The organism is Blautia sp. MSK17_66 (assembly GCF_020538025.1).
GTDB lineage: Bacteria > Bacillota > Clostridia > Lachnospirales > Lachnospiraceae > Blautia_A.
In genome coordinates this window covers 1-57,671 of the sequence record NZ_JAJBNQ010000023.1, presented here as the reverse complement: position 1 = coordinate 57,671, position 57,671 = coordinate 1, and the positions used below count along the sequence as shown (strand labels likewise).

53 protein-coding genes and 1 other annotated feature (1 of these 54 running past the window's edge) are annotated in these 57,671 nt (G+C 42.7%); all 53 genes read right to left on the bottom strand.

What is annotated here, in order from left to right; genetic code table 11:
• On the bottom strand, positions 1 to 1,206 hold the 5' portion of the coding sequence (gene tilS, locus LIR34_RS12860; protein WP_173901786.1) for a tRNA lysidine(34) synthetase TilS. Its footprint begins 210 nt before the window's first position; the window shows 1,206 of its 1,416 coding nt (coding positions 1–1,206); it begins with the start codon at positions 1,204 to 1,206; the stop codon falls past the left edge of the window.
• Positions 1,207 to 1,248: 42 nt separating this feature from the next.
• Positions 1,249 to 2,742, bottom strand: a complete 1,494-nt coding sequence (locus tag LIR34_RS12855) for a SpoIIE family protein phosphatase (protein ID WP_161284018.1) — start codon at positions 2,740 to 2,742, stop codon at positions 1,249 to 1,251.
• A 110-nt stretch (positions 2,743 to 2,852) separates the two neighbouring features.
• Positions 2,853 to 3,110, bottom strand: coding sequence for an FtsB family cell division protein (locus tag LIR34_RS12850; protein ID WP_173901785.1), 258 nt, complete (start codon positions 3,108 to 3,110; stop codon positions 2,853 to 2,855).
• A gap of 216 nt (positions 3,111 to 3,326) precedes the next feature.
• On the bottom strand, positions 3,327 to 3,608 hold the full coding sequence (gene yabP / locus LIR34_RS12845; protein ID WP_161284017.1) for a sporulation protein YabP: 282 nt from the start codon (positions 3,606 to 3,608) through the stop codon (positions 3,327 to 3,329).
• Positions 3,609 to 3,715: 107 nt separating this feature from the next.
• A complete protein-coding gene (locus tag LIR34_RS12840; RefSeq protein ID WP_161284016.1) occupies positions 3,716 to 3,958 on the bottom strand; it encodes an RNA-binding S4 domain-containing protein in 243 nt (80 codons plus the stop codon).
• Between the two features lie 59 nt (positions 3,959 to 4,017).
• Positions 4,018 to 4,293: an HU family DNA-binding protein gene (locus LIR34_RS12835; protein WP_161284015.1), complete on the bottom strand. Its 276-nt coding sequence runs from the start codon at positions 4,291 to 4,293 to the stop codon at positions 4,018 to 4,020.
• A gap of 114 nt (positions 4,294 to 4,407) precedes the next feature.
• Positions 4,408 to 4,827: a MazG nucleotide pyrophosphohydrolase domain-containing protein gene (locus LIR34_RS12830; protein WP_173901784.1), complete on the bottom strand. Its 420-nt coding sequence runs from the start codon at positions 4,825 to 4,827 to the stop codon at positions 4,408 to 4,410.
• Between the two features lie 15 nt (positions 4,828 to 4,842).
• Positions 4,843 to 6,576 (bottom strand): phospho-sugar mutase, encoded by a 1,734-nt coding sequence (locus LIR34_RS12825; protein ID WP_173901783.1) that lies wholly within the window; start codon positions 6,574 to 6,576, stop codon positions 4,843 to 4,845.
• Positions 6,577 to 6,728: 152 nt separating this feature from the next.
• Entirely contained in the window at positions 6,729 to 7,712 is a 984-nt protein-coding gene (locus tag LIR34_RS12820; RefSeq protein WP_173901782.1) for a CotS family spore coat protein, read from the bottom strand.
• Between the two features lie 296 nt (positions 7,713 to 8,008).
• Positions 8,009 to 9,325 (bottom strand): CCA tRNA nucleotidyltransferase, encoded by a 1,317-nt coding sequence (locus LIR34_RS12815; RefSeq protein WP_173901781.1) that lies wholly within the window; start codon positions 9,323 to 9,325, stop codon positions 8,009 to 8,011.
• A 2-nt stretch (positions 9,326 to 9,327) separates the two neighbouring features.
• Positions 9,328 to 10,761 (bottom strand): proline--tRNA ligase, encoded by a 1,434-nt coding sequence (proS, locus tag LIR34_RS12810; RefSeq protein WP_161284010.1) that lies wholly within the window; start codon positions 10,759 to 10,761, stop codon positions 9,328 to 9,330.
• A gap of 87 nt (positions 10,762 to 10,848) precedes the next feature.
• Positions 10,849 to 11,057: a binding site (T-box leader), on the bottom strand.
• 69 nt (positions 11,058 to 11,126) lie between these two features.
• Positions 11,127 to 13,058, bottom strand: coding sequence for an LTA synthase family protein (locus LIR34_RS12805; RefSeq protein ID WP_173901780.1), 1,932 nt, complete (start codon positions 13,056 to 13,058; stop codon positions 11,127 to 11,129).
• Positions 13,051 to 13,545, bottom strand: coding sequence for a deoxycytidylate deaminase (locus LIR34_RS12800; RefSeq protein WP_173901779.1), 495 nt, complete (start codon positions 13,543 to 13,545; stop codon positions 13,051 to 13,053). The genes LIR34_RS12805 and LIR34_RS12800 overlap by 8 nt, the downstream gene beginning before the upstream one ends.
• Before the next feature lie 88 nt (positions 13,546 to 13,633).
• Positions 13,634 to 14,095 carry a ribose 5-phosphate isomerase B gene (rpiB, locus tag LIR34_RS12795; RefSeq protein WP_173901778.1) on the bottom strand — a complete coding sequence of 154 codons (462 nt, stop codon included), beginning with the start codon at positions 14,093 to 14,095 and terminating at the stop codon, positions 13,634 to 13,636.
• On the bottom strand, positions 14,095 to 15,156 hold the full coding sequence (locus LIR34_RS12790; RefSeq protein WP_173901777.1) for an L-threonylcarbamoyladenylate synthase: 1,062 nt from the start codon (positions 15,154 to 15,156) through the stop codon (positions 14,095 to 14,097). The genes rpiB and LIR34_RS12790 overlap by 1 nt, the downstream gene beginning before the upstream one ends.
• 125 nt (positions 15,157 to 15,281) lie before the next feature.
• Positions 15,282 to 16,076 carry a hypothetical protein gene (locus LIR34_RS12785; protein ID WP_244092148.1) on the bottom strand — a complete coding sequence of 265 codons (795 nt, stop codon included), beginning with the start codon at positions 16,074 to 16,076 and terminating at the stop codon, positions 15,282 to 15,284.
• Positions 16,077 to 16,078: 2 nt separating this feature from the next.
• On the bottom strand, positions 16,079 to 16,462 hold the full coding sequence (gene gloA2 / locus LIR34_RS12780; RefSeq protein WP_173901776.1) for an SMU1112c/YaeR family gloxylase I-like metalloprotein: 384 nt from the start codon (positions 16,460 to 16,462) through the stop codon (positions 16,079 to 16,081).
• Positions 16,463 to 16,581: 119 nt separating this feature from the next.
• On the bottom strand, positions 16,582 to 16,974 hold the full coding sequence (locus LIR34_RS12775) for a pyridoxamine 5'-phosphate oxidase family protein (RefSeq protein WP_173901775.1): 393 nt from the start codon (positions 16,972 to 16,974) through the stop codon (positions 16,582 to 16,584).
• Positions 16,975 to 17,025: 51 nt separating this feature from the next.
• A complete protein-coding gene (locus LIR34_RS12770) occupies positions 17,026 to 17,220 on the bottom strand; it encodes a hypothetical protein (protein ID WP_244092147.1) in 195 nt (64 codons plus the stop codon).
• 249 nt (positions 17,221 to 17,469) lie between these two features.
• A complete protein-coding gene (locus LIR34_RS12765) occupies positions 17,470 to 18,081 on the bottom strand; it encodes a VanZ family protein (RefSeq protein WP_173901774.1) in 612 nt (203 codons plus the stop codon).
• 6 nt (positions 18,082 to 18,087) lie between these two features.
• Complete coding sequence (locus tag LIR34_RS12760; RefSeq protein WP_173901773.1) at positions 18,088 to 18,990, bottom strand: sugar phosphate nucleotidyltransferase; 903 nt, start codon at positions 18,988 to 18,990, stop codon at positions 18,088 to 18,090.
• A 1-nt stretch (position 18,991) separates the two neighbouring features.
• A complete protein-coding gene (locus LIR34_RS12755) occupies positions 18,992 to 20,020 on the bottom strand; it encodes an alpha/beta hydrolase (protein WP_173901772.1) in 1,029 nt (342 codons plus the stop codon).
• 355 nt (positions 20,021 to 20,375) lie between these two features.
• Positions 20,376 to 21,923 (bottom strand): oligosaccharide flippase family protein, encoded by a 1,548-nt coding sequence (locus LIR34_RS12750; RefSeq protein ID WP_173901771.1) that lies wholly within the window; start codon positions 21,921 to 21,923, stop codon positions 20,376 to 20,378.
• Between the two features lie 31 nt (positions 21,924 to 21,954).
• Positions 21,955 to 22,497: a serine acetyltransferase gene (locus tag LIR34_RS12745; protein ID WP_173901770.1), complete on the bottom strand. Its 543-nt coding sequence runs from the start codon at positions 22,495 to 22,497 to the stop codon at positions 21,955 to 21,957.
• Positions 22,498 to 22,514: 17 nt separating this feature from the next.
• Positions 22,515 to 23,675 (bottom strand): O-antigen ligase family protein, encoded by a 1,161-nt coding sequence (locus tag LIR34_RS12740; protein WP_173901769.1) that lies wholly within the window; start codon positions 23,673 to 23,675, stop codon positions 22,515 to 22,517.
• A gap of 34 nt (positions 23,676 to 23,709) precedes the next feature.
• Positions 23,710 to 24,753 carry a glycosyltransferase gene (locus LIR34_RS12735; RefSeq protein WP_173901768.1) on the bottom strand — a complete coding sequence of 348 codons (1,044 nt, stop codon included), beginning with the start codon at positions 24,751 to 24,753 and terminating at the stop codon, positions 23,710 to 23,712.
• Between the two features lie 15 nt (positions 24,754 to 24,768).
• The gene (locus tag LIR34_RS12730; protein ID WP_173901767.1) at positions 24,769 to 25,959 is read right to left on the bottom strand and encodes a glycosyltransferase; all 1,191 of its coding nucleotides are present in this window, start codon (positions 25,957 to 25,959) and stop codon (positions 24,769 to 24,771) included.
• 22 nt (positions 25,960 to 25,981) lie between these two features.
• Positions 25,982 to 27,187, bottom strand: coding sequence for a Coenzyme F420 hydrogenase/dehydrogenase, beta subunit C-terminal domain (locus LIR34_RS12725; RefSeq protein ID WP_173901766.1), 1,206 nt, complete (start codon positions 27,185 to 27,187; stop codon positions 25,982 to 25,984).
• A 15-nt stretch (positions 27,188 to 27,202) separates the two neighbouring features.
• Complete coding sequence (locus LIR34_RS12720; protein WP_173901765.1) at positions 27,203 to 28,342, bottom strand: glycosyltransferase; 1,140 nt, start codon at positions 28,340 to 28,342, stop codon at positions 27,203 to 27,205.
• 55 nt (positions 28,343 to 28,397) lie between these two features.
• A complete protein-coding gene (locus LIR34_RS12715) occupies positions 28,398 to 29,543 on the bottom strand; it encodes a polysaccharide pyruvyl transferase family protein (protein WP_173901764.1) in 1,146 nt (381 codons plus the stop codon).
• Complete coding sequence (locus tag LIR34_RS12710; protein WP_173901763.1) at positions 29,540 to 30,694, bottom strand: glycosyltransferase family 4 protein; 1,155 nt, start codon at positions 30,692 to 30,694, stop codon at positions 29,540 to 29,542. The genes LIR34_RS12715 and LIR34_RS12710 overlap by 4 nt, the downstream gene beginning before the upstream one ends.
• 12 nt (positions 30,695 to 30,706) lie before the next feature.
• A complete protein-coding gene (locus tag LIR34_RS12705; RefSeq protein WP_097778591.1) occupies positions 30,707 to 31,885 on the bottom strand; it encodes a radical SAM protein in 1,179 nt (392 codons plus the stop codon).
• Between the two features lie 303 nt (positions 31,886 to 32,188).
• Positions 32,189 to 33,265, bottom strand: coding sequence for a polysaccharide pyruvyl transferase family protein (locus LIR34_RS12700; protein WP_173901762.1), 1,077 nt, complete (start codon positions 33,263 to 33,265; stop codon positions 32,189 to 32,191).
• 5 nt (positions 33,266 to 33,270) lie between these two features.
• Entirely contained in the window at positions 33,271 to 34,530 is a 1,260-nt protein-coding gene (locus LIR34_RS12695; RefSeq protein WP_173901761.1) for a Coenzyme F420 hydrogenase/dehydrogenase, beta subunit C-terminal domain, read from the bottom strand.
• A 9-nt stretch (positions 34,531 to 34,539) separates the two neighbouring features.
• A complete protein-coding gene (locus LIR34_RS12690; protein ID WP_173901760.1) occupies positions 34,540 to 35,739 on the bottom strand; it encodes a glycosyltransferase in 1,200 nt (399 codons plus the stop codon).
• 27 nt (positions 35,740 to 35,766) lie between these two features.
• Entirely contained in the window at positions 35,767 to 36,909 is a 1,143-nt protein-coding gene (locus LIR34_RS12685) for a glycosyltransferase family 4 protein (RefSeq protein WP_243149009.1), read from the bottom strand.
• Positions 36,910 to 37,195: 286 nt separating this feature from the next.
• Positions 37,196 to 38,419, bottom strand: a complete 1,224-nt coding sequence (locus LIR34_RS12680; protein ID WP_173901759.1) for a zinc ribbon domain-containing protein — start codon at positions 38,417 to 38,419, stop codon at positions 37,196 to 37,198.
• 324 nt (positions 38,420 to 38,743) lie between these two features.
• On the bottom strand, positions 38,744 to 40,996 hold the full coding sequence (locus tag LIR34_RS12675) for a DUF2298 domain-containing protein (protein ID WP_173901758.1): 2,253 nt from the start codon (positions 40,994 to 40,996) through the stop codon (positions 38,744 to 38,746).
• On the bottom strand, positions 40,977 to 42,965 hold the full coding sequence (locus LIR34_RS12670) for a hypothetical protein (protein ID WP_173901757.1): 1,989 nt from the start codon (positions 42,963 to 42,965) through the stop codon (positions 40,977 to 40,979). Before LIR34_RS12670 ends, LIR34_RS12675 begins: the two co-directional genes overlap by 20 nt.
• 86 nt (positions 42,966 to 43,051) lie before the next feature.
• A complete protein-coding gene (locus LIR34_RS12665; RefSeq protein ID WP_320442968.1) occupies positions 43,052 to 43,759 on the bottom strand; it encodes an N-acetylmuramoyl-L-alanine amidase in 708 nt (235 codons plus the stop codon).
• 108 nt (positions 43,760 to 43,867) lie between these two features.
• Positions 43,868 to 44,599, bottom strand: a complete 732-nt coding sequence (sigE, locus tag LIR34_RS12660; RefSeq protein WP_161283956.1) for an RNA polymerase sporulation sigma factor SigE — start codon at positions 44,597 to 44,599, stop codon at positions 43,868 to 43,870.
• Between the two features lie 12 nt (positions 44,600 to 44,611).
• A complete protein-coding gene (locus tag LIR34_RS12655; RefSeq protein WP_161283955.1) occupies positions 44,612 to 45,460 on the bottom strand; it encodes a sigma-E processing peptidase SpoIIGA in 849 nt (282 codons plus the stop codon).
• A 203-nt stretch (positions 45,461 to 45,663) separates the two neighbouring features.
• Positions 45,664 to 47,625 (bottom strand): threonine--tRNA ligase, encoded by a 1,962-nt coding sequence (gene thrS, locus LIR34_RS12650; RefSeq protein ID WP_161283954.1) that lies wholly within the window; start codon positions 47,623 to 47,625, stop codon positions 45,664 to 45,666.
• Positions 47,626 to 48,020: 395 nt separating this feature from the next.
• Positions 48,021 to 49,406, bottom strand: a complete 1,386-nt coding sequence (locus tag LIR34_RS12645; RefSeq protein WP_227239490.1) for an aldehyde dehydrogenase family protein — start codon at positions 49,404 to 49,406, stop codon at positions 48,021 to 48,023.
• 122 nt (positions 49,407 to 49,528) lie between these two features.
• Positions 49,529 to 49,807 (bottom strand): BMC domain-containing protein, encoded by a 279-nt coding sequence (locus LIR34_RS12640; RefSeq protein WP_022214806.1) that lies wholly within the window; start codon positions 49,805 to 49,807, stop codon positions 49,529 to 49,531.
• A 22-nt stretch (positions 49,808 to 49,829) separates the two neighbouring features.
• The gene (locus tag LIR34_RS12635; protein WP_144369440.1) at positions 49,830 to 50,894 is read right to left on the bottom strand and encodes a galactitol-1-phosphate 5-dehydrogenase; all 1,065 of its coding nucleotides are present in this window, start codon (positions 50,892 to 50,894) and stop codon (positions 49,830 to 49,832) included.
• Positions 50,895 to 50,924: 30 nt separating this feature from the next.
• The gene (gene deoC, locus LIR34_RS12630) at positions 50,925 to 51,575 is read right to left on the bottom strand and encodes a deoxyribose-phosphate aldolase (protein ID WP_334297681.1); all 651 of its coding nucleotides are present in this window, start codon (positions 51,573 to 51,575) and stop codon (positions 50,925 to 50,927) included.
• 169 nt (positions 51,576 to 51,744) lie between these two features.
• Positions 51,745 to 52,533 (bottom strand): triose-phosphate isomerase, encoded by a 789-nt coding sequence (tpiA, locus tag LIR34_RS12625; RefSeq protein ID WP_173901754.1) that lies wholly within the window; start codon positions 52,531 to 52,533, stop codon positions 51,745 to 51,747.
• Positions 52,534 to 52,652: 119 nt separating this feature from the next.
• Positions 52,653 to 52,877, bottom strand: coding sequence for an HPr family phosphocarrier protein (locus LIR34_RS12620; RefSeq protein ID WP_144369442.1), 225 nt, complete (start codon positions 52,875 to 52,877; stop codon positions 52,653 to 52,655).
• 101 nt (positions 52,878 to 52,978) lie between these two features.
• Positions 52,979 to 53,965 (bottom strand): substrate-binding domain-containing protein, encoded by a 987-nt coding sequence (locus LIR34_RS12615; RefSeq protein WP_173901753.1) that lies wholly within the window; start codon positions 53,963 to 53,965, stop codon positions 52,979 to 52,981.
• Positions 53,966 to 54,032: 67 nt separating this feature from the next.
• Positions 54,033 to 54,980: an ABC transporter permease gene (locus LIR34_RS12610; RefSeq protein ID WP_173901752.1), complete on the bottom strand. Its 948-nt coding sequence runs from the start codon at positions 54,978 to 54,980 to the stop codon at positions 54,033 to 54,035.
• The gene (locus tag LIR34_RS12605) at positions 54,977 to 56,485 is read right to left on the bottom strand and encodes a sugar ABC transporter ATP-binding protein (protein WP_173901751.1); all 1,509 of its coding nucleotides are present in this window, start codon (positions 56,483 to 56,485) and stop codon (positions 54,977 to 54,979) included. The genes LIR34_RS12610 and LIR34_RS12605 overlap by 4 nt, the downstream gene beginning before the upstream one ends.
• Positions 56,486 to 56,509: 24 nt before the next feature.
• Positions 56,510 to 57,613, bottom strand: a complete 1,104-nt coding sequence (locus LIR34_RS12600; protein WP_173901750.1) for an FGGY-family carbohydrate kinase — start codon at positions 57,611 to 57,613, stop codon at positions 56,510 to 56,512.
• Between the last annotated feature and the right edge of the window lie 58 nt (positions 57,614 to 57,671).

The following is a 57,671-nucleotide window of genomic DNA, read 5'->3' as shown; positions in this document are numbered from 1 at the left end:
GAGATAGTCTCCACTCTTTCGTGTACGGACAGACAAACTGCACTTTATTTTATCACAATCAAACCATTTCGTATACTTTTTTTCTAAAATCTTCTCACCGGAACAGGGAAAAATTTTAATTTCAAACCTGCCATACGATGTTTCGACCATTCCCTGAGAGAGAGAAAGTGCAAATTCCTCTTTGGGGGAAGCCATCTCTGAGGACTTCCTACAGGACTTCTTATGGATACATACACCGTCATAACTTCTGACCGCTTCCAGTCCATAGGGAAGATCGATTCTTTTGCTCACCTGACAGAGATACAGTTCCAGCGTCTGACGGATATGAACCTGCGACAGATCTCTTCTCTGTCCGCTCAAAGTCTCCAGGATCACCCGGACGCCATAGCTTTTGAGGATTTCCTTTTTGTAAAAAAAATCCTCCTTCAGGCAATAGCTGCCATCCGTCTCTCTGTACCTCTGTACCAGTGCCTGTGCCTCTTCTGTCAGAAACTCCTCTGCCTCTGTCAGAATTCTGGAAGTTTCTGCCATATGCTCTATGGCTTTGGTATTGATCTCCTGCTCCATCATCGGAAGGATGTGCCTGCGGATCCGGTTTCTCGTATACTCATCCTCCAGGTTCGTACTGTCCAGAATACCCGGAATCCCGCATTCCTTAATATACTCGTCTATTTCTTTTCTTTCTAAACACAAAAGAGGACGAATCACTTCTCCGTTCACTGGTTTCAGCGAACAGAGACCTCTCAGGCCGGTACCTCTGGCAAGATGATGCAGCATGGTTTCCGCAAGATCATTCTTGTTATGTGCCAGCGCGATCCTGCAGACGCACTCCTGCTGCCCGCATTTCTTCTTCTCTGCCTCAAACGCCTTCCTCCGGACAATTCTTCCTGTCTCCTCCGTTCCAAGCTTCCATTTCTCAGACAATTGCGGCACATCATAACAATACGAGCTGCACGGAATCTCCCACTGACGGCAGATATCCTCAACCACCTTCTGATCCCTTTCGGCTTCCTCTCCACGGATCCCATGATTCACATGCACCACCCGCAGCCCGAAATTCCACCCTGCCTGTAAACTCTTCAAAAGATGCAGCATTGTCATGGAATCATTCCCGCCGGATACACCTGCTATGATCATGCTGTTCTCCGGGATCATCTTATTCTGTTCGGCAAATCTCTTTACTTTATCCAGGGTCATTTCCTGCATTCTTATTTATCCTCATTCAGTTTCTGCCGCTGTTCACAGCAGCTATTTTCTCACAACACTCGCAACCAACACGGTCATATCATCTCTTGCACGATAGTCACTGTATCCGAGCACCCTCTCCAGAATTCCCCGGCTGATCTCACGCGGGGCACTCTCCTGTACATCCAGGATGATCTCCTTCATGGTTTCTTCCTCGCACTCTGATGGAAGTGCATCCAGCACCCCGTCCGTCATCATCACCAGACAGTCCCCGTGATACAGCTTCCTGGATGCCGTGTCAAAATCAATCCGCTGCACCAGTCCCGCCGCAAGACTCTCAGACGAGATTGCTTCCACCCAGTGATCTCGCCGGATAAACGTAGCTGCCGCTCCGGCCTTGAGAAATTCGCAGATCCCTGTATAAAGATCCACCGCACAGATATCCACCGTCGAAAACATCCCTTCCCTGCCGTTTAATACCAGAGCGGAATTCACCATTCTAGCTGCGGTCTCCTGTGAAAAGCCGGATTCCAGGAACTGCTCCAGTAATTCTACCACAATTTCACTTTCCCTGCACGCATCCATACCGGATCCCATGCCGTCCGAAAGACACATCACAAACCTGCCTCCATCCTCCTGGCGGCAGATATAGTTATCTCCGGAAACCTTCTCTTTCTCCCGGGTGATCCTGGCCACGCCGTACAGCATCTGATAGCTCACATCTTCCACAAAATGTATGGTATGAAAATCCCGGTTCACGATACAACGGTTCCCTGGTGCCGATGTCATGCTGCATTCACAGATCCCGGACAAAATCTGCGCAATCTCTGCCACAGAGACACACTGACCATTCCTTGCACGCATAGTCAGAAAAATCTGCCGTCTTCCCTCAACCTTGTCCATCACCCACGCCCGCTTAAGAATCACATGACGCTTCCGAAGACTTCTGGTCAGTTCTTCCTGAAAGACCGGCTCCGCCTCACTGATATCATAGAGATCCTCTGCCACCTGCCGCATAATATGCGAAATCTCATTCAGCTGCTGTGCAACCGCAAGCCGACTCTCGATCATACGGTTTCCCCAGATCATCTCCTGTTTCTCACGCTGGAAACATTCCCTCAGACTTTCCAGATACTGTGGTGACTTCCCACAGACCTCTCCCCACTGCTTCCGAAGTTCTTCAATCCTTCCCTCATCTGCCTGCTCGATCGCCCGCACCAGTGCCTCTCCGCCCTGATACATACTCTCTGCCTGTTCGCCCCAGCACAGTTCTCTCCGGTAACAGTTCCTGCACAAATGCTCCCCTGCTTCTCTGAGAACATTCTCTACCTGTGCGCTGCTTAAGTATTCTTTTTTATAGGGCATCCCATAAAACGTATCCGCCAGTTTCTGAAAGGATGCTGCATAACGTTCCACCCTTTCCTTCTGGGGATGCTCTCCATTCATAGGAAAAGGTTCCTCTTTTTTGGATTTTCTTCCCTTCAAAACAGTTTTTGCCATGTCCCGCAGGATCAGTAAGATGCTGACCGCGAGCATGGCAATTATCCATTCCTGCATATTTTCCCCTCCCCCTGATGATTCATTCAGGGAAAATTATAAAGGGGTTTTTATAAAATATCTGTCAAACGCTGACACATATCTCAAAAAAGTTTTCTCCAAAATATGCGTTATTTCTCTTCTTCAAAAACTATCTCATTACCCTTGACAAGTCCCAGACGATCCCTTGCAAGTTCTGCAATATACTCATCCGTCTGCATATATTCCTTCTTTTCTTTGAGCTGCTTTGTACGATCCTCTTCTTCCTCTATAGATGTCCTTATCTCTGATGCCCTTGTATCATAGGATGCAATTCTGGTCTTAAGCTCCCTGCTCTGTACAGTAAGCGCTCCCAGAAGAATCAAAACAACTACCGAAATCAGTGCCATTCCAAGGTAATTATTTAATATTCTAGTGTTTTTCCTGTTTTTTTTTGACCTGCTCAATCTGCTTTCCTCTCTCTACATTACAAAAGCGATTCCTCATGATTACTAAAAGTTTACCTCTTTTGGCTGGAAATAGCAACCTCTTTAACAAAGAATTCGTCAAAAAACCGCAAAAATACCGGAATCAAAAGCATTCCTGCCGCGTATAACTGCCGGATTTCAGCGGAACATTCTTTTGATCAGTTTCTCTTTCTTTGGAGGAGTATTTCTGGAAAGATAGATCAGACTGTTTATTTTGCCCTCAATCCCGGCTTTCCCTTTCTCCAGATCCAGTCCTTTAATATGAAGCTGTTCTCCTTTTATCTGGAGTTTCCCCTCCTCGGTCAGAAGAAGGATTTCCTGCTCATTAAATGACTGGACATCCAAAACTCCTGAGATCGTGCTTTTTCTCCGATTCTCCAGAAGCAAGCTGTGCGGCTGCCGTACGGTACCTGGTTCCATCCTTCCGCCTCCTGACTGTTACCTGTGAACAGTTATGCCTGACTGACTACACTTCTACTTTATGTGAGGAGGAAGACAAATAGACCGCAAAACTTCATTTCTCTGTATCAGAGATATTTATAAAGATTTTCTGCATCTTCCTTGCGGACAGTATCCTTGACATCCAGAACTTCGACCCGTACCTTCTTGTCTCCGCCAAACTGGATCTCAATGGTATCACCCGCCTTGACCTGTGCGGACGCCTTGGCCGGACGGTCATTGACCAGAACTCTTCCCGCATCGCAGGCTTCGTTCGCTACTGTTCTTCTCTTGATCAGACGTGAAATCTTCAGATATTTATCAAGTCTCATAAATTCTCCTTTAACCTAAAAACGGGGGAACCATAAGTTCCCCCAGCCATACGCTATAATTATTCGTTTACCAGATCTTTCAGAGCTTTTCCTGCTTTGAATTTCGGTGCCTTGGAAGCTGCGATTGTCATTGTTTCGCCAGTACGAGGATTTCTTCCTTCTCTTGCTGCTCTTTCACTTACTTCAAATGTACCAAAACCTACTAACTGGATTTTTCCACCTTTTTTTAATTCGGATGCCACAACGTCGGTGAAAGATTTTAAAACTGCCTCAATATCCTTCTTGGAAAGGTTTGTTTCTTTCGCCATTGCTGCTACTAATTCTGTTTTATTCATGGTGTTTCCTCCTCTAAATAATCTCTTTCTTATTTATTGCGTAATGCTTCCTGGCATATGCACGCTATCTACTATATATATACCTTTTGTGTCAAATTGTCAAGGCTTTTCCTGCTATTGAGGGCTCTCCGCTGTTGTTTTTTCATCGGCAGAAATACGGGTATTGTTCTGTCTTTCCCGGGCTTTCAATTCTTCCCATGACAAAGACACTGCCTCTGTATCTTCCGGCGAAAAAATCCTCGGATGACGAAATTTCATCTTGGTCTCGATACCCGAAATCACATCCTCTATCGTAAAAAGTCCCTCTTCCTGTGCGATCACACTGTGAAGTGCAACCTGAAACAGTACATCGCCAAGTTCCTCACAGAGATTCCGGCTGTCGTCCTCTGCATTCAGACGGTCGATTCCTTCCAGAACCTCCTCTGCCTCCTCCATAAGATATGGTTTCAGGCTTTCATGTGTCTGCACACTGTCCCACGGACACTTCTTCCGGATTTCCCGGACAACTTCCATAAATTCGTCAAATTCCTGCATACGCCAGTTACCTGATTATTTCATGGAGTCAACCATGTCCAGAACTGCCTTGCCCATAGTTTCAGATTTCTTATCTGCATCCTCAAGGGAAGTTCCCTTCACACCATAGTAGAATTTAACCTTCGGCTCTGTTCCGGACGGACGAACGCATACCCATGCATCATCTGTCAGCTCATAATAAAGAACGTTGGAGTTCGGAAGACCTGTAGGTTTCACTGCTCCTGTTGCCACATCTGTGATAGTATCTGCCTTGTAATCTCTTACAGCAGTTACTTTATGTCCTGCAAATTCTGCCGGCGGATTCTGACGCAGAGAATTCATGATCTCCTGGATCTTCTGAAGTCCTTCGATTCCCTTCATGGTCACAGACTGGATCGCATCTTTATAATAACCAAACTGTTCGTACATCTCGATCATTGCATCCCAGAGAGTCTTGCCCTGAGTCTTGTAGTATGCAGCAGCTTCGCAGAGTGCCATTGTAGCAACGATCGCATCTTTGTCCCTTGCATATGTACCGATCAGGCAGCCGTAGCTCTCTTCAAATCCAAAGAGATAGCTTCCCTTGCCGCTCTGCTCGAATCCAAGGATCTGCTGTCCGATAAACTTAAATCCTGTCAGAACCTCGATCAGCTTCACTCCGTATCCCTTCGCGATCGCATCTGCCAGGTTTGTGGTAACGATTGTCTTGATCAGTGCGCCATCCTCCGGAAGACTTCCGTTGATTGCTTTCTTCTGGCTGATCTCATAGTTTGCCAGCAGACATCCTGACATATTACCGGTCAGATCATGATACTCTCCGTTCTTGTCTTTCACACGTACACCAAGACGGTCTGCATCCGGGTCTGTTGCCAGTACCAGGTCTGCATCTACTTCCTTCGCGAGCTTCAGTCCAAGTTCAAATGCCTCTGCTGCTTCCGGGTTCGGATAGCTTACTGTCGGGAAATCTCCGTCAGGCAGCTCCTGCTCTTTAACAACATAAACGTTCTCAAAGCCAAGTTCCTTAAGAATTCTTCTTGCCGGGATGTTTCCGGTTCCGTGAAGTGGTGTGTAAACGATTTTGAGGTTCTTGCCCTCTGCCTCGATGGCATCCATATGGAGAACCTGTTTCTTAAGCTCTACCATATAAGCATCGTCTACTTCTTTGCCGATCACCTGGAAAAGGCCTGCTTTTTCTGCTTCTGCCTTGTCCATAGTCTTAACTGTGTTCCAGTCGGAAATGGATTTAACCTCTCCCATGATTCCACTGTCGTGAGGCGGTGTAATCTGTGCACCATCTTCCCAGTATACCTTGTATCCGTTATATTCCGGCGGGTTATGGCTGGCTGTTACGTTGATACCTGCTGCACATCCGAGATGACGGACTGCAAAAGAAAGCTCCGGTGTCGGTCTCAGAGACTCAAAGATATATGCCTTGATTCCGTTTGCTGCAAGGCAAAGAGCTGCTTCCTCAGCAAATTCCGGAGACATATGGCGAGAATCATAAGCGATTGCCACACCCTGGGACTTCTTGTCTACTTTTGCGATGTAGTTTGCAAGACCCTGAGTTGCTCTTCTTACTACATAGATATTCATGCGGTTGGTACCTGCTCCGATGATTCCACGAAGGCCAGCTGTACCAAACTCCAGATCCATATAAAAACGCTCTTTGATCTCGTTGTCATCTTCTGCGATATTCTTTAATTCTTCCTTTGTTGCATCATCAAAGTATGGGTTGGACAGCCACTGCTCATATACCTCTTTGTAATCCATACTGTTATACCTCCTGTTAATCGTATTTTCCAGTCTTTCCCAAGACCATTGGTGCTTTATATTATACACCTCCCTGCGTGAAAAAGGAAGAGAAAACCCAACAATTACTGTCAAATTTACTAATTTTTAACCTTGTTCTCGATAAAAAACAATCAAAAAGGATAATTTCCGAAACATTTGCTCTCAAAATTTTCCCAGGCTGTTTTCTGCCCTGTCAGATTCCTGAGCTTCTGCGTGTTTTTTTCCGAAATCCAGGCCTTGTTGTGTGAATAATAATAGTTTGCCAGCTTCCAGTATTTTTCCGGATACAGAAAACGGATTCGAAGATTCTGCCATTCTCCCGGAGAAATCTCCTTTATTTTGTGATAAGTATGCAGCATCTCCATTCCCAGTCGGACATCCCAGTTATATTTTTCAAGTATTTTTCTCATGAAGCGATACAGATCTGCCATCTGTATGTCAAAGCCCCAGTGTTCAAAACTTGTCACGGCTGTTTTCTTTCTTACCATGAGGACATTATGCTGATTGTACTCCCCATGACAGACACAGCCTTCCTCCATTGCTTTCTGCCGAAGCAGCGGATACTCCGATTCCTTCAGAAGTGCAAGCGCACGGTCTCCCTTTTCCAGATATGCTTCCACCGTTGCAAGATACAGCTTCTCAAACGAACAGGAGGCTCCTTTTTTGCGGATAAACTTTCGGATCTTACGCAGTTCCTGATTATGTCTCTGATAAATATCTTCCAGAGAAGGCTCCATATAATCCTCCACCAGCGGAAGCTTCATAAAGGTATGCATCTGTGCCAGCGTGCAGACACTTCTTAAGATATCCTCCTCCGATCTCGTATCGCATTCCCTTCCCTCATACCAGTGCTGCAGCGTATACGGAATCCCATCCTTATCTCTGCTCACCAGATTTCCTTCTTTATTGGCAAAATATGCATCCACTCTGCATCCGGCCTCTTCCAGAGTTTCCAGCAGTTCTTGCTGCTTCCTGAGCTTCTTTTCCGTCCCTTTGAATTCCTTCAGGATAAAAAGCCCTTCTTCCGTCCTGCACAGCAGTGCTCCCCTTGTACGGACTGTCGAAAGCAGGGTCAGGCTGTACTGTTCCAGTGTACTGAGTCCATAATCATACAAATTAAAATCCCCCTCTTGTTTTTGTACCTTCTATCTTATGTCCTCCGTTTCACAGAAATACCGAACAAAGCGGATAAGTCCGCTTCAAACTCCCTGAATCCCTCAATCTTTGAGGGACTTATTACGCTTTGCGCGCCAGATGCTGTCTGCTTTAGCAGACATATTCCACATGCATCTGGTCGCATCCTCGCGGAGCGTTTTTTACTTTATTGGAACATTACGGAGTAATTTCCTATAAAGCAAAAAAAGACTGCTGCACCACTGCTCGAAACGCAGCTGCAACAGTCTTATATATGTCAGATCAGTGACATTAATTTTTCTTTTGTATTATCCTCCGGAACATCCAGAACGTGCTCCAGCAGACGGTTCAGAATCTCACCAAGCTCCGGTCCCGGCTTATAACCAGCCTGGATCAGATCCCTTCCTGTCACAGCCAGCGTCTTCATGGAAATACACTGCTGTGCCCTCAAGATTTCCTCATAACATTCCCTCACGTCCGCCTGACGCTTTATCTTCTCATCCCGGCAGTATTCGCTCTGGGCAAGCATATCCGCCTTCTGGACCTCAAGATACAGTGGAAACAGCTCCTCCCCGATCCGGTTCATCGCCCTTCTCACCGCACGCATCTGTCCCTCCGGTCTATCATCATGATAACGGATCAGCCTGGAAACCTTTTCGATCGTATCATTATCAAATTTCAGACGCCTTAAGATCTTCTTCGACATCTCTTCACCCACTGCGGCATGCCGTTTAAAGTGGTCTCTGCCATTCTCATCCGTTGTCTTCATGACCGGTTTGGCAATATCGTGAAGCAGCATCGTCAGACGCAGAACCTTGTCCGCCTCCACATAGAGAAGGCTGTGAAGGATATGCTCTCCGACCGTAAAGCAATGATACGGCGTATTCTGCTCCGTCTCCATACAGAGATCAAACTCCGGCAGAAATTCCTTCGTGATCCCTGTCTCATACGCAGCTCTCAGATAATCCGGATGCGGAGAAACCAAAAGCTTCACAAGCTCCGCCTGAATCCTCTCTGCACTGACATTCTTAAGGTTTGAGGTCAGCCTGCTGATCCCTGCTTTGGTCTGTTCTTCAATCTCGAAACCAAGCTGTGCGGAAAAACGGACCGCTCTCATGATCCTGAGTGCATCCTCATGAAAACGCTCCATCGGATCCCCTACACAACGAATGATCTTGTTTTCCATGTCATCCATCCCATGAAAAAGATCCACAAGACCCTCCTTCGGATGATATGCCATGGCATTGATCGTAAAATCTCTTCGCTTCAGATCCTCCTCAAGGCTGGAAGTAAAGGTTACTTCCTTCGGATGCCGGCCATCCTCATAATCGCCGTCCACCCGATAGGTGGTGATCTCATATCCCTCCTTGTCCATCATCACCGTAACTGTACCATGCTGAAGACCGGTATCTATCGTTCTTGGAAACAGTTCCTTCACCTGATACGGTGACGCAGACGTGGTAATATCCCAGTCATTCGGATTCCTGTCCAGAATAGAATCCCGGACACAGCCTCCGACCACGTAAGCTTCATAGCCATTTTCATTTAAAACCTGTAATATTTTTTCCGCATTTGATGGAATCGTTAATTTCATAATTAGTATGCTCTTCCCCAGTAAACCATCTTCTTAGCCGGTTTTCCACAGCATACGCAGACATCACTTAAGTGCTCCTGCTCAAACGGCATACATCTGGATGTTGCCTGAACATCTTCTTTGATCTTGTCCTCACACTCGCGGTTTCCGCACCACATAGCTTTGACAAATCCCGGTTTGTTGTTGATGGTATCTTTGAATTCTTCATAATCTGTTGCAACATAAGTATGTGCATCACGATGTGCACGCGCACGCTCCAGCATATCCTTCTGCATGGTATCCAGAACTTCCTGAACCTTATCAGCCAGTTCTTCAAAAGTAACCACATACTTCTCTCTTGTATCACGACGGCAGATAACAGCCTGTCCGTTCTCGATATCCTTCGGTCCACATTCGATACGAACCGGAATTCCTCTCATTTCCTGCTCTGCGAATTTGAATCCCGGGCTTCTGTCTGTATCATCCACTTTGACACGGATTCCGGCAGCCTTCAGTGCTGCAAACAGCTCATCCGCTTTCTCAAGAACCCCTTCTTTACGCTGCTGGATCGGAATGATAACAGCCTGCATCGGAGCGATTCTCGGCGGCAGAACAAGTCCGCTGTTGTCACCGTGAACCATGATCAGTGCACCGATCATACGTGTTGTCATACCCCAGGAGGTCTGGTGTACATATTTCAGTGTGTTATCCTTGTCTGTATACTGGATGCCGAAGGCTCTGGCAAAACCGTCACCGAAGTTATGGCTGGTTCCGGACTGGAGTGCCTTTCCGTCATGCATCAGAGATTCGATCGTGTAAGTTGCTACCGCACCTGCAAATTTCTCCTTGTCAGTCTTCTGTCCCTTGATAACCGGGATTGCAAGAACTTCCTCGCAGAAATCCGCATACAGGTTCAGCATCTGAATCGTTCTCTCTTCTGCTTCCTCAGCTGTTGCATGAGCAGTATGTCCCTCCTGCCACAAAAACTCTCTGGAACGAAGGAACGGACGGGTTGTCTTCTCCCAGCGCACTACAGAACACCACTGGTTGTATACCTTCGGAAGATCTCTGTGGGACTGGATGTCTTTCTGATAGAAATCACAGAACAGAGTCTCAGAAGTCGGACGTACACAGAGACGCTCCTGAAGCTCATTCAGACCGCCATGAGTAACCCATGCTACCTCCGGTGCAAATCCCTCTACATGATCCTTCTCCTTCTGAAGAAGAGATTCCGGAATGAACATCGGCATATATACGTTCTGTACACCTGTCTCTTTGAATCTGCGGTCAAGCTCATGCTGGATATTTTCCCAGATCGCATAACCTGCCGGTTTGATCGCCATACATCCTTTTACACTTGTGTAGCCGCACAGCTCTGCCTTCTTAACAACGTCAGTATACCACTGTGCAAAATCTTCCTCCATGGAAGTGATAGCTTCTACTAATTTCTTCGCCATAATTCTAACTCCTTTTCTGAATAATTTGTATCAGATCAGAGGCTCATCATCTATCCTGTTACATAGAAAAAAGTCCTCTGATCCCGGTAAAGGGACCGAAGGACTTCGGCGGTACCACCCTAATTAGCAATCCTTAAACAATTGCTCTCTCAAAACCCATTAACGCTGGATCCACGCTGCACTTCACTTATGCAGAGCTCCGAGGCCGGTTCCACGATTCGCGCACAGAATCCTCACACCATATGGATTCCTCTCTGAGATTGCTCCTCATGTACTATTCTCTTCATCGCCGTTATCATTATCCAGGATGCCTCATCCTGCATATTACCTATATCTTATGCGAAATCCAGATTCGTGTCAAGAGCCTATTTTAATCCTATCCTGAATAAATTTTCCCTCAGATCCACTTTCTCAAACTGATCATTGTACTGCATGATCTTGTATTCTGATACCAGATCCTGATACTCCTTCGGAAGCTCCTCCTCAGAATACCAGTTACCCTCTTCGTCGCAGTATGCTCCCATTCCAATGATCGGAAGCTTCTCCTTTATCTTGAGGATCGTCTGATTATAAGCAGGCAGTTCCACACCCGCCAGCTTCAGAACATAGCTTCCAAGATAATTGGAACTGAAATCTTCTGTCTCTGTCTCGGAATCATAGTTTGTCCAGATCACATATGGAGTCTGATACTCCTTCTGCTTCTCCGTCAGACTCAGAGCTGCCGTATTTTTTCCCAGTACTTTGGAATAAAATCCCTCTTCCAGTTTCGGCCAGTGATCTCCAAACATAACGATCATCGTAGGTTCGTCTACCTTTTCGAAATATCCGATCAGGTTCTTAAAAGCCTCATCCGACTGTCTTGCCAGAGATAAATACATCTCCGCCAGCGGATATTCCCCGTCATAATCCAGCTTTACATCCGGCTCATATCCGGCACTTCTCTCTTCCGTATATCCGCCATGATTCTGCATCGTTACACAGAATATAAAATTCTTCTGATCCTTTTCTTTGCTGTTATATAAATCAATGATCCTGTTATACAGCGACTGATCACTGCAGTAATTCCTCAGCCTGTCCATTTCTTCGCCCCAGTTCTCAATACTGAAAAACTGGTCAAAGCCCATACTCTTATAGACCTTTTCGCGGTTCCAGTTTGCAGCCTTGTGCGGGTGCATCGCAATCGTCTGATACCCCTGCGCTTTCAGGATATCTGCCATACCATATTCCGGATCTCTGACATAGAGCTGATACGGAACACTTCCCGACGGAAGAAACTGGATACTGTTTCCCGTCAGAGCTTCATACTCCGATCTTGCCGTTCCTCCGCCAAACGTTGGTACATGCATCTGTCCATGCTTTACGTTCTTGTTCATACTCCTGATATACGGAAGGATCTCCTTGTTCGCCTTAAGATCACCAACATCTTCAAAATCCACAAGACTCTCATTCATGATCATAATGATATTTGTCGCCTGCACGGTTTCTTTATCTGCCTGTACAGTCTCTGTATCTTCTGTGTCTTCCGTATATTTCTCCGCGATTGCATCCACTGCGTCCGCTGAATATCCTTCCGGTTTCTCAACGGTAAAATATCTCAGCTCCCTGAGCAGCGTATACATATAGCCCTTGTTTATATGATCACTGTTGACGGACCACAGAAGTACATTCTCCATCTTCTGTATTTTCGGATAAGACTGCCATAATGCAATCGCAACAAACCCCAGTACACCCCAGCGCATGATCCTGTTTCTGGCACTTTTGTCTCCCAGTTCAAATCTCTGAAATATCAGCTGGATCACAAGGAAACACAATACCGCGACCATCGTCAGCGCCAGAAGCTTCGGCATCCGGAACTGATATTCCCCAACGACCTCCGCCGCAGTTCCCATTCCCACTATATCCAGAAGCATAAAAGGCTGGCCTCTGAACATGATCACATAATAATTTACCAGCGCAGCCGTCACCAGTGCAACAGTATATACCACTGCCGCTACTTTAGCCTTTCTGAAAATCAGGATCATAACCGCAAAAAGTGCATAATATATAACAAGATTATACAGCTGATATTTCACTTCCATTGAAAACAGACGTGTTACGATCTGTCTGGCTGTTCTTAACTGGGACATCTTGTATCTCACACTCAGCACCGTTATCATCTGTACAATTTCAAACACAATGATCGGCGTCACAGCCAGAAGTATATTGCTTAAAATCCGAAATACACCCCTGCATTTTGCATTTTCAGATTTTCCCGTTTCTCTTTCTCTTTTCTCTTCCCCTTTATTAAAATTAAACATCTAAATTTATTTTTCTTCCTGTTCGATTGTATTTATAATATCTCACCCCTGCTGCATCCAGCATCCTCTTGGATGCGATCACAGACGGTGTGTGTTCGTATTTGTCGCAGTCATATATGACGGTTTTGATTCCAGCCTGGATGATCGCCTTGGCACATTCATTACACGGAAACAAAGAAACATAAAGCTTTGCGCCCTCCAGACTTCCTCCACGATAGTTCAAGATCGCGTTCAGCTCACTGTGCGTCACATACAGATACTTTGTATCCAGCGGTTCTCCCTCTCTCGCCCACGGAAATTCATCATCCGAGCATCCATTCGGAAACCCGTTGTATCCCATCGACAGGATCTTGTTGTCCTCACTGACAATGCAGGCACCCACCTGCGAATTCGGATCCTTTGATCTCATTCCTGAAAGAATCGCCACACCCATAAAATACTCATCCCACGAAATATACCCCTGTCGTTTCTGAATATGTACTGCCATTGTAAAAAGCCCCTTTCTCACAAATACCGGCTTCCTCATAAAATCCCAGGAAGCCGGCAGTAATTGTCTACGTAATTATTCAGTACCCTCAGATCTCCGGATTTACATCCGCGATATCTGTATCCTCTTCAATCATTTTGATTCTGCGGATATGACGCTCCTCCTCTGAAAATGGAGTATTCAGGAAGGTATCCACGATCTTGATCGCCAGTCCAGGTCCGACAACTCTTCCTCCCATTGCCAGAATGTTTGCATTGTTGTGAAGTCTTGTTGCCTCTGCACTGAAGCAGTCTGAACACAGTGCCGCACGGATTCCCTTGAATTTATTTGCAGTAATAGAGATTCCGATTCCTGTACCACAAACCAGGATTCCCTTTTCACAGTCTCCACTCTGCACTGCGATCGCTACACGCTTCGCATAGATCGGATAATCTGTAGAATCCATACTGTCACATCCGAAATCCTTGTATTCCAGATTGTGCTCCTTCAAATACTTAATAATCTCCTGCTTCAGTTCATAACCGCCATGGTCACATCCTAATGCTATCATCACAATTCCTCCTGTGTTTTAATTATTTTATGTCCAGCTGCCTTAAGAAGCCGGTTCATGATCGCCTGTCCCATTCTCGGCGTATAAAAAGCCTCCGAATAGATCACATTCACATCCGCCTCATCAAAATCCCTGAGGACCTCATACAGATGATGTGCGATCGTTTCCTCCTCTTCCCGGCTGCCGATACTCAAAACCAGCCCACTGGCATACTGTGCCCTCGTTTCATCCGTCGCAATAATACCTGCCTTCAGCCCCTTCGCTGCGGCCTCTCTGGTCAGCCGGTTAATACAATCGATCACTTCTTCCTGCGGTCCTTCCACGATCGACAGATCCGCCTTCGGCGCATAATGACGATATTTCATTCCCGGAGCCTTCGGCCGGACACTGCTGTCGGTGATCAGAAGCCCCTTGTCCATGCGGACCTCACCCAGAACCTCTCTCAACATCTCCAACGAAATATAACCCGGTCTCAAAACCACCGGGACATCCTCTGTAAAATCTACGATCGTAGATTCCAACCCGATTCCAACCTGTCCGCCATCAATGATCATCTCAATCGCATCTCCCAGGTCTTCCTCCACATGCTCCGCCATCGTCGGACTCGGTCTGCCGGATGTATTGGCACTCGGTGCCGCCACAAAACCACCCGCTGCCTTTATCAGTTCCTGTGCGATACGGTCACTCGGAAAACGCACCGCCACACTGTCCAGACCTCCCGTCGTCTCCCTCGGCACAACATCCGCCTTCGGAAGAATCATGGTCAGCGGTCCCGGCCAGTATTTCTTCGCAAGGATCTGTGCACCCTCCGGGATCTCCGTCGTGACCCTTGCCAGATCTTTAAGATCCGCGATATGCACGATCAGGGGATTGTCCGACGGTCTGCCCTTGGCCGCATAAATCTTCATTGATGCCGCCGGATCCAGGGCATTCCCCCCAAGTCCGTAGACAGTCTCTGTCGGAAAAGCGACAAGACCGCCCTCCTTCAGTATCTTTCCTGCTTTCTGTATGGCTTCCATATTAAGATGCTCTGCATCCATTGCCACAACTTCCGCTCTCATTTCTTAATTCCTCTCATTCTGTTTCGGATATTTCTGTCTCCTCACGTGGTTATTATAGTAGATTTTTGATAAATACACAACAGGGGATTTTGGAATGATTACCGTAGGCTTTTGTACATAGCAGCCTATTTTTTGCGATCTTTTGGATGGCCCATCTTCTCCTTCGTATCATCCGGCACATCAATCAGCCCAAACCGGTAGAACATTCCGTAGATGTAAGTCACGCCCCGGATATCCCCCAGAGCTTTCGGGCGATCTACCACTCCTCCCACCTTTTTAATATTCTGTAGTGCCAAAAGCACCGAACTCCATGCCAGGCTTTTACTATTCTCCCGGCGGTCGATCCACAGTTCCTTCGTGTACTCGCTATTCCTGCCTTTCCTCACCTCATAAGCAAATGGCAATCCAGAGTAGGTTTTAAACCCTACCCCGGCATAAGACACAACCACTCTCCAAAAGTTTTCTTCTGTCGGATCATCCCTCCACCGCTTCATCGCTCTGTACCTCCGCTGCCGCTCAGCTCCAACACTGATCTTCTCTTTATCAGCTGTGCTTGAGTAGTACACACCTTTTTTATACGGAAGATATGAGGTAACGGAAGCTTTGGAGAGTTGAAGAGCATTTGCGGTTGAGAGGATTGCTTCTTTATAACTCTGTGTTTCTCGGTACTCCTCAAAGGTATCCTGTACCTTCTCCGCCACATCTGATTCATACACACCGGCCGTGATGAGGATCTTCCGGACTTTAATTGGGTTAAGGTTCAGAGCATCGCCGATGGATTGGAGCGAACAATCCTCCCCATAAAGAGCCACAGTTGCATCCATCTGCTCTTTCAGATTCTTCCCGGCATCGTACTCCGGCTTCAGCTTCTTCCGACCACCGCCGGGCTTTCGGGGTTTATATGGTCTTTTCTCTCCCATTATTATTCGTGCAGCTCCAGCGGCAGTCCGTCCGGGTCATGAAAGAAAGTCATCTTCTTGCCGGTGTAATCATCCACACGGATCGGCTCACATTCAATCCCTACCTCCGCCAACTCTTTCACCGTCTGCTCCACGCTGTCTACGCAGAACGCAAGATGACGCAGACCACAGGCCTCTGGGCGGTTCACACGCTTCGGAGGGTTTTCCTCAGCGAAAATCTCCAGCTCTGTGTGTTCATTAACACGAAGATCCAGCTTCCAGTCCTTACGCTCTGGGCGATAGTTTTCTCTGATGACAGAGAGACCCAGCTTGTTCACATAGAAATCTTTTGCGGCTTCGTAGTCGGATACGATGATTGCAATGTGATGTATTTTAGATAAATTCATTTTTCTCACGCTCCATTTCTTTTAATTTTGTTCTTTTTTATTTCCATCTCAAACTATATAGAAACCTTCAAAAATACCGTGTGAACTCCTGGAGTTCAGTTTGTCCACACGGCATATCATCAAAACTTGATCACTTTCGGCTCATGGGTGAAAGAACTAATGGTAGCCACACCATTCTTGAAGTAGAACACTTCAGTGTTGCCATCATCTGCGGCATACATCTTCTTCAGTGCCGGATAAGCATCCAGCATAGATTCTCTCGCCTCAATGCGGTCATCCTCTACCAGTTCACCGGCAACGCGAATCCACTCGCCGCCTTTGAATGCACACAACTCTGCTTTCGGATTGGCATGCAGCTGCTTGGAAACATCCTTCTTCTTGCCAGTCTGAATGTACAGCTTGCCTTCAAAAATATGTGCTGTGCCAAACGGACGCACTCTCGGCTGGTCGCCCTCGACCGTTGCCAGATAATATGTTTCAGCCTCTTTTAAGAACTTTACGATTTCTTCCATTTAATTCTTTCCTTTCCCACACAGTCATGTGTGTTTTATATTTTTATGGTTTTATTTCAGTTTTTCGAGGATTTCATCCGCGCTCACACCGCTTGCCAGTAGCTTCTTCAGCACTGCTTCTACTTCAGCCTTCTTAGCTTCTTCAGCGGCCTTAGCATCTGCCTTTGCATTTTTCGCCTCCAGCGTTGCCACTTCTTTTTCGGCCTTCTTCTGAGCAGTCTTCTTCTCTTTCAGATCAGCCTTCAAAGTGTTAATGTTTGCGGCGATAGATACGATCTCAGTATTCAGAGACGCAATAGTCCCCTGCTTTTCTGCGATCTGAGATGCGTAGTCGGTATGGATAGTTTTGGGACGGTTTTTGCTGCCTTTCTATTCTCTTTCTCACATCTTCGCCGACCATAAGATCGTTGCCTGCTGCTCACCACGGAGATGTGTGTGATTATCAGAGCAGCATAGAGAGCTTCCACTCCCAGTGTATCACAGTTCCATATCTTTTTACAAACGTTTTTTTATCTTCTTTATTCCACAGTAACACACGCCGCCTAGCACTCCGCCGACTGTGTTATAGAAGATGTCTGATAGCTGGAACGTTCCCAAGCGAAGCAATAACTGCAGCATTTCAATGCTTATTGAAAAGATAAATGCTATCTTTCCGCTTTGCCACAGTATTTTCTTCCAGCCGTTTCCTATCTTCTCTCTGAATGTCCACACCACTACTGCTGAGAACGGCACCATCATAATCACATTCTCAATGCATTCGGTTGTCAGTTTCTGTTCGCCGTTCACTGTCTCCCAGATGCCCCAGCCACCCATGACATCGGATAAAGGATTCATCCACAGCTGACGGTTTAACAGGGTTCGGAACAGAATAAGTGAAGTCACAAAAGCTAAGAAAAACAACCTCCGGAAGAACACGCTCTCTTTAAATCTCTGATACCATGTCACTATGGCACTCTTCCATCCTTTGCCAGCATATATTGGTTCATACGCATACAGGTAGAAAAATATAGCCAAAAAGGAAAGAAGAATCGAGAATCCAAATGGCTCATAGAGAGCAGTCAGGATGTTTGTGATGATCTTTCCGAGTAAATCAATCGTTTCTTTCATCGCTGTTTACAGATCACTGAACAGATCAGCCTTATACACGCCATTCTCCAGCATCTTCTTAAAGCTGTCCTTTACTGCTGCGACATCTTCGTGATAGGTCATGCCATACCAGGTATCATTTGTTTTCAAAACCTTCACAGACATTTTACCCTGTTCCAGCAGTTCACCGATGAAGATCGGGATCAGATACTCTGCTTTCAGAGGATTGCCCGGGATTTCTTTCTCAAAGAACTCTTTGAAGCCTTCTTCCAGTACATCCAGAAAATCAGGTATCAGTCCCCACATATTCATGGATACCAGAGAATTCACATCGACAGCCACGCCGTCAGCCTCTGCTCCATTTGCAGTCTTCACGATGTTCTTGGTTTCCACAACCTCAGTCAGATTATTCTGCTCATCCATCTTGCAGATACCACGGGTCACACCGCCATTGTCAGACAGGGTATTCTTCAGCACAAAGCCTGCCATGCAGGACTTGCCACCATTCACCAGATACTCATGAACGGCCTTGAAGCCTTCCTTGCCATAGTAATCATCTGCATTGATCACGATAAACGGGGTATCAATCACATTTTTAGCAGCAAGCACAGCCTGACCGGTTCCCCACGGCTTTGTACGGCCTGTTGGGAGCTCTCCCGGAATATCATTGATATCCTGAAAAGCATAGTCCACAGTTACATTGTGAGAAGAGCAAATGGAGGCAATGCGATCACCGATGACCTCTTTGAACTCTTTCTCGATATCCTTGCGGATGATAAATACTACGTGGTTGAAACCAGCTTCAATCGCATCATGAATTGAATAGTCCATGATGATATGATTAAAAGCATCCACCGGCTCCAACTGCTTAATTCCCGTTCCGAAACGGCTGCCAATACCGGCTGCCATGATAAGTAATGTTGTTTTCATTTTAGTCATCCTTTCTTTCAATGCGTTCTTCAATAAACTTTGTTACAATTTTCTCATATCCTCCCGGGTCTTTTCTATAATTTTCTGAATGATCTGCCCCATGAACTATATATAACTGCTTTTCACCATTACAACTATCGTATAGTTTATAAGCCATAGATAAAGGTGCCTGCATATCTTCGTCACCGTGAATGATTAAAAGAGGAATATCGGTATGTGCTAAAGCCTTACACGCATCTGCGTCTGATAAATCAAAACTCCCCCAAATCTTTGTTCCTACATTAAGCATAGTAGGAAATAGATTTTTGGGTATGTATTTTGATATTTGCTTGTTATTATTCTGCTTTATCACGTCCAATGTAGATGTAAAACCACAGTCATCAATAATTCCATATACTGAATCAGGCAATTCCAAATCACTGCTCATCATCACAATTGATGCTCCCATTGAAACTCCCATAAGAAAAATAGGATTTTTATCTCCAAAGCGATTTTGTGCCCATTCTACCCAATCAAGACAATCATATTTTTCTAGCACTCCTAATGTTGAGAATTCCCCTTCACTATCTCCCTGTGCGCGTAAGTCACATAGTAGAAGATTCCAATTGTGTTTTTGTGTAATTCTATATATTGGCACGCCATCCAAATAACTGTGCCCCCACAATCCATGAAAAAACACAATTAAAGGCGCACCTTTTTCTCTTTCATAATAATGACCTATCAGTTTTGTATTATCAAATGCTTGTATCATAACAGTTTCATTTGATTGATTTTTTATTTTATATGCATCTATGAGAATTCTATATTCATCATCGTCTGCAGTACCTAAATCTGACCATGGAGTAGTTCTTCTTTCGCAGGTTCGCTGAAATACCAATCGGCTTCCAAATATAACTCCGACCATGCATATAGCAAATCCAATAACAACTGTTATAAAGTATACTTTTTTCTCTTCACTTTTGATTTCATTCCTTTTACATAACATTATTGCTTCATTTTTCGTGTTCAAATAGTTATTTTCGTAACTCAAGTTGGTATTTCTGGCAAATTTACAATTTATAAATACCTCCATCTATCACACAGCAATTTGAACTGTCCAAAATCTTTTTTACGTATGGATTTATCTAACAGTATATATTTATTCTGTTGTCGTGGCGGGTTTGCAAAGCTTGATAAATAACGTTTTCGCAGCACAACAAATCCAGATTGTACCGTTTCCTCATCCAAATCTTTTGTTCTTGAGTACCCTAAAACCATAGTATCCAGCATACTAATCTGAAGCCATTCATCTGACCTTAATATTTGTTTGTCTTTTATCCAATCTCATAAATAAAGCATAATCCAATAGTGATCAATTAACTTGACATTTCCTCTACTTTTACAAGTTATAAGTTCTTGATAATCGGCAATTTGTTATGAGTAATCCTATTAACCATACTAATACTTAATTTGAATTCCTCCGTTTTATGCATTAAAAGTAGAAAAACAATATTCGGAATCAACACACTTACTACAACGAAAAAGGCAAATGCACCCCATCCAGAAAAAGTCACCTTGTAGGTCAGTACAGCGATGATTATACCTGAAAACACTGTGGCTATAATCCACGATACAAACATTTTAAAATAATCCTTGAATAATGAGGTATCATACATAACTGTAAATATGTTTTGTAATAACCAAGGAATTTCTATAACTGCCAAGGCAACAATTGTAGAAAGTACAATTCCATATATTCCAATATAATTAACAGAAATTAAGTTCAAAGCCAAATTTACTATAGCGGAAATTAACGGTCGAAATCTATCCTCATGCCAAATTCCTCCGGCATTCTTAAAAACATTAAGCAGTCTTGTCGTTTCATATAAATAAAAATAGACACATAAACACACTACAACTGAAAACCCCATTAAAAACTTTTCACCAACCCAAAGTCTCATAAAAGGTTGAAATATTCCCAAAAAGCAGCTTGTGCACATTCCTGTTAACCAAAAAAACATAAATGTAATTTTCTTTAAATCTGTATAATTTTTTTCCTTGCTTTCAGTTATGTAACTGTTTCCCAATCCTGCTGTAATAGAAGTTAAAAGTATTTCCATTATTCCGCATACGGAAGACATTACAAAATAATAATTCTGATAAACTGCTAAAAGAGTCAATCCTAAAAACGCTGAAATAACTATTGTATCAGCCGAATTTAAAACAACCCCTCCGAACTTTGCGATAAACAAATCTTTTATACGTCCATTAATCGAGCCCACTGTATTTGCATCTAATTTCCCTTTTGGATAATAATCAGGATACATTTTAGATACAATTATAGAAGTTATGATGTTATTTGTGATTTGGCTAACAATTGCAACAATTAAATACAGATAATAATTTCTAAACACATATATCATAAGGAATTGTGTCAGGAACTGAACCGTATTAATTGCCAATGAAATTTTACTAGTCACATCGGTTCTCTGATGCGCCATTAGCAAACTATTTTTATATGCAAACAACCAATACGAGAAAACAGTTGCCGCCAAATTTAATAAATATAATATATGTAAGTCAAGATTTTCTGGAATACTTCCTTTTACAAAAAAAGGGATAAGAGGCGTCGCTAATAAACCCGCTACTGCAATGACACATCCTATAATTCTATAATATATTTTATAAAGTCTCATCAATGCACATATCGTAGCAGTATCTTCCTCTGCTATTGGCTTGTACATGCTGTACACCATTGCACTTCCAACACCCAATTCTGCCAAATTTAGCACTTGAAGAATTGATGTAAACAAGCTATTTAAACCAACATACTGAACGCCCATGAAATAGATCATTACAGTTCTCATTAAAAACGGAACTATCATTTGATAAATTTTTAGAAGCGTACCAAACATCATATTTCTTGTTGCGTTTCTAGTTCTACTGTTCGCCATATCTAAATGCTTTGCTCCTTATCTTCCCACTCTATGCTCTTCTTGCTGGAACTCCTACAAGTGTAGATCCTTCTTCCAAACAACTATGCACAACAACTGCACCAGCACCAATTTTACAGTTATCAGCAATTTGAATATCTCCGATTATTACTGCACCAAATCCAATATCAACATTTTTACCAATAACTGGCGCTCCTCCACTTTTTCCATCATTTCCAATACAATTATTACCATGCAGACAGCATCCTTGACCTATTGCAGCATTACCATTTATGATAATTGTTCCGTGATGATAAATCGTAATCCCTGGTTCAAAAACAGTTGCTCCAATATAAAAACCAATTCTGTTTCCAATCGTATTTTTTCTTCTTGCCCAATATAGTCTCAAAAGTCTACCAAGCTTATTATTTTTTGAGATATAATATTGTTCATGGCGTAAGCAATACATATACTTTTTTATTTGAACCAAATGATCATTGGTTCTTTTCATAAACAAATCATTTTGGGTATCGTAATACTTGCGATCCATGTCGATTGCGTCTTTCATTTCTTTTCTACTTTTGATAATATACAAGTTTGTCACCTCCTAATTTAATCATCCTCTGCATAATTTGTACTTTTCCCTATAAACATTAACAATGCTAAAACAATCAAGAAATAACTTCCAAGTGTTATTTCTACCATAGAAATGACAATAAATGTATACAACAGCGCCATATATGATTTGCTATATCTGTCCTTTTGCTTTACCATTGCAATGCACATTATCGTTAAAATTAGAAAGGCTCCTACAATTCCATATGAAACAATAATATCAGCCAGACCATTCTGAGTATTGCCTCCCCTAGCAACCGTATACGACATAATATGGTTATTCTCTGCTCCGAAGCCAAACCACGGATTCATCATCAAAAGTTTTAGAACATTTTGATATATCGTCATTCTACCAGTAAGTGTTGTATCTTCATGCAAAAAATCAACAATAAAACTATTTATGGGTCCCCACGTTAGAATAGCTGAATTAATAAACAAAAGTGAATCGCAAAACAGAATCAATACAATCGCTACAATGGGATTCAAAATTATTTTTTCAAACTTTTCCTGAAATAAATACAGCACTGCAAACAAAACACATGCAACCGCAGCAGTCGTGCATGTCGATGTTATTGCAATAAAAAATGCTATCCCCCATAAAACGATTAATGTTGTATTTACTTTCTTTGCTTTCTCTTCACGCATATTAGCATATAATGCAACTGAAAATATATGTAAATATGATAAGTTGAATTTGTTTCCTAACAGCAAATTGCCTTTATCCTGTCCAATACCCCCAGTAAAAAAGCCATGTACATCTGCAATAAAACAATAAATCAGCGTACAAGCAAGCAAAACTCGTATAGCAGTTTTTTCCTCTCTTACCTCACAGGCATATTCCAAAGCAATAAATGGTGCAACAGTTTTAACAACAGCAAATATAATATTAATCAAACCATATCCCGACAAATCCCTATTCATCCATGACGAATATCCCACGCTAACGCTCAAAAGAATTAAAATGATATTTATCAAACAGTTTTCTTTTTTTATAAACGCATTTATATTAATGAAAACAAGACCAATTAACGCAATCGCAGCGTAACGTTGGATTTTCAAAAATCCAACAAAATATTCCTCTTTGAATGCTATGAATGACAGATGAAACATCAACACTGTCATTATAAATGTGATAAGTTGTTTTTTTCTTACAACCATGCACATCCTCCTTACTCCACCTACTATTATATGTTCAACTGTTCTTTTTCTTTCCAACAAATATCCGGAAAAAAATCCATTCCTGCTTAAAAATAAATGCTAATAAATATAAAATCCTTTTTGGTTTCTTAGCAGTTTTCAACTGCTTTCTTGCAATGGTTTGAACTTCGTTCATACCACAAATTTCTTTTACCCTTACTCTTCCATCTGCTACCGAGTGATTTTCTGTCTTCCTGTATTCATTAGGAAAGCATGTACCAAAAATCAACTGCCATAAAAACATATTTTGAAACTCATCTATGTGTTTATTCCTTACATGACTGTTCTCAATAAATATCATAAATGATCTATATAAGCTCACATATTGCTTTGGAAGCGATTCACGATACTTTTGGGTAAGACTTCCAAATCGCAAATCATAATAATAGCAAGCGTCATTTACAGCATACACTTTCTTTGCAAAACAAAGTGCTTCCAGATTAAATAAAAAGTCTTCACTTCCCACTTTACGTTCAGAAACAAAAGTTAAATTATTCTCTATTAGAAAATCTCTTCTATAAATGTGTGACCAGGCTGAAAGCACATATGAATTTACCGATTTAAGTGCCTCTTTCATTAATGAATCAATATCCTCAACGGAATCGTAGGAACCCTCCTGAAGAATATTCTTACATAATGTTGTTTTTCCATCCACATGACGATAATAGTTAAACTTAACAATATCTGGTACTTGAGACGCTACCCCAATATCGCCAATTGCTTTCGTCGCTATTACTTCAAGAAACGTAGGTGTAACCCAGTCGTCAGCATCACACATATGAATAAACTGACCTTTTGCTTCTGCTATTCCTGCGTTTCTTGCACTGGATAATCCACCATTCTCTTTATGAATACACTTTATAAAATCGTATTTTCCAACATAAAAATCCGCTATTTCACTAGTACGATCTGTAGAGCCATCATCCACAATAATTATTTCGTAATCTGTGAAACTTTGTGCCAGAAAGGATTTAACACATCTATCGAGATATTTTTCAACATTATAAGAAGGCAAAATAACTGAGAAAAATGGTGTCATTATATCTTTCCCCCTTTAATTTAAATTTTCTTCAATCAGCTGAATATATTTATTAATTTCTTCTTCATTTCCTGTTCTTTCTTTTTTCAAATTCTCAACAAGCTGATTTCTTAATTGCTGATTTTCGCTAAGTTGCATTAGGCCCTCTGCAACACTTTCTCCATTCATCGATACAATTAGTCCGTTTTCTCCATTATTTATTGAAGCCCCAACCGTTGCATAATTTGTTACTAAAATAGGCTTATTGAGTATTTTTGCTTCATCCAATGCAATTGACTTTCCTTCGTATCGGGATGTCTGTGCGAAAATATCGCAACCAGCAATATATGGATAGGGATTTTCCTTTATACCGACAAGTTTTACCTCTTTTACAAGTTCATTTGTCTTGATTAGTCTTTCTAATTCCGCTCTTAGTTCTCCTTCCCCCAGTATATACCAAACAAACTCTATTCCTCGCTTCTTTACTTTTGCGGCTGCATCAATTGCAATTTCATATCCTTTTTGTGGAGCTAGTCTTCCAATAGATACAATCTTTAATCCCTCATACTGGAAAAAGTCATCCTCCGGGACCAACTTTGCAGCATTCCGAATTATTTCTGGTGAAGAGATATTTTCAAGCACAAGAGCCTTTTTTCTAAGATCCGGATAAACTCTGGCAAAACTATCAACGCAATCCTGAGATATGGTTACAACTCGATCCGCTTTTTCATAATAATTTCGCTCATAGTCATAGTCTACATCCAACTTTTCAAATTCATTATGAATCCAAAGAATCTTCTTTTTAGCCGTAACCTTATCAATCACATAATAGTTTGTCGGACCATTCATGTAAGAAATTGCCAAGTCATATCTTTTTTTGAGCTTTGGCAGATGCTTTCCCCATAATTCCCATCTTTTCTCGTTCCAACTTAGATTTTTGCATAAAAATCTTGATTTTATTTGCCAACTTGCTTGATTTATCAAGTCTCTGCCATTACACACTTTCTTTCTACGCAAACTCATAGGCGTGGCAAAGTTTTCCAGTTCGTACTGATTGTTTAAAAAATGAACTGTGCTAGGAATCTGCTTCATGTACATTCCGTTAGGATTTGCGACGATTAAATCGACATTCCATCTATCTTTTGGTAACCGATTCAAAAAAGAGATAAGGCTCTTTTCCGCACCTCCACATCCCATTCCATAACAAACAATCAATACATCTTTCATTTTTTTCTCCTATCTACTTATGTCATTTTGTTACCGCTATCGTGTGCTTTTTCTTAAGTTTCCTGATATATTTTATTGTACCAGTCGAATACAAAAATTTCTTTGCTTTCTCAATTGCATAATCTTTGATCGTAATTGGTGCAACCTGATTAAGTGCTTTATTAATTGGCATTTCTGCTGCTAAGCAATAAAACTCATCCCGCTTTTCATTTGCTTTTGCACTGTTTCTAACCATGATTCCATTATATTGAACCAGTTCTTCTGTATCTATAGAAAAACATTCAACTTCTGATGCAATCCCTTCCATAACTTTCTTACCTTTTTCAGAATGCACAAAAATTGAAGAGTATCCCTTATCATCGTCTTCCCTTCCGGTCAATTTTGCGTATTCATAGCAATCAAAAATTGTGATATCGCTCGGACGTTCCAATCCTTTAAATGCACAATACGCACACGATGGTCTCGAAGCCAATTCACTGACAAAGGACTTCATGTAAGGATCCACTCGCCCTGAGCCATAGTAGGTCTTTCCATTATCAAAATCAATTTTCATCGTTGTCGTATGATATCCATACGTTTTATGTTTGAACCGTGCTCCTACCATTTTGCTGTTGAATTTTTCTTCCATAAAATTCACATAGTTTCTCCACAATCCTGGTGAAGGAACACCACGACAGACAAAATCTACACATAATAGGTTCTCAGGTTTTTTCTTTAAGTAATGCAAAAGTCCGGCAATTTGACATGGAGATCCTGTGAACATCACATACACTCCATCTAGCAATTCTTTCTTTATTCTTTCAAACGTATTTCCAAGTGTAGATTGAACAAACTTTGACCCTCTCATTTCCTGAAGCTGCGCAGTCGTTGTTGCTCTTTTACAAATGACATTCATCATTTCATCGTAGCCTGTTCCATAAACTACGCCGCCATTATGCAGCACATATTCTGCCAGAGCTGTGAACCCACCCCCGGATGTACTTTCAAAAAGGACATTATTGTTTTTGATTCTCAGAATAAATCCTTTCGTCTGTTCGGGATTCTTTTCTACTTTATTAATAATAGGACAAGTTGCATCACATATTCCGCAATCCACACATTTTTTCTGATCAATCACAGGATATAGAAAGCCTTCTTGATCTGCTTGCATTGCAATTGCTTTTTTAGGACATGCGTTATAGCAAGCCGTACAACCACAACAATCTTTTTTATCTTTAATTGTAATCACCTGTCCTCATCTCCCTTATTTCAAATTTTCCAATACCTTTAAATAGTAGTTTTGAAAGTTTCTTGCAACATCTTTTTCGTCAAATCCTGCCCGCTTTAATTCTTCACAGCGAGAATATCTTTTAAATCCGCGGAAATTCAGGATTTCCCGAACCCATTCCGCCTTATCATCTGAAAGAGGAAGGTATTTTACACAGTTTGTGACACCAACTTCCTTTGTAATTGTATCAGCAAGAATTACAGGCAATCCTGAAGCTTGTGCTTCGACACCAGCCACTGGCAGCCCTTCACAGAATGATGGCATTACAAAAACGTCGATTGCTTGATACATTTTAGGCATTTCATCCGTTGTCCCCATAAACCGGACACTGTCTTCTAGATTCATTTTTTTAACTTTGTCCTGAATTTTCTTATACAATTCGCCATCTCCAAAGAGCAATAGAACTGCATCCGGGCATTTACTATGAAGTGCAGAAAACATTTCTATTAAATACTCATGATTCTTCTGTATATTAAATCTCCCGGCATGTCCAACTACAAATTTGTCTTCCACACCTAATTTCTTTCTCATTTCTTTCCTGAGAGATACATTATAAGAGAATTTTTCCAGTGCTATACCATTAGGAATAAACTTATACTTCTGATTTTTTACAATACTCTTCGGGAATGAAAACTGTGCTGCCAACGATGAACACGCCCAAAATTCATCAACAAAAACGGGCATAAATAGTTTAAATATTTTTGACATCACCACTGAGATTTTATTTCGATATACAGCGTTTCCTGCATTATGACTATGAAATGTAACATGCTTTACTCCCGCCAATTTTGCAATAAAGACCGTTGTCATATCCGAAGCGGGACCACCATTTAAATGTAATACCTTTATGTCATTGTCTTTAAAAACCCGGTATAATCTATACCATCGAACAAAACCTCTATGCCATTTATTGCTTATCTCATCCGCAGATGCAATTAATTTTTGAGACCCCATTTTGATAACGACATCTTCCAAATCCTCATGTCGATCATGTAAAACAAGATAATCAAAATTAATTTTTTCTCTATCTATATTTTTTTGAATGTTGATCATCATTGATGTAATGCCACCAACCCCCAAAGGAGCTGTAACTAAAATATGTTTTGCTTGGTTCACGATTTATCCTCCCGCAATTTTCCTCTGTTTTATGGCAGCATTTATTCAATTATACTCAGCCCATGAATGCTGCATTAATATACTGATCTGTTTTTTGTTTCAATTTCGCCAATTTACAATAAACTTTTTCGTAATCAATAATTTTCTGAATAGTTGAAATATCTCCTGAAAATCTTCTATCACTAACACCAAGATTTTGACAGAGAGAATCTATTCTGGAGTTTTTCGATGTTGCACTTGTGTTTGCATAACGATTAAAAATCATAAATTTCTTTTCATTGATGATAGAGAAACACGTTCCGTGAAAGGAATCCGTACAGACGTACTCTGCACCACGTAACAAATTCAGAAAGCGATCCGGTGCAACATCGTACGGCGCATAATCACCAAAGCTCTCATCATCCTCAACATACTGATCCATATGACGCAAAGCCACTATTTTAAGGCCTGTTGATTCCGCTAATTTCCGAACCTGTTTTCTGTATTCTGGATTCGCACCCAAAAAATACGCAAAAATATATGGCTCATCCATTTCCTTTTTTATTGGAATCAGCTTTTCCCACTGCTCTTTATCAAAGTTAAAAACAGGGTCCAAAATCACCGGGGCATCCAATCCTGTTAGTTCTTTTACTATTTCACTTCCACGGTTTTCTCTCATGCTGATATAGTCTAACCGTTTTAGAAAATCTGCTGTTCTTTTTTTCTGATACCATGGAATTTGACCAACACCAAAACTTGAAGCATACGAGATTTTCCTAATATGATTAGGAACAAACATCAAATTATAAAAATTTGTAGGCAATCCCGCTGGTGACCAAAGCTGATCACTTCCGGTTACAACTGCATCATATCGTTTTGCCCCTTCACACAGACCTTTATATCCACAAAACTCCGGAGATAATTTTGTAAAAGCTTTATTCTTAAATTGTTCAAAGGCCTTCATCCGAACTGCATCATTCTTTGCAAATTCCGGATGTTTTTTCATTCCCCGCTTTTTCAAAAAAGCTTCATATTTATCATTCAAAAGTACTCCATTCAATAACCGTGGAACAGATCTTATCTTTTCTGTTATTGTAAGTTTCTTCTTATATCTTATTAATTCATAATCAATTCCACGAGATTCAAGCATTTTAACTGTTGCGAATGCTTGTAGCATTCCACCATAATTCTCATGAAAATACTTAATACACACACCTATCATTTAACTCTCTCCTGTTCACGCAGCAAATTCTTATAGATGTTTTTCATCTGCTGATGAGAAATATCCAGTCTAAATTCTTCTGCTTTTTCTACGCATGCCTTCCGCATCGAAAACCTTGCTTCTTTATCACTAAGTAACTGGATTTTATCTGCAAAGGCATCCGCATCCCTAGGAGAGCACAGGTATCCAGTTTGGCCATCTATAACGTAGTCTTTAATTCCCTGTACGTTGCTCCCAACCACAGGCACTCCAGATGCCAAAGCCTCAATTCCAGCTACTCCAAGGCCTTCACGCAATGACGGAAGAACTGCGATGTCTGCACATCTATTTATTTCTGGAATATCTTTTCTGAATCCCAAGAAGATTACTCTCACATTTTTTTCTTCTGCATATTTTTTCAGAAAATCATATGTTCCCGAATTACTCATAGCCTTCCCACAAATCAAAAATACATAGTGTTTGTCATTAATTTTTGACAAGGCTTCAATGATAACTTTATGGTTTTTTCGAGTAGACAATTCCCCAACTTCCAGAATTGCGATATCACTTTCTGAAAGCCCCAGTGACTCTCGATACCTATCTCTGTCTATTTGACATTCATGGTATCTTGACGTATCTACTCCAACGCCATTGATATGATAGACATTTTTACATGCCATCTTTTTCATTTGAGTATAATCTTCTTTATTAATTGTTATAATCCCATCCGTCATCCATGAACAAAACCACTCTACACCGCCATAGACGATTTTTGTCTTTAATGAAGACCCCTTCGGAAAAGTTAATCCATGCGTAGTATAAACTACTACACATCCTTCTTTTCTCTTGCGTCTTGTAGCAATTCTAACAATTGCTCCCGGAATAGGCGTGTGGACATGAACAAAATCAAAATGATATCTATTCAGTAATTCTTTATACTGTTTATATGCTGTAAGACTTTCTTTGCTTACTGGAGATGTTGATGAAAAATCGATCTGATGAAATGTAACTCCAATAGATGCAAATCGCTCTTTAGGTACAAAAGTAGAAACTGAATTTCCGTTTGCTGCACAATGTACTTCATATCCCATTTCTTGCAACAGCTTCATATCCGGAATCAAAAATCCGTTTAGAAATCCACCTGTTGCCGCTACTATTAGTGCTCGTTTCATCTCTCTCTCCTTTTACTTTTCCATCTGCTGTGCGATATCAGCATCCACAATTTCCTCGCCAGTCTTGTGCTTCAGCTGCTCCTTGGATGCTTCACTCAGACCGTTGTTGATCACACAGTTCATATCGCAGGTGCTGCACTTGTCCAGATCCTCTTTAGTGACTTTGCCATCACGGTAGTCGCGGCAAATCTTCAGTTCATACATGCTGTACGGATGTTTGGTGAACAGAGCTTTGAACTTATGAACCAGAACCCAGGTAGCAGGCTTCCAAATGTACTTGTGCATAGCAGGACTTACACTACCAATCATCCAGCAGTCACGGTCGCAGCAACGAACCTTTGCACGAACTTTCTCAGCCTCCGGGCTATTCCACAGCTCATCCCAAGTCTGATTGTTCAGGTTGCCCATAACCTCTTTATCCTTGGTACCATTGCAAGGCATGACATCACCATACGGATCGATGAAGAAGGTATCGAAGCTCATGTCGCAAGGCAGCAGACGCTTCTGGCCGTAAATGTAGTTGATCAGGCCGTGGTTAAAGTATGCACGGAACCACTTCTTCGGGCTATTGCTGCGGAGCAGTTCATTGACCAGATTCTCGAAGTTCTTTGCGACCATCGGACGGTCATGAATGATATTCTTGGCCTCAACGAAGTAGAAGCTGTTATGCAGAGATGCTGTTGCGAACTCCATGCCCATCTCGTCAGAAATCTTGTACAGAGGAACCAAGTCAGGTGCGTTCTTGTCCTGAACAGTCATACCGAAACCAACGTCCTTCATACCCATCTCACGCAGCTTCTTCAGTGTGCCGTAGCCACGCTGGTAGCCGTTCTGCAGACCACGAATTTCGTTATTGGTCTGCTCAAGACCTTCGATAGAAATACGAATACCGATTTGAGGAAACTCCTTACACAGATCAACGATACGATCTGTGAAGAAACCGTTGGTCGAAATAACGATACGGTCAGACTTCTTATACAGTTCGCGCACAATATCCTTCAGGTCGGTGCGGATGAACGGCTCACCACCGGTAATGTTGGTAAAATACATCTTCGGCAGCTTCTTGATGGTCTCAATGCTGATTTCCTCCTCCGGCTTGGAAGGCGCTTTATAACGGTTGCACATGGAGCAACGGGCGTTGCAGCGGTAAGTAACGATGACCGTACCATTTAACTTCTTTTCTTCAGACATAATTAACTCTCCTATTATTTACTCTCTCTTTTATGAATGTTCAGATTTTATTTAAGGACCTCTCAGCACATGTTAGTAATAGAATCAGACAGTGTAGATAACCATAACAACTGTAAATATGTATACTCCGCATAAAAAAGAAAACGAGGTTTGTGAAAGATGGTATCAACCGTTCAAACACAAATCCTCCTAATTCATCTTTTTCGTTTTAAACGACATGTATCCAAGCATTACCAGTAATATCACATGTTTTCATTTCAATGATTCACTCATATGCGTCTTTTATTCTCACAGTTTTTTATACTACATTCCATATTTTTCAAAAAAAGCATCCGTCCGTAACCGTTCCGATCGAATTACACTATATACTTTTTCGTAGTCAATGGGGCTCTTCATCTTTTCAGAAATACACGCGGCATCCCCCGATGTGACCATCCGATCTTCCAAGTGCAACATCGACATCAATGAATAGAATCGATCATTTTCAGCAGCACCCGATCCCTTCTGCACAAAGAACAAAAATTGCTTTTTAAAAATGATACAAAACAGCATTCCATGATATGTATTGGTAAAGATACAGTTAGCATTTTTATAAAGGCCAAGCCATTTCTCAACAGTTGGAAAAATCGGATTTTCATTCAAAAACAATGTGTAATTAGACGGAGAAGTTACTATTAACTTCATATTTTCATCCGCTGCATATCTCTTTATTTCATCAAATGAAACATTCTTTTTGTCTCCAAGATTTAAGAAATAACAATAGCAATAATTTTTTTCTTCAATGTTTGCATATGGATATTCACCCATATCCAGCAAGAGCGTTGGATCAAGAACTTGAACTACCTCTTTATCCACGATTGACTCGACCATATTAACTGCGGTCTTTTCTCGCACACTAATACCATCGAATCTGTTCAGCCACGGCTTGATTTTTTCAGCTATTTCTTTTGGTAAAGAGGGTCTGCCAAAGCTTGCAGCGTATGAAAGTTTGATTGCCTCATCTGGAGCATAATTCAAGAATCTACTTCCCGTTGGATTTCTCCAGATTTGATCACTCCCCGCAATAAAGCAGTCTGCCTTCGGACAATTTTTATACATTGCCTTTTCTGAAATATACCCCTTCGTGGATACAGCAATATTGTCCTTAATAAATCGTCCCATTTCAAACTGTGCAACTGCCTTGGCACAGAAAGGCTTAAACCATTTAATGTTTTTCAGCCTTTTCAGAATCAAAACCGGATTGGCACGATAGTCCCTTAAATGTTCTGGATCATGCCCCCTTTTTTTCAAATACTTCTGTAATGCATAACACTGTAGGGTTGATCCGTAATTGATATTTGTCCGAATATAACTATATGTGGAATTAATTGATATTTTCATTTTGATCACTCTCCCGATAACAGTTTTCTTAAAAATTTCATTCGATAAATCTGAACTCTCAGCTTATCTGGAATATGCGTCTTAATCATATTCTTCGCCGCATAGACCGTTTTTTTCTTTCCAACTGTATCGTTATAGTTTTCTTCTATTTTTTTGTATCCCTCCATATAGTAGTTTTCTAATACAGCATCACGCGCTTTACCACGTTTTGATGGCTTTAAAAGATTCGAGTTATGTCGTGTTATAGAAGCCAGATCTACTTCATACATAACCATCTTTTCCTGCAATTTAGACAAATACTGCATTCCCTTCTCAGTATTAACCATCATGCAGTTAATGCCTTTTCGGATTGAAAGTGCTGGGTCATTTCTTACTATGAATTCCGGATGTTCTATTTCTATAGCCCAGTAATCGCCGAATGTAAAATCGCTCACTCTGTTAGTATTTGACATTTCACAGCTGAAGCAATTCTCACGCGAAATATCTCCTCTCAAATAGTGTATTTCATGTGAGGCTCCTTCTTTTGGAAAACGCTTGATTTTGATTTTATTCTTATCGCCATTGTCATAGTAGGAATAACAGAAATTGCTTCCCCATCCAGCTTTTTTATCTCTGAATATATAATCTGTTATTACAATATTTTGTTCTTTTTCAACTTCTCTTAAATAATCATTGAATATTGTTTTAGATGTCACTCCATGGCATATTACATCCACAACAATCAGATTTTCATACTCATTGTTCAAAAAGGACTTCAGTCCTAGTGCCTGGCAAGGAGTTCCGCCAAAGAGAACCAATTTTCCATTTTTTAAGTCCTCTTTGATTTGCTGATATGTTGTTCCTATATGGCTAAGAATATATTTTGAATTCAGGATAGATTGAAGTTCATCTACATTTGTCACCCGAACATGATACGCACTATATTCGCCATTTATCATTTTTCCAGCACAACCATAGCAAACTCCACCTGTTTCAAGAACAATTTCTGCCAACATTTGAAATGCTGCTCCTGAAGCTGAACGTTTCAGTTTTTCAGCATCCCTTGATTGCCCTGCATAGCATTTGATTGGACTGTGCCGTTCTATTTGCATTCTCCTAGCACACACTTTGGTACATAAGCCACAATCGACACATTTGTCATCGTTAATGACTACTTTTTCATATCCATATTTATTTACGCCAATACCAATAGCGTTTTTAGGACATGCATTTGCACAGGCCATACACGCCGTACACTTTTCCTCACAACAAATAGTGCCTTTCACTTTTTTCTCCTACCTATAAACCTTCATAATTTTCTCGTAATACTCATCAATGGTATCGAAGCTGATGTCCTTGCAGTTCGCACTGTACTCCGCACACAGCTTCTTATCACCCCAGAGCTTTTCTATCTTTTCTTTCAAATCTTTCCCGTTACCGCTCTCAAACAGCTCGCCAGTCTTGCCGACCTGAATCAGTTCCGGGATGCCACCTATCTCAGCTCCCAGCACCGGCGTGCCGTACATCTGGGATTCCATTACGGAGAACGGGCAGTTCTCATACCACTCAGACGGGTAAATGGAGAACCGTGCCTCACGGATAAGCTTTTCCAGTGCTTCGCCTTTCTGGAAACCAACGTTCTTGATGTTCTTAATACCATTTACTGTCTCTTCCAGCGGGCCAGTACCAGCGAAGATGAACTGCACATCCGGCAGCTCCTTACAGACCTTGATGAGTGTGCCAATGCCCTTCTCCTCAGAGAAGCGGCCGAAGTAAAGGACGTAGTCCTTTTTCTCCGTTTCCTTCCACTCCACCTTGTCGATAAAGTTGTGCATTGCCACGGTCTTGGTCGCAAACAGAGGATTGCTGTCCATCTTGCTCTTCATGAACTCGGAACAGCAGATCATCGTATCAATGTACTTATATGTACCCTTCCACTTCCAGAACTCGGCCTCCATCATGCCAATGGCTGATTTCGCAGTAGAACCATGGATGCACTTGCCTTTTACGCAGTTCATGAAATGACCGCCGAGGCACTTCTCACAGTTCTTATGAGTATTCGGGTTGTTAAGCATATGGTTCGGGCAGACTAGCTGGTAATCATGTGCTGTAAAGACAATTTTGCACTTATGCCTTGTCTTTTTGCACCACTTCATGATTTCCAGAATCATGGATGGAGTCAATTGATAGTTAAAATTATTCAGGTGACAGACATCCGGCTGGAAGTCGTCCAGCACTTTTCTCAGCTGTACTCTTGCTTCTTTGCTGTAGATTGTCTTAATCGGGTAAGTCAGCTTGCTTAATTTACTTCCTCCGTGGAAGTCCATGTCACTTGTGTAAGCATTAACATGGTTGCCAACGCATCGGCCTTCGTGTTCCATACCGAAGTACTGTACCTTATGCCCTGTTTTTTCCAGATGTTCGCCTAATTTAAATATGTAGGTTTCTGATCCGCCATTCGGATACAGGAACTTATTTATCATCAAAATCTTCATTCTTCTCTCATTCCTTCAGCCACTTCCTCATCTCTGATACAGTTTCAATGTCTTTTCTACCACATCGTCCCAGTTATATTTTCTGCAGATAAATTCCTCGGCCTGTGCTTTATAGGTTTCTACCATTTCCGGATGGTCACAGGCGTTCTGTAATTTTGCTTTCAGATCACTGACATCCGATTTTCTGAACAGCAGTGCCTTGTCTTCTACCACCTCTGCGCATTCCGGTATGTCGGATGTCAGGCAGCAGTTTCCGTAACTCATTGCTTCCAGGAGACTTAACGGCATGCCTTCAAGGTCGGACGGAAGTGTGTAGATATATGGATTGCTGTATAGCTCTTCCAATATCTCTCCCTGAACAAAGCCGGTAAAAATAATCCTGTCATCGTCTTTTGCCAGGCTCTTCAGTTCATCCATAAATGCCTGTGTGTCGGAGCTTCCTCCGGCGATGACGAGTTTCTTATCTGTCTTCGTCTGTTTAAATGCTTCTATTAAATAGCGCTCACCTTTTTCCGGGACGATTCTTCCTAAGTAAAGAATGTAACTGTCCTTGGTGAGTCCCCATTTCTCGGTGATCTGACGGGCTTTCCGTGGTTTTGCTTTATTTACACCGTTTGGAATAAACCGGGTGGTCCTTCCATATGTATTTTGGAAATAATCCTGAACGCCTTTGCTGAGTACGATGATCTCATCGGCAAAGCGGACAGCATTTTTTTCTCCGCTTCTGATGTACCAGCTTGCAAATTTTCCCCACTTGGCTCTCTGATGATCGAGACCATGCACGGTGACGATCACTTTCTTTCCAAACAGTTTCGGGAGCCAGCACATAAAGGCCGGGCCTTCTGCATGGATATGTACAACATCATAGTTTCCAAGAGCTGCCCGAAGGCTTGCGGATACGGATGCTGTCATGGCAGCAAGCCCGCGTTTATCTATTGTAAAGACTTCCTGTAAAGTGACGCCTTTGTATGTCTTAAGTTTTGTACCGTCGAATTCGCTTCCGGCTACGTTGTGTCCTTTTCGGTTATAACAGGTTACAGAATGGGATTTCTTCGCCATTCTGGTTGCCAACTCTTCCACAACAATTTCAATCCCGCCTTCTCTAGATGGGATTCTTTTATGTCCCAGCATAGCAATCCGTAAATTTTCTCTGCTATGTTTCTTCTTCATATCTTCTGGTAATTTTCCTGTGTTTCTTTGATTAACAGCAGGATTTTCTCCTCATTGTTGTTTCAAGTCTTTTTTATATATAACTTCGAACACTTTCACCATCTGACAGACGGCGGACTTCCCGGATTCCCCGTGGACTCCGGTGGGCGGTGTTCTGCCCGAAAGCAATATCCTGTAGATATCACTTTTTCTGTGATTTCTCACACACTCTATATGCAGAACTCATCCAACTGGAAGGGCTCTTTGCATACGTTTTATACAGACAAATATCTCCGGATTTTCTGTTTTACACACAGGAACCTGGAGTCTTTGAGGCTGTCTTCTCTTTGTTTTGCTCAAATCCTTTCAGACATTTCTTTCCAAGATTTCGAGCTGTATTCAGATAACGGTTTCCTCTGTGTCCATTTGGACAGAAGAATTCGTTTTCTTTGTTTTTGATTTTTTCTCCACAGATACTGCAAACGGAACTGATCTCATGCTGCTGCAGTTCGACCACCACGATTCCTTCCTGCCACGCTTTATATTTGATCTTCTCGCGAATCGCAGTGCTTAGGTGAATCGGTGAATGATTTCCTGCCTTTGTCATGATAATTTTGCTGTAATCCCTGTCAAACTCCGGCAGGGCGATGATTTTGGCATTGTTGTTTTTGCAGTATTCTATAACTTGTCTACTTATGCTGTGAGAATAAAAATCATTGAGATTTCTTAGTTTTTCCCAGTACCTTGCATTGGCGTGGGGATTATCTCCGGCACCTCCGGACTCCTGGGATTTTTTTAGTTTTGCTTCAACTGTTTTACAGCGGTGGCTGTATTCTGCACCGCCTCTGATGAAGCGAGTTCCTTCGCTGTTTCCCTCCGAATCCAGAATGCAACAGACCGTGCATGCATCCTGATTGCAAAAAACTACTGCACAGATTTTTTCTTTTGCGTTCATCCGTTCTTTGGCGGTTCTTCCGTCTTCGACCGGAGTTTTCCATGGAATATGCAGCTCAGTCTGATTTCTCTTAAGAACCAGAGACGGAGACATCATAACTCCTGTTTCCGGTATGGAATTCCCATACAGTCGAATCCTTGTCCATTTCCAGGCTGTTCCATTCCAGATCTTCAGGGTGATTTCCTTATTGTTGAAATCCCTGTACATTCCTTTATAGAAGGTTACGGACTCTGTAAACTGCTGCGTTCGTCTGTTCTGTGCTTCTCTTGTGCGGTAGCTTCTGGCTGCTGCAATTGCGGCATTGATCGCTGCCCTGCGAAAATAAAGCGGAACTTTTGTCCATGGAAGGGGATTTGGTACAGGCTGTTTATCTCTTCCCGTGATCGTCATCTTTTCCAGTGTACGAAGTGCTTCCATTGCTCCCGGAGTACTGTCGATAAACGTATCCAGATACAATTCATAATAAAAGCTTAAAATTTCGTTATAAAGTTCCTGCGTCTGCCTGAGCCAGTCTGTATGTCTGCAGAAAACATTAAATTTCTTTACTGTGATTGAATAACAGGAAGTTTTTTCCATGCAGGTACCTCTGCTGATTTTTCGTGAAGTATGTAACTTTGCGAAGTTTTTGTCTTTTTTTCAAAGATCATCTTATTTTAACACACACAAATTCATGTGTAAAGGTACAGAAATGACTTAAAGTCAGTCGTTTTGATACGCTTCTTGGCAATTCTGCCCAATTTTTTTTGTATTTTTTAGCAAAAACTTTTTTCAGAGTTCGTTTTTATTTCGCAAAATTACATACTTCACGAAGTTTTTTTGTGTGAATTTATCTTTTATTTTCTACAAAAAGCAGGTACCTTTTTCTGTTCGTCACAGAAAAACAGCACCTGCTTTTATATTTTACTTCTTAATCTTTACAATATAGGTTTCATAATTCGGATCCTGGTATACAATTTCGCCAAGGCTCTCCAGTCCTGCATTGTTGAGGTTTTCACCGTATTTTTCTCTTTCGCAGGAACCTACAAAGATATAGGAAATGTCATATTTCTTGATCAGTTCCTGGACTTTCTGGGTATCCGTAGAGGTATAAATGGTTTCGATCTCGGCGGATTTCTCGTTCAGATCAGCCACATCATTTCTCCACAGCCATTCGTGTACATACCAGCCCATCACGGTAGGAAGTCCGGTCATTGCGGAAACTCGTTCATAGTTGGAGTAGCTGTCGCCGTTTGCCTCCAGAACCACAGGGGAATCCTGAATGTTTTCTTTCAGCCATCGGATCGCACCGGCATCTTCCACGAAATCTGTTTCCAGAAATGCCGTTGCATTCAGACCTTTGTACTGGGACGGATCCAGAACCTGTCCAAACCAGGAATCCACGCTTCGTCCAAAGTATCCACAGGTCCACAGAAGAAGTACAAGTCCGATCACCCCGACTGCCTTGAGGATTTTTTTGCAGTTTATGAATAACAGCCGGAAAATCACATATGCCATCGTCATTCCAAACATGATATAAGCCTGATAGGTCAGCTTGAACATGGTATTGGCACGGGCATTTCCATTCTCATAGATATCGCGGACATATACCAGCTCCGGGATTGCAACCAGACCGATTGCGCACAGTCCCATGATTACTGCAAACAGATCCGGTGTGCGGACTGCCTTCATCAGGCGGTAGAGGGATTTGTGCTCCAATTTTTTCAGTTTCTCGATAATAAGCGAGATCACAAACACAAGTGTCAGGATCGTCGGAAGTCCCCACAGGACCAGAAGCTGGTGTGGCAGAGAATGGTTCTGTGCCAGTCTTACACCCTGTACCATGGTTGTGAACTGCAGGGTGAACGGCAGGATGATCACCGTTGCAATGGCAAAGATTTCTATTGCCTGTACTATCGTTACTGCAAGAATCCGTCTGATATCGCCTTTCAAGCAGATGATGTTCATAAACAATACCGTTCCGCCGGTCACGACATAGTAGATGACAAAATCCCAGTAGTTTGTCCAGTGGAACATTCCAAGGAGCATTGTCGCCGCCAGGATCTGCGGCATCAGAAGCTGTTTCATCCAGAATTTCCGACGTCCCAGTTTCTCCACAGACGGTGTTGTGTTCCGCACCTTCTTTGTCCAGGCATACAGAAGTCCCAGAAGCAGAAGGACAAACATGATGTTTACCACATGTGCATGAAGGTCTCCCAGTACGAAGGAGTAGCACGGAAATTCATGGATCGTCTTGTCCGGCACATCCGGGTTGAATCCGATATAACGGGTAGCATCCGGGAACCAATATCCACTCACTTCCTCGCCCTTTAATTTCTGGATGAGTGGGAGGATCTGTGCATAGACCACATAATGCATATTTCCGGCAATGGAAACCGCCAGTCCTGCAAGGAAACCTGCAAGTGTCGGAAGCTGTTTCTTCCAGCCTGTAACTTTCCTGCCCTGTAAGTCTGTTGTCATCTGACGCACCAGGGAAAACGGAAGTACAAAAGCAAAGCCTGCGACAAAGGTACGCATCAGGTTATAGGTAAGCTCCACCTGTGTGCCGGAAAGCTTTGTCAGAAATACTGCAAAGTACTGACCGCCGTAATAGTAATTGATCTTGCCCTGAGAATACCAGAGGTCAGTTGCCGGAAGTGTCTTGCTGCGCATCATTGCTTCCATAAAGCCATAGTCCATAAACTTCTCTGTTCCATGAGCTGCCGGATGAAATCCTGCCAGATAGGTCCACAGAAGAAATGCCGCAAAAAACAGGATTTCTTCTATATAAACAAGATCCAGTCTGTCGATTGGAAGACATTCGTATCCATTTCTCCGCTGTTTCTCGTATGCAAGGATGCAGATGATTCCATACACCAGTGCAATGCCCACGCAGGCAGCTGTCGTAAATTTCAAAATCTTGACAGATACCAGAAACCAGGTCAGAAAGCCTGTGATCGTGATGGAAACAACCTTCGAAAACATCCATCCTTTGTCTTCAAAGCTTCGAAAAAGTCTTCCTGTAACTGCCATACCCACGCATCCAAGCACGGCGGCAAGGAGATACCATGTCCAGAATGTCCACACATCTCCTTTAAGGAGAAAGGCAGACAACGCGACAAGAAGTACTGCCGGTATGACTTTTATGATTGTTTTTTTAACTGTTTGAGGTTTCATAAATTCTTATTCTCCCATCCTCTGATTGGTACACCAGATGGAATGCTTTTGCAATAACATCTTCTCTGCATTCTGTTTCTTCAAATTTCATTCCATCTTCGAATAAAATATAGGTGATTTTTTCCTGTTTTACAAGTGATTTCACAGTATTTTCATCGGTTGAGCTGTAGATCGTTTTGGCAATCTCTGCCCGGCCATAGGTATCATATCCGGCAGACCATGCATAGTAAGGCCAGCCCATGTACATCATGACTCCTGCCATCGTCACCTCATTGATGCTGTACTCCGGTGTCAGGATCAGATCTTTGCTTGTGAGGTTGTCTGCAAGCCACTCCGTCAGAGCACTGTTCATATTTACGGTGACTCTTCGACCGGGTCCATTATCGCGTACAATGATCACAAAATCATAGATTCCTGTGATCGTCAGACAGACTGCAAGCAGCACTGCCGCCGCCTTCTGCCAGATACCTCTGCCAAAGAGCTGAACTACTGCCCATCCCCAGAACATTGCCACAAACGCATAGGAAATCATGATATATTTATGATTTACTGCGATATCCGGTGTCAGGGACATACAGAATGCAAAAATCAGCGGGAACAGAAAGCTTATGAGGATAACCCGCTGTCTTCGATCTCTCAGAAAGTACAGAATTACCAGTGCCCCGAGAAAGAAGATTCCGCTCATCTGGAGCAGATACCACAGTACCCCCGGCAGCGACTTATTCTCTGCCAGGAATCCCCAGTAAAAGGAGGTCTTCACGACATTTCCCCAGATAAACAGTCTTGCCTGAAGCTCTGCAAATATAACTGCTGCCGCCGCTGTTACCAGATAATCGAGTTTTCCATCCGAAAATATCGCGAATCCAAACAGGATCAGAAGGCCTCCGATAACTGCTGCCCCATTCCAGAAAGAGGTCATTCCCAGCAGCATTCCGGCAAAAAGTGCGCTCTCCAGGTTCCGGCTCTTCCAGGCTTCTCTGCTGAACACTCTGCCAATAAGCCAGTGCCAGCCTTTTTCTCTATGTGCACATCCGGCCTCTATCCAGTCCAAAAACATCCACAGCACCAGGGCGACGATCAGAAGTCCGAACGCCAGATGTCTCTGATTCAGATAGACATTGAAATTCCAGAGTCCCCAGTTTTCGTTCGGTGTGTAGCCAATAAAGCTCATATTGGTTTTGAAGGTTTCTGCCAGGTCGCCTGCCACAAGATGCTCGATCACAAACTGAAAAAATGTCAGTGCGCTTCTGAAAAAGAAAAACAGGATCGTACATACGGAGGCTGTCAGGCTTCTGGTAATACGTAGTGCCAGATTGTAAAGCATGATGAGAAATGCCAGCAGTGCCAGGATGCTGACCAGGTTATAGGCCAGATCCAGCCGCAGTCCGAGGAATTCGAGATTTCCTACAAGGAACTGGAACATAAAATGATATTTTACATCCTGCCCTCCAAAATGCGGATACTGGGTCGGGAAATTATTTCCCAGTGAAAAGGAGCGGATCATCGCTGTATGCGGTGCGTAATCTCCGTAAACGGTATAGCCGGAATAAAGGACACCGTCCTTTATGTAAAATACATAAAACATGATCCAGCTGATAAACACGGCAAGGATCACAAAGAAAACTGCTTCCACTCGAAACTGTTTCTTATCTCTGATCAGTTCACGCTCATATCCGGACAATATGGTATTGTCTCTCCGATACCTCATGGTATACAGAGAAATCAAAAAGACAAGTGAGAGTGCCATCACGAACACATTCCCGTAAAAGAGCGGTTTCTGTGCTCCGAGTGCACTCGCTGCCCAGGAGATCATATAGGTGCTCCATCCGAATATCAGAATTCCAATCCCGAATGCGCCACAGCTCAGTATCCAGAATTTATTGTTCTTTACGTCTCCCGATGCAAAGAACATCCCTGCTGCTTCTTTTCCGATCAGTACTGCCAGCAGACAGTAAATAATTCCTAACATAAATACACCCTCTGTATTTCTTTTTTATCTTCTGCATTGTTTCGAATCCAGTATAACAGAATACGAAATTAATAGCAAAAAAACTTTTACTGTTTCTGTATATAGCTATGGATTCCCTCTGCCAGTGCGGCGGCTACTTTTTGCTGATATTCTTTTGTCTGCAGAAGTTCTGCCTCTTCCGGATTCGTGAGAAATCCGCACTCCGCTATGACCAGGATGCTCCTGCTCCTCTTCAGCAGATAGTAGCTGGTGTTTCCCTTGATTTCCCGCGGCCGTTCCACCTCGAGCATCACATTCAGTCTTTCCTGTAGAACCGCAGCCAGTTCTTTTCCCTCCGGTGAGGTTTCATAGTAAAAAACCTGCGGGCCTTTGACCGCCGGGTCATGATAGCTGTTCTGATGAATGCTGACCGTCAGTGCCGGAGCGGTCTCATCGATCAGGGCAATTCTTCGCTGCAGATCCTGTGCCTTTTTGTTCTGTGCAGACTCGTCATAAAGTCCCTTGTCTTCTTCTCTGGTCAGGACGACTGTATATCCCTTTTCTTCCAGCTTTTCTTTGAGAAGAAGTGTCACGGACAGATTGATATTTTTTTCTTCCAGTCCGTCTATCCCGATCATTCCCGGATCACTTCCCCCGTGCCCCGGATCCAGCACGATTACATTTTCTTTCTTTTCGACTTCTTCAGAATTCATCCACACAGATACTGCGGCAGCCTGCCTGGACAAAAAATAAAAACTTATCAGCAACAGGCATGCCATGATCAATTCCATCCTATATTTTCGCAAAAAGGACACATCCTCTCGCATATTCTTTCTATATATATGCCAGGATGTGTCCGCTTATAAACAGAATTCGTAACTGTTCAGTATCCTCACTATCTTCTGAATAGTTACCAGAATTACTTATTCATATTTTATGATTTCTTTCTTCAAACGTTTCATGATACGTTTTTCAAGTCGGGAGATATACGACTGGGAAATTCCAAGAAGATCTGCAACTTCTTTCTGTGTTTTTTCTTTGCCGTCTGCATTATTGAGTCCGAAGCGAAGCTTGATGATCATCTGCTCCCTCGGAGAAAGTTTATTGATTGCCTTACCGAGAAGGGTGATCTCTACTTCATCCTCCATCTTCCTTGATATCACATCATCCTCTGTCCCCAGAACATCCGAAAGGAGAAGCTCGTTTCCATCCCAGTCCACATTCAGCGGCTCATCAATGGATACCTCCATCCGGGTCTTGCTGTTCCGTCGAAGATACATCAGGATCTCATTCTCAATACATCTGGATGCGTAGGTCGCAAGCTTGATATTCTTGACCGGATTGAAGGTATTGATTGCCTTGATCAGTCCTATGGTTCCAATAGAGATCAGATCCTCCACCCCGACTCCTGTATTGTCAAATTTCTTCGCAATATAGACCACGAGTCTCAGATTATGCTCGATCAGAAGGGATCTTGCCTCCTGGTGCTGGTCGGTTTCCAGCTTACTGATCACATATGCCTCTCTCTTCGGATCCAAAGGTGCCGGAAGTACGTCACTTCCACCTATATAATAGACATCTCTTGATCTTGTCAGTACCAGTCTCTGAAAAAGCTGAAACGGGTTATAATCCACACTTGCTGCTGATCTTCTCATAATATGCTCCTCCTAACGCAATAATCTGGAATTCAACAATAGCCTGTATTCCCTCCCCAAAGCGGTAGATTTCGATGTCAGTGCAAAAACCGGTTCTGCTATATGGATCACATTTCCAGGAGTATGAATGCACAGGTCATCAAGCATCACTGCCAGAAGCATCTGCGGGTCGTTCCCTACTGTCGTAAGTGACAGATAATGTGGTTTCAGAGCTGCGATCTCTGTATTTGTCAGTTCCTTCGGATTCTCATGGAAGCTTCTCAGGATTTCTGCATCCTCCTTTGTCAGAAGCTTATACAGAAGCTCCGGTTCAATGATCGACACTGGTTTGCCATTCAACGGATCTGTAAGAAGGTTTCCACTGTCGTAAAGCCCGTAAGCTGACTGTACTCTTCCCTGACACCCCAGTGTCACAGGATAAATATTCTTCCGGCCAGCCCGGATCGAGTCTGCCGCAAAAAGAAAAGCACTGCTGCCTGTGTATACCACAAAAACGCACAGCAGAAATATCCTGAGCGTAAGTGCTCTTTCTCTTGAAACAGCCTCCCAGAAACCGCCGCACAGAAATGCGGTCAGATATAACATCAGAAACGCTTTGAGAAGAAGCGCTTCCTTCTGGATCTTAAGTCCGATCCGAAGCATCAGAAGTGCACAGAAGCCATGAAGAACAACTGTCAGCACCGGAGTATTTTCCGAAGGGATACAGAGGATCAGGCAGGAACCAAAAGCCCCCAGGATGGCGGCAGCCAGACAACGTCTGTGACTGGTGCGGCATCTTAAGAATCTTGCCACCAGCTCAAGGAGAAGATAATCCATCAAAAGATTTGCTGCAAAAACAACGTCTATGTAGATCTCCTGCATATGATCCTCCCCAAAGAAAATGGCATCCTGTAATATATAAAAAAAGACCCTCTGCACTTATATAAATCCTTCACTTTGGTAAGTGATCTCATTATATAAGACAGAGGGTGCAGATTTTGTCAAAACAGGAACTCAGTTCTGCAGAACTTCTCGCGTCTTATCGACAGCATGAAAGAAGTTTTGCGTTATGAGGAGATTTTTTATTATTTTTTCTCTTCCTGGACTTCGATCTTACGAATTGTTTTGTTTTTGATTTCTTCTTTGATCGCTGCAATGAATTCTCCGAGTTCTTTCATTCCCTCATCGCCAAGGTAACGGCTTCTTACGGAAACTTTGCCCTCTTCCTCTTCTTTTGCACCGACTACGAGCATGTACGGTACTCTCTCAAGACGTGCTTCACGGATCTTGTATCCCATCTTCTCGGAACGTCTGTCAACGGAGCAGCGGATGCCTGCTTCTTTCATCTGTGCTTCTACTTTGTCAGCATAAGCGTTGAATTTCTCGGAGATCGGGATCACACGAACCTGCTCCGGACACAGCCATGTCGGGAACATTCCTGCGTATTTTTCGATCAGCCATGCAAGTGTTCTTTCATAGCATCCCATGGATGTACGATGAATGATACACGGACGTTTTTTGTCACCGTTTTCGTCGATGTAGTACATATCAAACTGTTCAGCAAGAAGTGCATCCCACTGGATTGTGATCATGGTATCTTCTTTGCCATATACGTTCTTTGCGTTGATGTCGACTTTTGGTCCGTAGAAAGCTGCTTCTCCGACATCCTCTGTGAATGGGATGTTCAGTTCTTCGAGCATCTGACGAATATCTTCTTCTGTCTCATTCCATACTTCCGGATCACCGATGTATTTTTCTCTGTTGTTCGGATCCCATTTGGACAGATGGTAGGTTACATCCTCCTCAACTCCAAGTACCTGCAGGCAGTACTGTGCAAGTGCGATACAGTCTTTGAATTCTTTTACCATCTGGTCTGGTCTTACGATCAGATGTCCCTCAGAGATTGTAAACTGACGAACTCGTGTCAGACCATGCATCTCACCGGAATCCTCGTTACGAAACAGTGTGGATGTCTCGCCGTAACGCAACGGCAGATCACGGTAGCTGTGCTGTTCTGCTTTGTATACATAGTACTGGAACGGGCATGTCATCGGACGAAGTGCAAATACTTCTTTGTCTGTCTCTTCATCACCGAGAACGAACATTCCGTCTTTGTAATGATCCCAGTGTCCGGAGATCTTGTAGAGATCGCTCTTTGCCATCAGAGGAGTCTTGGTTCTTACATAGCCACGTTTTGTCTCCTCATCTTCGATCCATCTCTGCAGTTCCTGCATCATGATAACACCGTTTGGCATGATAAGCGGAAGTCCCTGTCCGATTACGTCTACTGTTGTGAAGATTTTCATCTCACGGCCAAGTTTGTTGTGGTCACGTTTCTTGGCTTCTTCCATCTGCTCCAGATGTTCTTTGAGCTCGTCTTTTGTTGCATAAGCTGTTCCGTAGATACGTGTCAGCATTGCGTTCTTTTCGCTTCCTCTCCAGTAAGCGCTGGAAGAAGAAAGAAGTTTGAAGGCTTTCACGCCTTTTACGCTCATCAGGTGCGGGCCTGCACAGAGGTCTGTCCAGTCTCCCTGTGAATAGAAGGAGATTTCTTCTCCCTCCGGAAGATCCTCGATCAGTTCTACCTTGTATGGCTCGTTTTTCTCCTTGAAGTATGCGATCGCATCTTCTCTGGATTTTGTAAAGCGCTCGATCTTTGCACCTTTCTTGATGATCTTCTTCATTTCTTTCTCGATTGCATCGAGGTCCTCGCGGGAGAATGGCTCGTGAGCAAAATCGTAATAAAATCCTGTATCAATAGAAGGTCCGATAGCAACCTTGGCTTCCGGATATAAGTTCTGTACTGCCTGAGCAAGTACATGGGAAGCGGTATGACGAAGAACGGCAAGTCCTTTCTCGTCTTTGGCTGTGAGAATGTTCAGTTCGCAGTCGCTGTCGAGAACGGTACGAAGGTCTACAACCTCTCCGTTTACTTCTCCTGCACAGGCTGCACGTGCCAGTCCTTCGCTGATGTCATAAGCGATGTCGATGACTGATTTTGCTTCGGAATACTCTTTTTTGGATCCGTCTTTCAGTGTGATGATCATAATCTTTGAACTCCTTTTGTAATGAATAAAAATTGTAAGTTTTCCACAGGGACGAGTAAATAATTCTATAAAGTAAAAAAGTCCCTTACAATACATCTCTGTACTGTAAGGGACGAATGATCTACTCGCGGTTCCACCCTGCTTGCTGTATCTGTACCTCATCGAACAGACTCAGCCACTCTTATAAGATGATAACGGAATCACCGGACCGGATTAGGGCCACTCGGAGATGGTCTTCGACTGCTTCCCGCTGAAATACTCTCAGCAAATGTACTTCTCTCTGGAGCCTTCCACAGTTTACTCTTCTCTTCAACGTGTTTCTTTATTCTGTAACCCATTATATCCGCACGTTTTCCGTTTGTCAATGGGTGATTTTGTTTTTTGGTAAGACCAATTTAAATTACGCGAAGTCCTCCATCTGCCAGCATGCAGCGTCTTCTTCTTGTAAAACTTCTCGCACAGGTCAGACCTTCACCGGTCGGTCCTGCGATTGTCATAGTCGTATGGCCTTCGCCGCCGATTCCTACACCGACAAGTGTTGCAGCATTTTTGGTAAAGATGGTTGTTTCGATTTCTTTTGCAAATCTTGTCATATGGTCTACGTTCTTGGAGAACATGGATGCTGTGTGGCGGTTTCCGTTTTCTGCAACTACAGCATATTTTACACAGTCCTCAAAAGTCTTGCAGCGGACGATCGGCATGATCGGCATCAGCTGTTCTACAAGTACAAATGGATGATCATGCGGTACTTCACAGAGAACCAGCCTGGTGTCTGCATCTTTGATTCCGATGCTTTCAAGAATCAGAGAAGCGTCCTTGCCGACCCATTTCTTGTTTACGGAATATTTGCCGTCCTTTTCCAGAAATACCACTTTAAGAAGCTGTTCCGTCTCCTGTGGCGTGATAAGATGCGCACCGCAGGCACACATCTTGCGGATCAGTTCATCTGCTACGTTATCCATAACAAACGTTTCTTTTTCTGCCAGACACAGAAGATTGTTATCGAAGGATGCACCTCTGTAAATTTCGGATGCAGCTTTATCCAGATCAGCCGTATCATCGACTACAACGGGTGGGTTTCCTGCTCCTGCACCAATTGTTTTTTTGCCGGATTTGAGAAGTGCATTTACCATTCCCATTCCACCTGTTCCAACCATCAGACGTATCTTCGGACTGGCTGTCAGTTTATTAACTGCTTCCATGTCAGGTTCTCTCTGCATGGTAATCAGGTTTGCAGGTCCGCCGTTCTCCACGATCGTCCTGTGGAGAATCTGAAGGCAGACCGCACAGACTTTTTTGGCACCCGGATGGACATTAAATACAACTGCATTTCCGCCACCGATCATACTAATCGTATTGTTGATGATAGTTTCTGTCGGGTTTGTAGATGGTGTGATCGCACCGATAACGCCAAATGGAGCCTGCTCTTCGATCATAAGACCGGAGTCACCGGAAATCGCATCTGTAACCAGACATTCCACCCCTGGTGTCTTGTCGATTACAGCAAGATTTTTTGCAATCTTATCCTCATAACGTCCCATTCCAGTTTCTTCATGGATCATTTTGGCAAACATTGGGGCATTTTCTCTGGAAACAACACGGATCGCTTCTATAATACGGCGACGATCTTCTACTTTATAATTCATATACCAGTCTCTCTGTGCGATGTATGCGGCATCGATTGCATCGTTTACATCTTCAAACACACCCTGATCACTTTTGCAGGAAATATCCAGATTTGTTTTCATCAAAACTTCTCTGACTATGTTTTTGATCATCATTTCATCCATGGATTTATTTCTCCTTTCACTGCTTCAAAAATACCCCTGTCCGGAAATCCAGGCAGAGGCATTTTTAACTGCTTGACGTAGTGACTGCCCATGTAATGCAGCCGTTCTTTATATTATTTTACAGTAGGAAGAATTTTTTCTACGTCAGTGTGCGGTCTTGGGATAACATGAGTTGCTACTAACTCACCAAGTCTAGATGCTGCTGCACTTCCGCTTTCTACTGCGGATTTAACTGCACCTACATCTCCACGAACCATAACTGTTACCAGTCCGGAACCGATTTTTTCTGTTCCTACAAGTGCAACATTTGCTGCTTTACACATCTGGTCTGCTGCTTCGATTGCTGCTGTAAGTCCTCTGGTTTCTACCATTCCTAATGCTTCCTGTGTCATGATGATTTCCTCCTAATCTCTCTTACATTTCCGGTTTGAATAATACTTTTGTGAACACTTCTGTTCTGTTGTACATCATCTCAAATACTTCTTTACAGTCTTCCAAACGAACACGATGTGTGATCAGTGGATTCACATTCATCTGACCTGTACTCATGAATTCAAGTCCGCTCTTCCACTCGTTGATCGGCAGTGGATTGATGGAAGAGTTCCAGCTTCCGTGGATAGTAAGTTCACCACGAAGAATCGCCTGGATTACCTTGTTCGGATAAGTTACATCGTCATAGGTAATGCCGCCGTATACAACTTCACCATTCTTCTTGCAGGATGCCACTGCCTGAACATGTGTGATCTTGTTTCCGGCAAATTCAATTGCGATATCTACACCTTCGCCGCCTGTCAGCTCTTTGATCGCTGCCACAGCGTCTGTTTTCATTCCGTTTACGCCAGCTGTTGCACCAAGACGTTTTGCAAGTGCAAGTTTATCATCTGCAACATCTACTGCGATAACCTTTGTGCAGCCAAGTGCACGGAGCCACTGAACACAGATAAATCCAATTGCACCAAGTCCGAATACTGCTGCTGTCTTACCAGCTTCCATACGGCATTTACGAACTGCATGGAGACCAACAGATACAGGATCTGTAAAAGAACCTTCTTCATAATCTACATTATCCGGTAATTTCAGACAGTTTGCAGATTCTACAACGACATATTCTGCCATGGCACCGTCTCTTCTGGATCCGTAGTAATCATAATGATCACAGAGGTGGGATTGTCCGACCTTGCAGTACTGACACTCGCCACACGGGATCAGAGGCATAACGGAAACTCTATCTCCTACTGTCAGGTTATTCTTAACTTTATCACCACAGTCTACGATCTGTCCTGCAAATTCATGTCCGATCGTTGTCGGAAAATGGTAAGTACCTTTCACCATAACTCGTGGAATATCCGAACCGCAGACACCGCAGCTTTTTACTTTGATCAATACCTGTGTATCTTTTTCAATATGAGGAACGTCTACTTCCACACATCTGATGTCTTTTGGTGCAAATAAACGAACCGCTCTCATTTTCTGTGCCATCTATATGCCATCTCCTTTTCCTGCTTATACTTAATATGTACTCTTGCTGGTTTCACCTTTTGCAATTGCAACTCCGGCGCTTGTTCCGAGTCTGTTTGCACCTGCTGCGATCATTGCTTTTGCATCTTCCGGTCCTCTTACACCGCCGGACGCTTTAACTCCCATATCCGGTCCTACAGTCTTTCTCATCAGAGCAACATCCGCAACAGTTGCTCCGCCTGTAGAAAATCCTGTAGATGTCTTAACGAAATCTGCACCTGCTTCTTTTGCGATCTGGCAGACCTTAACTTTTTCTTCATCTGTCAGAAGACAGGTCTCAATGATAACTTTAACAATTGCTCTTCCATGAACGGCTGTCACAAGGTCTGCAATATCTTTCTTTACAAACTGCCAGTTTCCTGATTTGATCTTTCCGACATTTACAACCATATCTACTTCATTGGCACCGTTTTCTATTGCTTCATTTGCCTCAAAAATTTTGGATTTTGTGGTGGTTGCTCCCAGAGGGAAACCAATTACTGTACACACTTTAACTCCACTTCCGCGAAGTTCTTCATAGCATAATGGAACATAACATGGGTTTACGCATACAGAACAAAAATGGTATTCTTTTGCCTCCTGACATAATTTTACGATCTGCTCTTCACTGGCATTCTGTTTCAGCAGTGTATGATCGATCATTCCGGCTACATTTCCTGTATTGACAGAAGGTGTGTTCACACTTCCCTGATTCTGCATTGTTCTGAGAATCTCCGCTGTAATCTTACTGACTAACTGTTCCATCTCCATAGCTTATTCCTCTCTTTCCATTTATAATTGCTTATATGGTATATTTCCCTATAAAGGGGGATTACTCTCGTTTACTTATTTCGATGATCTTTCGGAATTTATCTGGTTTAAGACTTGCTCCTCCAATCAGGAATCCATCTACGCCCGGACAACTTCCAATCTCAGCAGCGTTCTTTTCGTTGACGCTTCCACCATACAGAAGCGGGATGTCACTTCCCGTAAGTTCCTGAAGAACGGTCTTGAGATATCGATGTGTCTCTGTAATTTCTTCTGTGGATGCACTTACTCCGGTTCCGATTGCCCAGATTGGCTCATATGCAATCTGTATATAGGGAATCTTATCTCTGGAAAGTCCCTCCAGATCCTCCAAAAGCTGTTTCCTTAATACCTTCTTCCACTGCCCGCTTTTTCTCTCATCCAGATTCTCACCTATGCAGAGCATAACGGAAAAATTTTCTGAGAGTGCTGCCTGGATCTTCTTGTGAATCTCTTCATCCGTTTCATTATAGTAGCTGCGACGTTCGGAATGCCCTACCAGCAGACAGTCACAGCCAAGTTCTCTAATCATAGGAAGAGAAATTTCTCCTGTATAGGCTCCGCTGTCTTTATAATGGAAATTCTGCGGCCCATAGGTAATTCCTCTCCTGCGGAACTCTCCTGCAAGAACTGCCAGTGTTGTATACGGTGGAAAAATCATCACCTTCCCGTCGACCGGGCCCAGCTTTTCCAGAAACTCCATTCCTTCTCTGACGGTCATGTTCATCTTCCAGTTTCCCGCGACGATCAGAGAATGTTTCATATATCTGGCTACTGTTTCCCGGATGATCTGGTCCAGATTCTTCTGTTCCATAGATCCTCCTTCCTGACTTTTAAAGCAGGCAATTTTGTATTCACCTGTTACATATGTTTACATTTGTTCCTGTATTAATATCATTTGTAACTTATGTGCTTATCTTAGCACAAAGGTGCTCACATGTCAACTGCCCATTTATCCAACTTCTTCAAAAAAGCTTCGTCTTCGGTAACTACTTTTACCGGTTCGTTATAATCCAGTGCCATAAGTCCCAGAATGGACTTTGCATCTGCAATCTGATTCTGATCGGTATGCACCCCCACATCACTTCTGCATTTACATGCAAGGTTCATAAAATCCCTCAGGTCATTTGCCTCTGTCAGTTTAATTAATCGGTACATGTTCTTCCTCCTACTGTATATAACTTTTATTAATAAAAGAGAACTTTTGTCCAAAAAAGGCCGGTCAAATTTATGACCAGCCTTTTCTGCAATATTTCCTATTATTTCATTGCTGCAAACGCAAGGCTGTCGTCTACGTAATCATCTACGTTGCTGCTGTCAATAACACCAGTACCTGCATCTACAAATTCTTCATAATCTTCCCCATTCAGAACTTTAAGGGTTGTATTCATAGCAACCTTCAGCAGAGAACCCGGGTCATTCATAGTTGTGATGGAATATTTGCCATCCTTAATTGCTATAACAGCTTCCATAAGGCCGTCTACACCTGTTACTTTGACGCCTTCGACTCCTTTCTCCTGAAGAACCTGAGCTGCTCCAAGAGACATATCATCATTATGTCCATATACAGCAACGATGCCGTCATTACTCTGCAGTAAATCCTGTGTAGCTGTAACAGCTTTGCTTCTTGTGTAATCGCAGTATGCAGACTGGATCACTTCAAGTCCCGGAGCTTCTGCGATTGCAGATTCAAATCCGTCACGTCTTGCCATCATAACAGTATCGCCAGCCGTTCCCTGAATCTCAAGGATCTTGCCTTCTGCCTTATCTTTACCGCCAAGTTCTTCTACAAGAGCTTCTCCTACGAGTCTTCCCATCTCTTCGTTGTCACGACCTACATAAGCGGTATTTCCATCATTTACATTTCGGTCAACAGTGATAACCGGAATATCTGCTTTCTGGCAGGCTTCGATTGCAGGAGCAACACCTTCTGCATTGATCGGATTAAGGATCAGAGCATTGATTCCACTGGAGATCATGTCGTTGATATCGTTGTTCTGTTTTGTAACATCATCATCTGCACTTACACAGACAAAGTCAACACCAAGCTGTTTTGCATAATCTTCTGCAACTTCTTTCATAGTTACATAGAATGGGGAAGCCAGTGTACACTGTGAGAATCCGATCTTGTAATCTGCTTTTCCCGTATAATCAGCCATAACGTCATCTGCCGCGTAAACGCAAACTCCCATAGACCCAATCATTGCCATTGCTGTCAGAATCGCAAGGAAACCTTTTCTCTTCATGTTGAAATCCTCCTTTAAAAAATATAGTTTTTATTATGATAAGCACCCCTTGTACTTCATCATTCTTTTATTTTTTTGCATCAATTGCTCTGTTAAGAAGAAGAGCTGCAATAATAATGACACCTTTTGCGATCTGCTGATAGAAAGAAGCAAGACCTACAAGGTTGAAAATATTTGTGATGATCTGCAGAAGAAATACACCACCAAATGTTCCAAGCATGGAACCAATACCACCAGAAAGGCTGGCACCACCGATTACAGATGCCGCAATCGCATTCAGTTCCATTCCATCACCTGCTGTCGGCTGTCCGGTTGCCAGCCAGGATGCGGTGAGAACACCTGCAAATGCTGCAAGGGCTGCACAGAGGACATAAGTGATCGCATAGTTTCTTGTTGTTTTGATACCTGAAAGTGTTGCTGCTTCACGGTTACCGCCAATCGCAAACAGACTTCGACCGAAAGAAGTATATTTCAGAAGCAGTGCAAAGAAAACCGTCAGAATAATCCAGATAATACCACTGACAGATACTTTACCGATAAAACCACCGCCAATGAATTTGAAATCACTGGAAAGTCCAAAAACCGGAACACCCTGTGTAGTCAGAAGTGCTGCTCCTCTGGCAATCTCCATCATTGCAAGGGAAGCAATGAAGTCCGGAAGACCGAATTTTGCAATCAGAATACCAGTAATCAGTCCAAGTGCCGCTCCAAGAACCACACCTGCAAGTACAGCAATTATAATAGGAATGTTTTTGCTTACAAGAATTGCACTGATCATTCCTGCAAATGCTGCCACTGATCCAACAGACAGATCAATACCGGAGATGATGATTACAAGGGTCATTCCAATAGCTACGATTCCCGGTATTGATGCCTGCTGCAAAAGGTTCAATACATTCCCGATAGTCAGGAAATTAGGTGATAATATAGATGCAATAACTATAAATACGATCAGCAGTACCAGCAGGTTATATTTTTTAAGCAGATCGCTGATCTTCATAGGTTCTTTTCTCATGATTCGTTCCTCCCTGTAACAGATACGGATAAAATTTTGTCCGGATTAAAGTTTTCTTTTGATGAAGTCATGACTTCTTTGCCATCGAACATTACAATAATATTGTCACAGATTCGAAGCAACTCATCCAGTTCCGAAGAAACCACGATCATACTCTTGCCTTCATCCGCAAGATTTCGAATAATCTTATAAATTTCTTCTTTTACCATAACGTCGATTCCCTGTGTAGGCTCATCGATCAGGAGGATATCGCAATCACGGAAGAGCCATTTTGCAATAATAACCTTCTGCTGATTTCCGCCGGACAGATTCTGGATCACAGTGTTGATCGACGGTGTCTTTACATTAAGACTTTTCTTATAAAGTTCACAGGTTTCACGAATCACTCCATAATTAATGATTCCATTTTTCTTGCACTTATCAAGTGCAACCATTGTCATATTTTCCCAGACTGGAAGTATCTGAACAAGTCCCTGTGTTTTACGGTTTTCAGGAATCAGACCGATCTTATTTGCGATTGCCTCACCGGTATGTTTGAAATGTACCGGTCTGCCATGAAGCTTGATCTCACCTTTTTCATATGGATCCGCTCCAAAAATCGAACGAATGACTTCTGTCCGGCCCGCACCAACCAGACCATAGAGTCCAAGGACTTCTCCTTTATGAAGATCAAAAGAAATATTCCTTACTTTATGATTGGTAAGTCCCTTTACTTCAAGAACTTTTTCATCGTTCAGCGGCTTTGCTTCTGTGTATTCATTTTTCTCGCTGACCTTGGCTCCCGTCATATATTCTACCAGGTGATCTTCATTGATCTCTGATGCATTTCGACAGGCTACAAACTTGCCATCGCGGAGAATTGTAATACGGTCACCAACCAAAAACAGTTCTTCCAGATGGTGAGAGATATAGATCAGTGTGATGCCTTTTGCCTTGAGATCCTTAATCAATTGGAGCAGTGTTTCAAATTCTCTCTTGGAAAGTGTTGAGGACGGCTCGTCCATAACAATCAGCTTCGCATTGCTGGCAAGTGCCTTCATGATCTCCGTCATCTGTCTCTGTCCGATATTAAGACTGCTGACTTTGGCCCTGACATCAATCTGCATATTCATTTCATCTGCGATTTCCTGGGTTTTCTTATATACTTCTTTCCAGTCTACAGTTCCAAATTTTGTCTTCGGATAATTGTTGATATATACATTCTCACCAACCGTAAGTTCATTTACCAGTGAAAGTTCCTGATAAATAACGGAAATACCTTTTTTCTTACGTTCCAGCGTTCCATGCGGTTTGAGTTTTTCACCATCAAAAATAATCTCGCCGCTGTCTTCTACATAAGCTCCTGAAAGGATTTTCATCAATGTAGATTTACCAGCTCCATTGGCACCAATCAGACAGTGTACTTCGCCTCGTTTTACGGAAAAGTCTACGCTGTCCAGTGCCTTGACTCCTGGAAATAACTTATCAATCTTACGCATTTCCAGAATATTGTCATGTTCCTGCACTATGTATTCCTCCTTTGTCTCTGCTTATTGATGCATCAGATCCTTCAGACTTTCATATAATTCCAGATACTTATGGAAATATGGCTGATATTCTTCATGATTCTTCATATCCGGCTCTACAATAAACTTCGGTTTTACCATATGTTCTGCTGCCGACTGGAAATCATTGTAAAATCTTCCCTTCGATGCCGCTACTACACAGCAGCCGAGGACACCTGCCTGTATATTTTCATTTACAATGATTGGTTTTCCGGTTACATCTGAGATCATCTGCAGCCAGCGGCGGTCTTTGGTCACTCCTCCGCATGCAGTGATAGAAGCCACCGGATAACCCTGTTCTTCAAAATTACGGATAATATTCTGTGTGCCATAAGAAACAGATTCCAGAACTGCCCGGTAAATATGTTTCCATGTGTGTTTGATATTCAGACCGAATATAACACCCTTTGCCATTGCATCCTTATATGGTGTGCGGTTTCCCTGGAAAAAGTCCAGTACCGTAACCCCGTCTGCACCAATCGGAATTTCATCCGGAATTTCCAGAAGATGTCCATATGGATTTCCATCCTTTTCCGGAATATGAAAATTATGTCTGAACCAGTTTACCAGTCCCGAAGCAGAAATCTGTCCTCCTTCAAGAAGCCACATATCATCCAGAACCGCACCATCGTAAGGTCCCCAGATACCTTTCATATCTGGATTCTGATCTGACAGGCAAAGGTGGACAAAACTGGTTCCCATGATAACACCTAATTTTCCAGGCTTTAAAACATCAAGTCCAAACATGGCTATATGAGCATCTATACCACCCTGCACAATCTTCATTTCCCTGAAAAATCCATATTTTTCACTGATCTGCGGAAGAATGGTTCCTACCACGTCACCGATCTTGTCAACTCGCATGATCAGTTTTTCTTCGTAATCCTCAAATCCAATCTGTTCAAAGAAATCTCTCTGATAACCGCCCATAGAGGAAACATAATTCCATTTGCAGGTTGTATTGCAGATTGAACTTGACCACTCTCCACATAACTGATAGTTCATCCAGTCAAGCTGATCCACGATCTTATAACAGGCATTATAAACATCTGTTCTGTTTCTCTTGATCCACAGTGCTTTGGGAATCATCCAAGTTAAATGAATTTTTAAATTCTACCTTGCAAGAGTAAATTCTATACCTATAGAA

Coding starts and splice junctions, on each gene's coding strand:
- gloA2 (WP_173901776.1), bottom strand. CDS start 16,462: ATGAATTTATCTAAAATACATCACATTGCAATCATCGTATCCGACTAC.
- LIR34_RS12700 (WP_173901762.1), bottom strand. CDS start 33,265: ATGAAAATATCAATTAATTCCACATATAGTTATATTCGGACAAATATC.
- LIR34_RS12825 (WP_173901783.1), bottom strand. CDS start 6,576: ATGGATTACAAAGAGGTATATGAGCAGTGGCTGTCCAACCCATACTTT.
- LIR34_RS12610 (WP_173901752.1), bottom strand. CDS start 54,980: ATGAGAAAAGAACCTATGAAGATCAGCGATCTGCTTAAAAAATATAAC.
- LIR34_RS12715 (WP_173901764.1), bottom strand. CDS start 29,543: ATGATAGGTGTGTGTATTAAGTATTTTCATGAGAATTATGGTGGAATG.
- LIR34_RS12645 (WP_227239490.1), bottom strand. CDS start 49,406: ATGATGATCAAAAACATAGTCAGAGAAGTTTTGATGAAAACAAATCTG.
- LIR34_RS12750 (WP_173901771.1), bottom strand. CDS start 21,923: ATGGCGAACAGTAGAACTAGAAACGCAACAAGAAATATGATGTTTGGT.
- LIR34_RS12655 (WP_161283955.1), bottom strand. CDS start 45,460: ATGCAGGAGATCTACATAGACGTTGTTTTTGCAGCAAATCTTTTGATG.
- yabP (WP_161284017.1), bottom strand. CDS start 3,608: ATGGAACCAGGTACCGTACGGCAGCCGCACAGCTTGCTTCTGGAGAAT.
- LIR34_RS12815 (WP_173901781.1), bottom strand. CDS start 9,325: ATGAAATTAACGATTCCATCAAATGCGGAAAAAATATTACAGGTTTTA.
- LIR34_RS12850 (WP_173901785.1), bottom strand. CDS start 3,110: ATGGCACTGATTTCGGTAGTTGTTTTGATTCTTCTGGGAGCGCTTACT.
- LIR34_RS12690 (WP_173901760.1), bottom strand. CDS start 35,739: ATGAAGATTTTGATGATAAATAAGTTCCTGTATCCGAATGGCGGATCA.
- LIR34_RS12705 (WP_097778591.1), bottom strand. CDS start 31,885: ATGTCTGAAGAAAAGAAGTTAAATGGTACGGTCATCGTTACTTACCGC.
- LIR34_RS12640 (WP_022214806.1), bottom strand. CDS start 49,807: ATGACACAGGAAGCATTAGGAATGGTAGAAACCAGAGGACTTACAGCA.
- proS (WP_161284010.1), bottom strand. CDS start 10,761: ATGGCGAAGAAATTAGTAGAAGCTATCACTTCCATGGAGGAAGATTTT.
- LIR34_RS12835 (WP_161284015.1), bottom strand. CDS start 4,293: ATGAATAAAACAGAATTAGTAGCAGCAATGGCGAAAGAAACAAACCTT.
- LIR34_RS12635 (WP_144369440.1), bottom strand. CDS start 50,894: ATGGCACAGAAAATGAGAGCGGTTCGTTTATTTGCACCAAAAGACATC.
- LIR34_RS12790 (WP_173901777.1), bottom strand. CDS start 15,156: ATGAGAGCGGAAGTTGTGGCAATGGATGCAGAGCATCTTAATATGGAA.
- LIR34_RS12830 (WP_173901784.1), bottom strand. CDS start 4,827: ATGCAGGAATTTGACGAATTTATGGAAGTTGTCCGGGAAATCCGGAAG.
- LIR34_RS12800 (WP_173901779.1), bottom strand. CDS start 13,545: ATGGCAGTACATATTCAGAAACGACAGGGGTATATTTCGTGGGATGAG.
- LIR34_RS12730 (WP_173901767.1), bottom strand. CDS start 25,959: ATGAAAGATGTATTGATTGTTTGTTATGGAATGGGATGTGGAGGTGCG.
- LIR34_RS12615 (WP_173901753.1), bottom strand. CDS start 53,965: ATGAAGAGAAAAGGTTTCCTTGCGATTCTGACAGCAATGGCAATGATT.
- tpiA (WP_173901754.1), bottom strand. CDS start 52,533: ATGGAACAGAAGAATCTGGACCAGATCATCCGGGAAACAGTAGCCAGA.
- LIR34_RS12680 (WP_173901759.1), bottom strand. CDS start 38,419: ATGGAAAAAACTTCCTGTTATTCAATCACAGTAAAGAAATTTAATGTT.
- LIR34_RS12785 (WP_244092148.1), bottom strand. CDS start 16,076: ATGGGAGAGAAAAGACCATATAAACCCCGAAAGCCCGGCGGTGGTCGG.
- LIR34_RS12855 (WP_161284018.1), bottom strand. CDS start 2,742: ATGCAGGAATGGATAATTGCCATGCTCGCGGTCAGCATCTTACTGATC.
- LIR34_RS12775 (WP_173901775.1), bottom strand. CDS start 16,974: ATGGAAGAAATCGTAAAGTTCTTAAAAGAGGCTGAAACATATTATCTG.
- LIR34_RS12840 (WP_161284016.1), bottom strand. CDS start 3,958: ATGAGACTTGATAAATATCTGAAGATTTCACGTCTGATCAAGAGAAGA.
- rpiB (WP_173901778.1), bottom strand. CDS start 14,095: ATGATAGCATTAGGATGTGACCATGGCGGTTATGAACTGAAGCAGGAG.
- thrS (WP_161283954.1), bottom strand. CDS start 47,625: ATGATCATCACACTGAAAGACGGATCCAAAAAAGAGTATTCCGAAGCA.
- LIR34_RS12600 (WP_173901750.1), bottom strand. CDS start 57,613: ATGATTCCCAAAGCACTGTGGATCAAGAGAAACAGAACAGATGTTTAT.
- deoC (WP_334297681.1), bottom strand. CDS start 51,575: ATGATCGATCATACACTGCTGAAACAGAATGCCAGTGAAGAGCAGATC.
- LIR34_RS12735 (WP_173901768.1), bottom strand. CDS start 24,753: ATGACACCATTTTTCTCAGTTATTTTGCCTTCTTATAATGTTGAAAAA.
- LIR34_RS12685 (WP_243149009.1), bottom strand. CDS start 36,909: ATGAAGAAGAAACATAGCAGAGAAAATTTACGGATTGCTATGCTGGGA.
- LIR34_RS12675 (WP_173901758.1), bottom strand. CDS start 40,996: ATGAAACCTCAAACAGTTAAAAAAACAATCATAAAAGTCATACCGGCA.
- LIR34_RS12760 (WP_173901773.1), bottom strand. CDS start 18,990: ATGAAAACAACATTACTTATCATGGCAGCCGGTATTGGCAGCCGTTTC.
- LIR34_RS12765 (WP_173901774.1), bottom strand. CDS start 18,081: ATGAAAGAAACGATTGATTTACTCGGAAAGATCATCACAAACATCCTG.
- LIR34_RS12670 (WP_173901757.1), bottom strand. CDS start 42,965: ATGTTAGGAATTATTTACTGTCTGCTGGCAGTACTGATCGGAAAAGAA.
- LIR34_RS12805 (WP_173901780.1), bottom strand. CDS start 13,058: ATGTTTAATTTTAATAAAGGGGAAGAGAAAAGAGAAAGAGAAACGGGA.
- LIR34_RS12740 (WP_173901769.1), bottom strand. CDS start 23,675: ATGGTTGTAAGAAAAAAACAACTTATCACATTTATAATGACAGTGTTG.
- sigE (WP_161283956.1), bottom strand. CDS start 44,599: ATGAGAAGATCAGCAGCAAGTGTGGATTATAACCCGTTTCAGCTTTTT.
- LIR34_RS12620 (WP_144369442.1), bottom strand. CDS start 52,877: ATGTACCGATTAATTAAACTGACAGAGGCAAATGACCTGAGGGATTTT.
- LIR34_RS12710 (WP_173901763.1), bottom strand. CDS start 30,694: ATGAAACGAGCACTAATAGTAGCGGCAACAGGTGGATTTCTAAACGGA.